This window comes from Candidatus Enterococcus willemsii (assembly GCF_009933335.1).
GTDB lineage: Bacteria > Bacillota > Bacilli > Lactobacillales > Enterococcaceae > Enterococcus_F > Enterococcus_F willemsii.
Genome location: NZ_MAEL01000035.1, coordinates 1 through 57671, shown reverse-complemented (window position 1 = coordinate 57671; position 57671 = coordinate 1). Strand labels below are relative to the sequence as shown.

At 37.2% G+C, this 57671-nt stretch carries 57 protein-coding genes and 1 other annotated feature (1 of these 58 running past the window's edge); of the genes, 20 read left to right on the top strand and 37 right to left on the bottom strand.

All coding sequences use genetic code 11. From position 1 onward, the window contains the following. The 5 genes from BAU17_RS05920 to BAU17_RS05900 form a co-directional block, all read right to left on the bottom strand. Positions 1 to 764 carry the 5' portion of an AcpB/EbpR/MafR family transcriptional regulator gene (locus BAU17_RS05920; RefSeq protein ID WP_161901906.1) on the bottom strand. Its footprint begins 667 nt before the window's first position, so the window shows 764 of its 1431 coding nt (coding positions 1-764); the start codon lies at positions 762 to 764; its stop codon lies off the left edge, out of view. Then, a complete protein-coding gene (locus tag BAU17_RS05915; RefSeq protein WP_161901905.1) occupies positions 761 to 2056 on the bottom strand; it encodes an NAD(P)/FAD-dependent oxidoreductase in 1296 nt (431 codons plus the stop codon). The genes BAU17_RS05920 and BAU17_RS05915 overlap by 4 nt, the downstream gene beginning before the upstream one ends. 114 nt (positions 2057 to 2170) lie before the next feature. Continuing rightward, positions 2171 to 2839 carry an amino acid ABC transporter permease gene (locus tag BAU17_RS05910; protein ID WP_161901904.1) on the bottom strand — a complete coding sequence of 223 codons (669 nt, stop codon included), beginning with the start codon at positions 2837 to 2839 and terminating at the stop codon, positions 2171 to 2173. Continuing rightward, positions 2839 to 3678: a transporter substrate-binding domain-containing protein gene (locus BAU17_RS05905; protein ID WP_161901903.1), complete on the bottom strand. Its 840-nt coding sequence runs from the start codon at positions 3676 to 3678 to the stop codon at positions 2839 to 2841. Before BAU17_RS05905 ends, BAU17_RS05910 begins: the two co-directional genes overlap by 1 nt. A gap of 153 nt (positions 3679 to 3831) precedes the next feature. Further along, entirely contained in the window at positions 3832 to 5124 is a 1293-nt protein-coding gene (locus tag BAU17_RS05900) for an adenylosuccinate synthase (RefSeq protein ID WP_161901902.1), read from the bottom strand. Positions 5125 to 5391: 267 nt separating this feature from the next. On the opposite strand from BAU17_RS05900, the gene BAU17_RS05895 reads away from it, so the two are divergent. Further along, positions 5392 to 5844 (top strand): DUF2798 domain-containing protein, encoded by a 453-nt coding sequence (locus BAU17_RS05895; RefSeq protein ID WP_161901901.1) that lies wholly within the window; start codon positions 5392 to 5394, stop codon positions 5842 to 5844. A 41-nt stretch (positions 5845 to 5885) separates the two neighbouring features. Here the strand turns inward: BAU17_RS05895 and BAU17_RS05890 are convergent, their stop codons facing one another. The 9 genes from BAU17_RS05890 to BAU17_RS05850 form a co-directional block, all read right to left on the bottom strand. Then, positions 5886 to 6488: a TetR/AcrR family transcriptional regulator gene (locus tag BAU17_RS05890; protein ID WP_161901900.1), complete on the bottom strand. Its 603-nt coding sequence runs from the start codon at positions 6486 to 6488 to the stop codon at positions 5886 to 5888. Positions 6489 to 6561: 73 nt separating this feature from the next. Then, positions 6562 to 7236, bottom strand: coding sequence for an ABC transporter ATP-binding protein (locus tag BAU17_RS05885; RefSeq protein ID WP_161901899.1), 675 nt, complete (start codon positions 7234 to 7236; stop codon positions 6562 to 6564). Positions 7237 to 7240: 4 nt separating this feature from the next. Further along, a complete protein-coding gene (locus BAU17_RS05880) occupies positions 7241 to 8296 on the bottom strand; it encodes an ABC transporter permease (RefSeq protein WP_161901898.1) in 1056 nt (351 codons plus the stop codon). 133 nt (positions 8297 to 8429) lie between these two features. Further along, the gene (lacD, locus tag BAU17_RS05875; protein ID WP_161901897.1) at positions 8430 to 9422 is read right to left on the bottom strand and encodes a tagatose-bisphosphate aldolase; all 993 of its coding nucleotides are present in this window, start codon (positions 9420 to 9422) and stop codon (positions 8430 to 8432) included. Then, on the bottom strand, positions 9419 to 10462 hold the full coding sequence (locus BAU17_RS05870; protein WP_161901896.1) for a galactitol-1-phosphate 5-dehydrogenase: 1044 nt from the start codon (positions 10460 to 10462) through the stop codon (positions 9419 to 9421). Before BAU17_RS05870 ends, lacD begins: the two co-directional genes overlap by 4 nt. A 15-nt stretch (positions 10463 to 10477) precedes the next feature. Continuing rightward, complete coding sequence (locus BAU17_RS05865; RefSeq protein WP_161901895.1) at positions 10478 to 11824, bottom strand: PTS galactitol transporter subunit IIC; 1347 nt, start codon at positions 11822 to 11824, stop codon at positions 10478 to 10480. Positions 11825 to 11839: 15 nt separating this feature from the next. Continuing rightward, positions 11840 to 12118: a PTS galactitol transporter subunit IIB gene (gene gatB, locus BAU17_RS05860; protein ID WP_161901894.1), complete on the bottom strand. Its 279-nt coding sequence runs from the start codon at positions 12116 to 12118 to the stop codon at positions 11840 to 11842. A 28-nt stretch (positions 12119 to 12146) separates the two neighbouring features. Then, positions 12147 to 12590, bottom strand: a complete 444-nt coding sequence (locus BAU17_RS05855; protein ID WP_161901893.1) for a PTS sugar transporter subunit IIA — start codon at positions 12588 to 12590, stop codon at positions 12147 to 12149. Next, positions 12583 to 13359 carry a DeoR/GlpR family DNA-binding transcription regulator gene (locus BAU17_RS05850; RefSeq protein WP_161901892.1) on the bottom strand — a complete coding sequence of 259 codons (777 nt, stop codon included), beginning with the start codon at positions 13357 to 13359 and terminating at the stop codon, positions 12583 to 12585. The genes BAU17_RS05855 and BAU17_RS05850 overlap by 8 nt, the downstream gene beginning before the upstream one ends. Before the next feature lie 167 nt (positions 13360 to 13526). Between BAU17_RS05850 and BAU17_RS05845 the strand changes: the two genes are divergently transcribed. After that, positions 13527 to 14468, top strand: coding sequence for a 1-phosphofructokinase family hexose kinase (locus tag BAU17_RS05845; protein ID WP_161901891.1), 942 nt, complete (start codon positions 13527 to 13529; stop codon positions 14466 to 14468). Positions 14469 to 14514: 46 nt separating this feature from the next. On the opposite strand, the gene BAU17_RS05840 is transcribed toward BAU17_RS05845, so the two are convergent. From BAU17_RS05840 to dnaA, 13 genes are all read right to left on the bottom strand, one after another. Further along, positions 14515 to 16437, bottom strand: a complete 1923-nt coding sequence (locus BAU17_RS05840; RefSeq protein ID WP_161901890.1) for a fructose-1,6-bisphosphatase — start codon at positions 16435 to 16437, stop codon at positions 14515 to 14517. Between the two features lie 250 nt (positions 16438 to 16687). Then, a complete protein-coding gene (gene dnaB / locus BAU17_RS05835; protein ID WP_161901889.1) occupies positions 16688 to 18058 on the bottom strand; it encodes a replicative DNA helicase in 1371 nt (456 codons plus the stop codon). An 82-nt stretch (positions 18059 to 18140) separates the two neighbouring features. Then, positions 18141 to 18593, bottom strand: coding sequence for a 50S ribosomal protein L9 (rplI, locus tag BAU17_RS05830; RefSeq protein WP_161901888.1), 453 nt, complete (start codon positions 18591 to 18593; stop codon positions 18141 to 18143). Continuing rightward, positions 18590 to 20056 (bottom strand): GGDEF domain-containing protein, encoded by a 1467-nt coding sequence (locus BAU17_RS05825; RefSeq protein WP_161901887.1) that lies wholly within the window; start codon positions 20054 to 20056, stop codon positions 18590 to 18592. Before BAU17_RS05825 ends, rplI begins: the two co-directional genes overlap by 4 nt. 175 nt (positions 20057 to 20231) lie before the next feature. Further along, on the bottom strand, positions 20232 to 20471 hold the full coding sequence (gene rpsR / locus BAU17_RS05820) for a 30S ribosomal protein S18 (RefSeq protein WP_161901886.1): 240 nt from the start codon (positions 20469 to 20471) through the stop codon (positions 20232 to 20234). Positions 20472 to 20495: 24 nt separating this feature from the next. Then, positions 20496 to 21008 carry a single-stranded DNA-binding protein gene (gene ssb / locus BAU17_RS05815; protein ID WP_161901885.1) on the bottom strand — a complete coding sequence of 171 codons (513 nt, stop codon included), beginning with the start codon at positions 21006 to 21008 and terminating at the stop codon, positions 20496 to 20498. 49 nt (positions 21009 to 21057) lie between these two features. Next, entirely contained in the window at positions 21058 to 21357 is a 300-nt protein-coding gene (gene rpsF, locus BAU17_RS05810; protein ID WP_161901884.1) for a 30S ribosomal protein S6, read from the bottom strand. A gap of 260 nt (positions 21358 to 21617) precedes the next feature. Next, the gene (gene gyrA, locus BAU17_RS05805) at positions 21618 to 24104 is read right to left on the bottom strand and encodes a DNA gyrase subunit A (RefSeq protein ID WP_161901883.1); all 2487 of its coding nucleotides are present in this window, start codon (positions 24102 to 24104) and stop codon (positions 21618 to 21620) included. Between the two features lie 43 nt (positions 24105 to 24147). Beyond that, positions 24148 to 26097, bottom strand: coding sequence for a DNA topoisomerase (ATP-hydrolyzing) subunit B (gene gyrB / locus BAU17_RS05800; protein WP_161901882.1), 1950 nt, complete (start codon positions 26095 to 26097; stop codon positions 24148 to 24150). Beyond that, positions 26094 to 27218 carry a DNA replication/repair protein RecF gene (recF, locus tag BAU17_RS05795; RefSeq protein WP_161901881.1) on the bottom strand — a complete coding sequence of 375 codons (1125 nt, stop codon included), beginning with the start codon at positions 27216 to 27218 and terminating at the stop codon, positions 26094 to 26096. The genes gyrB and recF overlap by 4 nt, the downstream gene beginning before the upstream one ends. After that, positions 27205 to 27444, bottom strand: coding sequence for a S4 domain-containing protein YaaA (yaaA, locus tag BAU17_RS05790; protein WP_161901880.1), 240 nt, complete (start codon positions 27442 to 27444; stop codon positions 27205 to 27207). Before yaaA ends, recF begins: the two co-directional genes overlap by 14 nt. Before the next feature lie 225 nt (positions 27445 to 27669). Beyond that, positions 27670 to 28800 (bottom strand): DNA polymerase III subunit beta, encoded by a 1131-nt coding sequence (dnaN, locus tag BAU17_RS05785; RefSeq protein WP_161901879.1) that lies wholly within the window; start codon positions 28798 to 28800, stop codon positions 27670 to 27672. A 158-nt stretch (positions 28801 to 28958) separates the two neighbouring features. After that, the gene (gene dnaA / locus BAU17_RS05780; RefSeq protein WP_161901878.1) at positions 28959 to 30296 is read right to left on the bottom strand and encodes a chromosomal replication initiator protein DnaA; all 1338 of its coding nucleotides are present in this window, start codon (positions 30294 to 30296) and stop codon (positions 28959 to 28961) included. Between the two features lie 599 nt (positions 30297 to 30895). Between dnaA and rpmH the strand changes: the two genes are divergently transcribed. The 5 genes from rpmH to BAU17_RS05755 all read left to right on the top strand — a co-directional run bounded on the left by rpmH (position 30896) and on the right by BAU17_RS05755 (position 33670). After that, complete coding sequence (gene rpmH / locus BAU17_RS05775) at positions 30896 to 31030, top strand: 50S ribosomal protein L34 (protein ID WP_002293121.1); 135 nt, start codon at positions 30896 to 30898, stop codon at positions 31028 to 31030. 120 nt (positions 31031 to 31150) lie between these two features. Further along, positions 31151 to 31486: a ribonuclease P protein component gene (rnpA, locus tag BAU17_RS05770; protein ID WP_161901877.1), complete on the top strand. Its 336-nt coding sequence runs from the start codon at positions 31151 to 31153 to the stop codon at positions 31484 to 31486. Between the two features lie 18 nt (positions 31487 to 31504). Then, positions 31505 to 32332, top strand: coding sequence for a YidC/Oxa1 family membrane protein insertase (locus BAU17_RS05765; protein WP_161901876.1), 828 nt, complete (start codon positions 31505 to 31507; stop codon positions 32330 to 32332). 17 nt (positions 32333 to 32349) lie between these two features. Next, positions 32350 to 33108: an RNA-binding cell elongation regulator Jag/EloR gene (gene jag, locus BAU17_RS05760; RefSeq protein WP_161901875.1), complete on the top strand. Its 759-nt coding sequence runs from the start codon at positions 32350 to 32352 to the stop codon at positions 33106 to 33108. Between the two features lie 52 nt (positions 33109 to 33160). Further along, positions 33161 to 33670, top strand: a complete 510-nt coding sequence (locus BAU17_RS05755; protein ID WP_161901874.1) for a GNAT family N-acetyltransferase — start codon at positions 33161 to 33163, stop codon at positions 33668 to 33670. Positions 33671 to 33793: 123 nt separating this feature from the next. Here the strand turns inward: BAU17_RS05755 and BAU17_RS05750 are convergent, their stop codons facing one another. Further along, positions 33794 to 34135, bottom strand: coding sequence for a heavy metal-binding domain-containing protein (locus tag BAU17_RS05750; RefSeq protein WP_161901873.1), 342 nt, complete (start codon positions 34133 to 34135; stop codon positions 33794 to 33796). Positions 34136 to 34399: 264 nt separating this feature from the next. On the opposite strand from BAU17_RS05750, the gene mnmE reads away from it, so the two are divergent. Further along, positions 34400 to 35794: a tRNA uridine-5-carboxymethylaminomethyl(34) synthesis GTPase MnmE gene (mnmE, locus tag BAU17_RS05745; RefSeq protein WP_161901872.1), complete on the top strand. Its 1395-nt coding sequence runs from the start codon at positions 34400 to 34402 to the stop codon at positions 35792 to 35794. 16 nt (positions 35795 to 35810) lie between these two features. Further along, entirely contained in the window at positions 35811 to 37712 is a 1902-nt protein-coding gene (gene mnmG, locus BAU17_RS05740) for a tRNA uridine-5-carboxymethylaminomethyl(34) synthesis enzyme MnmG (protein ID WP_161901871.1), read from the top strand. 46 nt (positions 37713 to 37758) lie between these two features. On the opposite strand, the gene BAU17_RS05735 is transcribed toward mnmG, so the two are convergent. The 3 genes from BAU17_RS05735 to BAU17_RS05725 all read right to left on the bottom strand — a co-directional run bounded on the left by BAU17_RS05735 (position 37759) and on the right by BAU17_RS05725 (position 40557). Further along, positions 37759 to 38586, bottom strand: coding sequence for a KilA-N domain-containing protein (locus BAU17_RS05735; RefSeq protein WP_161901870.1), 828 nt, complete (start codon positions 38584 to 38586; stop codon positions 37759 to 37761). 266 nt (positions 38587 to 38852) lie between these two features. Then, on the bottom strand, positions 38853 to 40070 hold the full coding sequence (locus BAU17_RS05730) for a hypothetical protein (RefSeq protein WP_161901869.1): 1218 nt from the start codon (positions 40068 to 40070) through the stop codon (positions 38853 to 38855). Beyond that, entirely contained in the window at positions 40054 to 40557 is a 504-nt protein-coding gene (locus BAU17_RS05725) for an RNA polymerase sigma factor (RefSeq protein WP_161901868.1), read from the bottom strand. The genes BAU17_RS05730 and BAU17_RS05725 overlap by 17 nt, the downstream gene beginning before the upstream one ends. Positions 40558 to 40651: 94 nt before the next feature. Here BAU17_RS05725 and BAU17_RS05720 point away from each other — a divergent pair, with 94 nt between their 5' ends. Further along, complete coding sequence (locus tag BAU17_RS05720; protein WP_161901867.1) at positions 40652 to 41086, top strand: GNAT family N-acetyltransferase; 435 nt, start codon at positions 40652 to 40654, stop codon at positions 41084 to 41086. A gap of 63 nt (positions 41087 to 41149) precedes the next feature. On the opposite strand, the gene BAU17_RS05715 is transcribed toward BAU17_RS05720, so the two are convergent. Further along, positions 41150 to 42664, bottom strand: a complete 1515-nt coding sequence (locus tag BAU17_RS05715) for a class I adenylate-forming enzyme family protein (RefSeq protein WP_161901866.1) — start codon at positions 42662 to 42664, stop codon at positions 41150 to 41152. Positions 42665 to 42805: 141 nt separating this feature from the next. Here BAU17_RS05715 and BAU17_RS05710 point away from each other — a divergent pair, with 141 nt between their 5' ends. Both BAU17_RS05710 and BAU17_RS05705 read left to right on the top strand, forming a co-directional pair. Then, positions 42806 to 43054, top strand: a complete 249-nt coding sequence (locus tag BAU17_RS05710) for a DUF2922 family protein (RefSeq protein ID WP_161901865.1) — start codon at positions 42806 to 42808, stop codon at positions 43052 to 43054. Between the two features lie 245 nt (positions 43055 to 43299). Next, a complete protein-coding gene (locus BAU17_RS05705; RefSeq protein ID WP_161901864.1) occupies positions 43300 to 43938 on the top strand; it encodes a FusB/FusC family EF-G-binding protein in 639 nt (212 codons plus the stop codon). A 34-nt stretch (positions 43939 to 43972) separates the two neighbouring features. Here BAU17_RS05705 and BAU17_RS05700 read toward each other — a convergent pair whose 3' ends face one another. Then, a complete protein-coding gene (locus tag BAU17_RS05700; protein WP_161901863.1) occupies positions 43973 to 44560 on the bottom strand; it encodes a nitroreductase family protein in 588 nt (195 codons plus the stop codon). A 231-nt stretch (positions 44561 to 44791) separates the two neighbouring features. Here BAU17_RS05700 and BAU17_RS05695 point away from each other — a divergent pair, with 231 nt between their 5' ends. From BAU17_RS05695 to guaB, 8 genes are all read left to right on the top strand, one after another. Beyond that, a complete protein-coding gene (locus BAU17_RS05695; protein WP_161901862.1) occupies positions 44792 to 45625 on the top strand; it encodes a DUF6612 family protein in 834 nt (277 codons plus the stop codon). Between the two features lie 427 nt (positions 45626 to 46052). Then, positions 46053 to 46769, top strand: a complete 717-nt coding sequence (rsmG, locus tag BAU17_RS05690) for a 16S rRNA (guanine(527)-N(7))-methyltransferase RsmG (RefSeq protein ID WP_161901861.1) — start codon at positions 46053 to 46055, stop codon at positions 46767 to 46769. A 59-nt stretch (positions 46770 to 46828) separates the two neighbouring features. Beyond that, complete coding sequence (locus BAU17_RS05685; RefSeq protein ID WP_161901860.1) at positions 46829 to 47593, top strand: ParA family protein; 765 nt, start codon at positions 46829 to 46831, stop codon at positions 47591 to 47593. Next, on the top strand, positions 47583 to 48470 hold the full coding sequence (locus BAU17_RS05680; RefSeq protein ID WP_161901859.1) for a ParB/RepB/Spo0J family partition protein: 888 nt from the start codon (positions 47583 to 47585) through the stop codon (positions 48468 to 48470). Before BAU17_RS05685 ends, BAU17_RS05680 begins: the two co-directional genes overlap by 11 nt. 11 nt (positions 48471 to 48481) lie before the next feature. Next, a complete protein-coding gene (locus BAU17_RS05675) occupies positions 48482 to 48670 on the top strand; it encodes a DUF951 domain-containing protein (protein ID WP_161901858.1) in 189 nt (62 codons plus the stop codon). Positions 48671 to 48677: 7 nt separating this feature from the next. Then, positions 48678 to 49790, top strand: coding sequence for a redox-regulated ATPase YchF (gene ychF / locus BAU17_RS05670; RefSeq protein WP_161901857.1), 1113 nt, complete (start codon positions 48678 to 48680; stop codon positions 49788 to 49790). Between the two features lie 99 nt (positions 49791 to 49889). Beyond that, a complete protein-coding gene (locus BAU17_RS05665; protein ID WP_161901856.1) occupies positions 49890 to 50582 on the top strand; it encodes a DUF1129 domain-containing protein in 693 nt (230 codons plus the stop codon). Positions 50583 to 50746: 164 nt separating this feature from the next. After that, positions 50747 to 52231 (top strand): IMP dehydrogenase, encoded by a 1485-nt coding sequence (gene guaB, locus BAU17_RS05660; RefSeq protein ID WP_161901855.1) that lies wholly within the window; start codon positions 50747 to 50749, stop codon positions 52229 to 52231. A gap of 48 nt (positions 52232 to 52279) precedes the next feature. Here the strand turns inward: guaB and BAU17_RS05655 are convergent, their stop codons facing one another. The 4 genes from BAU17_RS05655 to croR all read right to left on the bottom strand — a co-directional run bounded on the left by BAU17_RS05655 (position 52280) and on the right by croR (position 57276). Then, positions 52280 to 53713: a polysaccharide deacetylase family protein gene (locus BAU17_RS05655; RefSeq protein ID WP_161901854.1), complete on the bottom strand. Its 1434-nt coding sequence runs from the start codon at positions 53711 to 53713 to the stop codon at positions 52280 to 52282. 131 nt (positions 53714 to 53844) lie between these two features. Then, positions 53845 to 55119, bottom strand: a complete 1275-nt coding sequence (gene serS, locus BAU17_RS05650; RefSeq protein ID WP_161901853.1) for a serine--tRNA ligase — start codon at positions 55117 to 55119, stop codon at positions 53845 to 53847. A 59-nt stretch (positions 55120 to 55178) separates the two neighbouring features. Then, positions 55179 to 55377: a binding site (T-box leader), on the bottom strand. 38 nt (positions 55378 to 55415) lie between these two features. Continuing rightward, the gene (locus tag BAU17_RS05645; protein WP_161901852.1) at positions 55416 to 56597 is read right to left on the bottom strand and encodes a sensor histidine kinase; all 1182 of its coding nucleotides are present in this window, start codon (positions 56595 to 56597) and stop codon (positions 55416 to 55418) included. Continuing rightward, a complete protein-coding gene (gene croR, locus BAU17_RS05640) occupies positions 56587 to 57276 on the bottom strand; it encodes a response regulator transcription factor CroR (RefSeq protein WP_161901851.1) in 690 nt (229 codons plus the stop codon). The genes BAU17_RS05645 and croR overlap by 11 nt, the downstream gene beginning before the upstream one ends. Positions 57277 to 57671: the final 395 nt, after the last annotated feature.

Sequence of the window (57671 nt, the reverse complement as noted above, 5' to 3'; positions counted from 1 at the left end):
ATTACTTCTTCTTCCTTCAATTCAATCGCATTATAGCTAAAAAGACGATGGAAAATCGGTTTGATTTGCAAATAAAAACGGTCACGAGTGTACGGTTCAAAACGCTGACGGAATTGAGTAAATTCAGGATTGATTGTTATGCGATATTTGGTCAAACGTAACCATAAAACCGTTCGGTAGCGTGCTTCCTTAGTGAACGTAATGCCGAAACCGCGTGCAAATTGCTCCAATAATTCTGTTTCTTTTTGGGTAATTTTCTTGTCATACTGTTCTAAATACCATAAAAGTTGAAAGTAGAAATAACGAATTTGACTCTCTTCACCTGTTAATTTTCCTTGCCAAATCATCAAATGAAATTCTTTCAGCAACTGATTCAATTCTTTAATCTTTCGAGATAACGAGGATTCACTAATGGCGAGTTCTTGTGTTAAACGGATGACCGCCAACTCCTTGTTCTTCAATAGATGGATTAAAATTTGAAATTTAGGGGCTTGTTTGTACCACTTCACTTCTAATTCCCACATAGAAAATTCCGATGTTTTGGCATAATAAACGGTTGTTTTATCATATGTTAGCTGACATTTGCCTTGGTATTCCTGTAAGTCATAGATTAATTCCTCTAAATAATTTTCAACTGATTTTTTAGATATCGCTAAATTTTCAGCTAACTCTTGAATGGTTGCCGTCCCACCAGAAAGCAACAATTGCTTTAACAAGCGGATTTTTTTCATTTCTTTTTTCTCTAATAAATCTTCAAACTTCATTGGTCGTCACTTCCTAAAAGCTCGGTAATCGAAGCTAAATGATTGCTAAATTGGGCATGAAAAAAGAAATCACGCATCATCACTTCCTCTAGTGTTAACCCTTCTTCAATTGCCCAGCCACAACGATTAATCAAGTCTAGGCAGTTTTCTTTTGCTAATAGCTGGACACCTAGCAAACGATGGCTTTGTTCTTCAAAGATAAGTTTGCATTGAATACTCTGTTTGGAGACAAAAGAGACCGGAATATTGACAGTTTTCGTCGCAATATTGTGCGGATAAATAAAAGCTTCGGCTTCTAACAAACCGACACTTGCTAGATACCACCCAAAAAGCTTCGTACCAATCATGCGCAACCCACCTTCAAACGGCGTCGTTGGCTCTACTAAATTCGAGGCCGCTACAATTCCAGTCCGTACGGCATTGCTAATTTGTGGGAGATACATTTTTTCATTCGTTATTTTGAGTGGAACTTTGATTAAATCACCAATCGCAAAAATACCTTTTTGAGATGTTTCTAAATATGCATCCGTATGAATCGTTTGATCCTTGTGAACCTGGACTTCCTCAATAGCGACGTTCGTTGGATGAACATTGACTGTGGTCAAAATCAAATCGCTTTTCCACTCTGTTTGCTGCGCATTGACTTCAAACTGTTCATTTTTAACAATTTTGGAGATTTGCTGGTTAAAATGCATCGTTAAATTCGGAATTTGTTCAATAGCAGAAATAAAGGGAGCTAAAAATGCTTGGTCAAAATATTTAAATAGTGGATAATCTAATGTTTCAAAGACATGCACCTGTTTTCCTAATTCGACAAAGACACTTGCCGCTTCCAATCCTGCTTGACCTGCACCAATGATAGTAATATCTTGTGCCTGTTCAATTTTAGGGAGTAAAAACTTGGCTGCTTGATAGGTTTTATAATGGAAAATTTCTTCTTCCACTAATTCAATACGCGTGGAATGCTGCGTGGAACCGGTCGCTAAGACTAATTTATCGTAAATATACGTCGCTTTATCGGTAATCAGTTGTTTGTTTTGTGCATTGACGGTCTGAAAGGTCTCATTCAAGTGTAATTGAATGTTATTTTCTTGTAATTGTTTGCTTGAGATAAATGTTGCGTCTTCTAATCGTTCATAATTTCCTTGTAAATATAACAATAAACCATTCGGTAAAAAACCAGCTAATTCATTCTTTTCAATAATTGTAATCTCGGCTTCTGGATATAATTTCCGTGCTTGCAAGCTACAATACACCCCTGCAAAAGAAGCACCAATAATTAAAATTTTCATAGGACCCTCCCTTTCCTCATCTGTCTAAATCATAGGCGAGATGGTAAAATAACGCAAGCGCTCTCTTTTTTCACAAAGAAACCCCTCCTTGGTCATTATCCAAGGAGGGGGCGTCTAATTTAGTTTTCCATAGCGTTTGAGATAATGTTGTTCTAAATATTTTTGCAAGTATTCAATCACTAGACAAATACACCAATAAATTAACGCAACTAAAACATACATCGACATATAATCAAAAGTTCGACCACCGACAATTTTGGCCTTCTGAAAAATATCAGGAATGGTAATCATTGCCGCAAGCGATGTCCCTTTGACTAAATCCATTGCCACATTGCTTAATGCTGGAATTGAAATTCGAAAAGCTTGCGGTAAAATAATCGAACGCATGACTTTGGGAAAAGACAGACCTAATGCATAAGCAGCGTCCCATTGTCCACGGTCAACCCCAGCAATTGACCCGCGATAAATTTCTCCAATAAATGCACTACTCGTCAAACTAAAACAGATAATCGTTGCCGTCAATGCAGGCAATTGATACGGAAAACCAAAATACAATAAAAATAAAATCACTAGCGCAGGTACGCCACGTAGAAAAGAGATAATCGTCCGTACCACGCGATTGACTAAGCGATTTGGGATAAAACTTAGTGTCGTCAACAAAATGCCTAATATATTTCCGAAGAAAAATGATGCCACTGCTATTCCAATCGTATAGGACAGTCCTCCTAAAATAAACGGAAGTGACTCCCACATCAAACGAAAATCAAATGTCGGAATATACATTACTCTGCCTTTTTACTTTCAAAAACATCTTCTTTTGGCTTTTCAGAAACATCTGTTTGGAAGTAACCTTCTGAAATTTCCGCAAGTGTGCCGTCATCTTTCATTTCTTTCAATGTTGCATCAACTTTTTCACGCAAAGCATTATTTTCTTCAGCAAACAAGAAACCCGTTTGAGCTAAATCAAAATACACATCTTCTAAAATTTTAACAGGAATATCTGGCAAGGCACCGACAGACATTTTTTGTAAATAATAATCATTGATAATCACATCTGTACGCCCATTAGCTACGTCAGTCAAATACTGATCATTCGTTGCATTGTCGTATACGACAGGTTGCGCACCATAGCTCTCTGCTAATTTCATGTAACTTGTATTTGGTTCACCAGCTGCTTTTTTGCCATCTAAATCTTCTAATGAATGGATGCCCGAATCATCACTTTCACGCACAATCATACTCGTAAATGAATACTTAATTGGTGTACTCAAACTAAATTTATCTTTTCGATCACCTGACAAACCAAAATCATTGGCTGCAAAATCGGCTTCACCACGTTGCAACGCTGCAATTTGTCCATCGACATTGTACTCTTTGAATTCAATATCCACGTCTAAACGTTTGGCAACTTCTTTGGCAACGTCTACGTCGTAACCGACTAATTCGTTGTTATCGTTGTAGTAAGAAGATGGAAATAATGTCCCTGAAGTTGATACAGTTAATTTACCTGATTCTTCAACCTTTTTCCAACTTTCATCTGTATTATCTTTTTTCTCTGTTCCGCATGAAGATAGTAATAAACCTGTTGCTAATAGTGTTGTTGCAATGACAAATTTTTTCATAGTCCCCTCCACTATTATAACAGTTTAAATATCTGTTATATTATTTAACGGTTTGATTATAACGAATATATTCAGAAAAGGCAATGTGGAACTCTAAGCGTGTCAAAAAACAAAAAGACACTAGAGCAACATGCTCTAGTGTCTCACATTTATTTAAATTTGTGACCAAACACTTTCTAAAATGTTTGTTTGGTTACGGTCTGGTCCAACTGAGAAAGTAGAGATACGAACTCCGACTAATTCAGAGATACGACGTACATAGTTACGAGCATTTTCTGGTAAATCAGCTAATGATTTACAACCAGTAATATCTTCTGACCAACCTGGTAATTCTTCATAAACAGGTTTGCAACGATTTAATTCTTTTAAGCTTGCTGGGTAATGGTAAATCAATTCGCCATCTAATTCGTAAGCTGTACAGATTTTCACGGTTTCTAATCCACTCAATACATCAATTGAATTAAGCGATAAGTTAGTGATTCCTGAAACACGACGAGAATGACGCATCACGACTGAGTCAAACCAACCAACACGACGTGGACGACCAGTTGTTGTGCCGTATTCACGACCAACTTTACGAATTGTATCGCCGACTTCATCAAACAATTCTGTTGGGAATGGACCGTCACCTACACGAGACGTATAAGCTTTACATACACCCACAACTTTATCAATTTTAGAAGGACCCACACCACTACCGATTGTCACACCACCGGCAACTGGATTTGAAGAAGTAACAAATGGATAGGTTCCTTGATCAATATCCAGCATCACACCTTGTGCGCCTTCAAATAATACACGTTTACCTTCGTCTAAAGCATCATTTAAAATAACAGAAGTGTCTGTTACATATTGTTTAATTTGTTGTCCGTATTCATAGTATTCTTCAAAAATATCATCAAAGTTCATCGCTTCTGAATCAAACATTTTTACAAATTGACGGTTTTTATCTTCTAAGTTACTACGTAGACGTTCTTCAAAAATCTCTTTGTCTAATAAGTCTGCCACACGGATACCCACACGAGCGGCTTTATCCATATATGCAGGACCAATTCCTTTAATTGTTGTACCAATTTTGTTGTCACCTTTTGCATCTTCTTGCAATTGATCCAATTTGATATGGTACGGTAAAATAACATGTGCACGATCTGAAATTCGTAAGTTGTCAGTACCGACGCCTTTTTCTTTCAAATAAGCCAGTTCTTTTACAAGTGATTTCGGGTTAACAACTACACCGTTTCCGATGACACTAATTTTTTCTTTGTAAAAAATCCCAGATGGAATTAAGTGCAATTTGTAAGTGACACCATCAAATTTAATGGTATGTCCGGCATTGTCCCCACCTTGATAACGAGCAATAACTTCGGCGTTTTCACTTAGAAAATCGGTAATTTTTCCTTTACCTTCATCGCCCCACTGCGTTCCTACAACTACTACTGATGACATATGAATACCTCTTTCTTTTAATTAATGTATTCCTAAACGATTGTACCAATTTTTAACGAAAATTTCAATTAATATCGAATGTTTACATTATAAAAAGAGTCATTTCAAACAAAAGACGAACAATATTCTTTTATTTTTGTTTATACATAGAAAAAAGCGAATATTTTCATAAAAAGAAAAAAGCGGGAATTATTTTTCTTAGTAAATTCTAACTTATGAAAAATAATTATTTGTGCTATGGTTTTGATTATCAAAGGAGGAAATAAAATGCCTAATAATAAAAAAGAAGAGATGTTTTTTACAACTATCATGTGTATGTTGATGGTCTTCGGTATGTCTGCCTATAATCTTGTGTTACACCAACAATTCAGTTTTGGAGCGTTAATAAAAGGATTCCTGCCAGGGTTTATCGTGGCTTTCATGTTAGATGTTTTTTTAGTGGGAGCAGTCGCTAAAAAAATTGTCCATCACTTACCTATCAATAAATCGAGTAAATTGCAAGTAATCCTCACTATCACAGGATGTATGGTGATTGGTATGGTTCTTTGTATGTCACTATTTGGTGTGTTAATGTCAAATGGATTCGACGTCAATTTCTGGTCTAACTATTTCCGTGCGATTCAATTGAACATCATCGTTGCCTTCCCATTACAGCTTTTAGTTGTTGGTCCTATCGCTCGTCTAATATTAAATAAATTGCAACAAGCAACCACAAATTAAAAAAACGTGCGTTCGTAGCAAAATGCTCGAAACGCACGCTTTTATTTTCCAACGATTCCATGTGTTAACCAACGTTGCCGAAAGCGAAAATCAGTGACTAATTCTTCTGTTGTCCATTGATTAACGATAAAATCCGTTAACGTAGACATTACCAATGACATAATAAAATAAAGAAAACTCACAGCTTCCTCTGTTGTATCAATTTCAAAATGATTCAGTCGCAATAACTCTAACCATTGCACAATCATTGGTGAATCTGGCGAAATAGGCACTCTTTTAGATGCTTGCAGTACGTTGTTACGCGTTAGTAATTGCAAAATTTGCCAATATTCACTCGTCGGTTGGGCTTGGCTACAAGTAATTAAGAATTGTTCGATTCCTAGAAAAAAGTCATTCTTGTGTTCATTAATTGACGTTAAAATATTCCCATGAACAACCGTTGAATATTTTCCAACTAAATACGTGTACGCATCCTCTAAATCTTGAAAATATTTATAAAAAGCACCTCGTGACATTTGCATGGCTTCTACGATTTCTGAAACTTTCACTTGACTAATATGTCGATTGTAAAATTTTTCCAGTAAGATATGATCAATATGAACTTTTTTTTCTTCCGGCAAATTAAGGAAGGTTTCTTTAGGCATCTGCATTCGTCCCTTCAACAAGTTCTTCCTTTATTATACTCTGAACCATTTTCTTTGTCACTGCTTCAAAAAATCATGATTGTTCAATCAATAAGCCATCAGCCATTCGATAAATGCGATCACTGTTTTGAATCATTCGTTCATCATGTGTGACCATCACCGTCGCTTTTTGCTTTTCATGGGCTTCTTGAATGAGTAAGTTCACCACATCATATGCATGTTCTGTATCTAAACTTGCGGTGGGCTCATCTGCTAAAATCAAGCTCGGCTCATTATACAACGCCCGTGCGATTGCCACACGTTGGCGTTCACCACCCGATAGATCACGTGGGTAACTCTCTTTCAAATCGTAAATATCCAGTGATTGTAACAATTCATTCAAACGAACGTCATCTGCTTTATGTTTGGCTACTTTATTAACAAGTGTAAATTGTTCTTTGACCTTTAAAAATGGTACGAGGTTTGAACTCTGCAAAATAAAACCAATTTCTTTAAAACGTAAATCTGCCCGCTTTTTTTCTCCTACTGTCGAAAAAGACGTTTCATTGATAACGATGTCTCCGGAAGTAGGGGTCTGTAAACCGCCACAAATTGTCAGAAATGTACTTTTCCCAGAACCAGAAGGACCAATAATACTGACAAATTCACCTTGCTTCACCGTAAAATTGATTCCTTTTAACGCAGTCACTTCCGTATGACCAGTCCCGAATTTTTTTACAATATTATTCATTACTAAGATATCTTTCATTTTACTAACCTCCAATGGCTGTAATTGGATCGACTTTGGCAACTGTTTGAATAGAAAATAGGCCTCCAATGATTGCGACGAAAATTAAAATAACACTGTACATTCCCCATTGTGACCAAGCAATCGCAAATGGCATTGCTTCTGGCAAAACGAAACTAGTCAACATCGCTAAGCAGATGGCTAAGCCAACACCAACTACACCAACGATAAATGCCTGGGCAATTAAGGATTTTGCGATAAAACTATTACGAATTCCCTGTGCTTTCATCACACCAAAAATCGCAGTTTTTTGCAATGTCATCACGTACATAAAAATTCCGACAACCGCTGCGGCTACGACAAACAAGAAATAGATCATCGCATTTAGTGTCAAATTTTGAGCAGAATAGCCGGGAATAGCTTCAATAAAGGTATCTATTGTTAGTATCGACATGGTATTGTCTGCTTTTTCAAGCTGTGCTTCTTCTTTGGTTACAATTGCATTGATTGGTTGTGAAGCGAAATTTTGCTCGCCAAATTTTATTTTGGTCCATGTAGCTAAATCTGTATAGATAACCGGTGTGACAGTGTAATAGGTTTCAGGAAAAATCCCAACAACTGTTAGCTCTTCTGGATAGTTTCCAATCGTTAATTTATCACCAATCTTATACGTATCTTTTGCTAAGTTCTCAGAAATAATGATTTCATTTGTTTTTTGGAAAAGCTTGCCTTCAGTTAGTTTAGGTAATAGAAAAGCGTCTGAATTGGTACCAAAAACAGTAATATTTTGTTGTAACTCTTTGATTGCACCACTATAAAGTCCAATCGGAGCTTTTTCTTTACTGATGACTTGATTCATTTCATCTATAGTCAATTGTGATGCCGCTAATGTATCATTAGCCTCTGCTGACAACACAATATTTTGTGCTTGCCAATCGTCAATCCCTTTTTTGAATTCTTCTGCTAAACCCGTTGCCAAACCAGATAGCATAAAAACTACATACGCTATCAACAACATCATACCGATAATCAGTCCATAACGCAGCTTAGCATAACGCATTTCTTTCAGTGCTAAAAACATGACAAATATCCTCCTTTAATCTACAGTGACATTTTGTCACTTAGATAGGAGTATAATACAAAAGTGACAAAATGTCACTAAAGAAGTTTAAAAAAACCAATCTCAAAAGTTCTCTTGAGATTGGTTTTTTAGATTAAGAAAAGTGATATCCTTGTTCCTCATTCAAATTAACAGGTGTTGCTGTCTCTTTTAACACCGCATTTAGTTCATCGACATTTTGTTTTCCTTGTGTACGTAACCATTCAATAGCAGCTTCTTTGCCGTCTTGGATAAAGACAGCGACACCATTTGCCCATGTAGCACGACCACATAATACACCATTAAAGGTTGAACCTGCGTCTTTTGCAAAACGCAAAGTATCTCTGAATAAGGCAGCTGACACACCCGCACTTAAGAAAATAAATGGTAATTGGGTCGCTGCAGCTTGTTCTGCATAATACTTCGCTGCTTCTTCTTTTGAATAAACAACTTCCCCTTCAGCGTATCCTTCGACATAATTCATATTGACAGGAACTTCTACTTTTAAGACATCCACATGGTATTTTTCATCCGAAAATTCTTTCATCATATCATTCACTTTATGGGGTTTTACTTTTGCATATTCAGGACTGTTTGCATCTAATCCTGTAGCATCATAAGAAACTAATTCTAAAAAGAAAGGCATGTCTTCTGCTACACACTCTGAACCTAAACGTTCAATAAAAGCATGTTTCTGATTATTAATCTCGGCATCTTCATCAATATCATAGTAAAGCAAGAATTTGCAGGCATCTGCGCCTGCTTCTTTTAAGCGTCGCACAGACCAATCGGATAAAATATCTGGTAATCTGCCCGGAATTGTTGCATCATAGCCTGTTTTCTCGTATGCTAACAATAAGCCACTTGCTGGATCGTTCTGTTTGGTCGCAGGTAATCCGTATTCGGGGTCTAGTAAAATGGAAGATGTATAGGGTGTTAACTCTTTTGAGACAAGCGTTTTAAATTCTATAATATCTTCCGAAGTGGCTTCTTCTTTATATTTCGTAATCATTTTCTTCATCGCACCGCGTTGGTCAATCGCTAATGCTGCAATCACGCCATCATTATTCAGCGTTCGTTTTAATCGTTCATTTTTTTGTTTACTCACGCAATTTCGCCTCCAATTTCATATAATACTTTTACTTCTTTTGAGTCTTTCTCACGCATTTTTTCAAAAGGTAATGCTTGATCTTCTAATGAATAAATACCTGTAATTAACGGAGTTGTGTCAATTTCGCCTGTTGCCAGATAGCGTAAGGCTGCATGCCATTCAAAACCTGGAAATGGTGCCGAATAAGACATCCATGAACCTGTTAATTCTAATTCCCGTCGTAAAATTAATTCAAATTCTTCTGCTTCAAAGTTTACTGGGCGAGTACATGTCCCCACAAAGACGACTTTCGCCTGACGATCAGCATATTTAATCGCTTGGACTTGCGTCAGATGGTTCCCAGCTGTTTCAAAAACAATCGATGCAAAACCATTTTCTTTAAAATGTGTGTCTAAGTCCGTGGTCAATGGATTGACAACAACATCTGCACCTATCTGTTTCGCTAAAGCTAATTTTTGCTCATTCAAATCAACCACTGTGATTTCACCCACACCTCTAGCACGTAAGGCTAGCACAGTCATTAAGCCAATTGTTCCAGCACCTAACACGAGTGTTTTATCACCTGATTGCGTACGAATACGCTCAATGCCATGTATCGCAACGGTCAATGGTTCAATTGTTGCAGCCATTTTTAAAGATAATGTTTCCGGAACTAGTAAACAATTTTCTACAGGTGCAATTACATATTCTGCCATCGCACCTTGCTGTCTTGAACCAATAAAGCTATAGTTCGGACATAATTGCGGACGCCCACTACGGCACTGCTCGCATTCATTACATGGAACCAATGGTGCCACTGCTACCCGTGTACCTTTTTGTAATTCTACATCTTCGCCTACTTCAACAATGCTTCCTGAAAATTCATGTCCCAATACTTGTGGAAATTGGTGCACACCACCATCAAAATAACGGGGCAAATCTGATCCACAAACACCCACATAGGCAACTTTTATCAATACTTCCCCTTTTTTAGGAGTTGGAACAGCTAGTTCTTGTAATTCAAATGTTTCAACACCTGTTACGGCTAATGCTTTCACTTCGAATTCACCTTCCTAAACTTCTTCTGTTTCTACATATAATTTGCCTTGTTTATATTTTGTATACGTGTAAGCAACACAGAAGCCATAAAGGACTACGATAACAAAGAAACCTACACCTATCTCTAACGTGATACCTTTCGTTAACAAATACGTAATTGGTGAACCAGCTTGGTCCATTGAAGAAATTTGCTCACCCGCTTTTGTTAAACCTACTTGTTGTCCCAATGCTTGCTGTACAGAAGCCATTTGATTGGCAATCCACAACGTCATGGTCATAATAGCTGTTCCAGAGAACAATGTACGGAAAATATTTCCTTTATGAACCCCAACTGCAATTGCGACAAAGAAACCAATTGTTGCTAAATCTCCAAACGGTAAAATGTTGTTTCCTGGAAGTAAAACAGCAATTAAAATAGTCAATGGAACGAATAACATAGAAGATGCTACAACGGCTGGATCTCCCAACATCAATGCACAATCCAAACCAATTCGGAAATCACTTCCTGAAAAACGTTTATCCAACATGGCGCGCGCAGCTTCTGAAATAGGAATTAACCCTTCCATAATTAGTTTTACTACCATTGGCATTAGAACCATTACCCCAGCCATTTGAACAGCGAGTGTTGCTGCTTGTCCAATTGGATATTTAGCTAATAATCCAATCGCAAATCCTAAAATAGCACCGACGATGGTTGGTTGGCCAAACACACCCAAACGTTCTTCAATTTTATCTGGTGTTAAGGTAATCTTGTTTAAGCCCGGAATACGTTCAATTAAATCATCTACTGGTTTTGCAATAACTCCCATATATGCAGAGGTTCCATGAGGCATAGCAATTCCTTCTAAACCAAAGTATTCATCCGTAACTGGTGTAAAAATATCTCCCAATTTATAGATGATTGCAGCATGGACTACTACGCCAACAATTGCCCACACATAACTTCCTGTAGCAACTTGAACCATTGCTCCAGTAAAAGCAATATGCCAAATATTCCAAATATCAACGTTTACAACTTTTGTCATTTTTGTTACTAACATCAAAATATTTACCCCGATAGCAATTGGAATTGCAATCAATCCCATACTTGATGCCCATGCCATCGGTGCAGTTCCCGGCCAACCAAGGTCAATCACATTCAACCCTAAGTTGTAATTGTCTGCCATTGATTTCGCTGCATCTCCTAAGTTTTCGGTCATTAAACTGATGACTAAGTTAATCCCCACAAAACCAATACCGACAGTCAAACCTGAACGAAGTGATTTTCCTACGCCTTGTTTTAATAAAAGTCCGATAATGAAAATGATTAAAGGCAACATTACTGTTGGTCCTAAATCAACGATATATTGTATGACTCCCACAAAAATACCTCCTTCTTATTTCAATGCATCTAAAATTTGTTGCTCTAGTTTATCAATCCCAATACCTGAAATAAATGCTACTCCATGAATGGTTGGTACACCAAAATCTTTTTTTACTTTTGCTGTGGTCACAATCAAATCTGCGCCATCTTTTTCTGAATCTAATTCTGTAATACGTGTTTGTTTAACCTCTCCATCAATGCCATTAGCTTGTAATAACTCACGAATGCGGTTTGCTGCAACAGTTGATGTGGCAATCGCTCCACCACACGCTACGATAATTCTTTTTTTCATCTCTATTTCCTCCTAAAAAATAATTTTGTTATAAATGCGTATTGACAACGTTCTCAAATTCTTCCAAACTTTTTGCTGCTAATGATTTTTCGACTAATTCGCCTGCTTGAATTTTTTCAATCAAGTTTTGTAATTGAGCCAAATGTGTGGCACCTTCCCCAAGCACTAACATAAAGAATACTTTAGGTAAGACAATATCTTCTTCATCCCCTCCCATTTCATTAAAAGCCACTTCATTTTTATTTACGATACATAAAATCGTATCGTTTTTTACAAAGGTTCCATCTGTATGCGGAATCGCTACAGGTGGAACAGTTGGTAAACCAGTTGGAAATTCATTCTCGCGTGTATTTAACGCTTCTTCAAATTCGTTTGTTACATAGCCTTTTTGAACTAAAAATTCAGTTGCCGCTTTAAATAATTCTTCTTTAGTTGTAAAAGATGTTTCAAATAAAAATTCCTTTTTAACCATTCAACTCTTTCCCTTCCGTTTTAATAATTTCGATATTATATTTTAGAAATTCCTCTTCAACTTCTAAATCCTTCACATCTGTTGTAATGACAATATCTAATTCATCTAGATTTGAAGTTTTGTAAAGAGCTGACTTACCAAATTTTGTTTCATCTGCCAATAAAATAACTGTTTTACTGTGATGAAGCATCACTTTGGATATTTCAATCTCTCCCATATGATAGTTTGTTACGCCAGATTTAATATCAATCCCTGCACAACCAAAGAATCCTAAATCTACAAAAATTTCCTTCGCATTGTTTAAGCCAAATGTACCGAATAATGAGTCTTCATTTTTTCGAACATTCCCACCTAGAATAATTAATTGGATACCTGGAGAGTGGATTAATAGATTAACAATTGGAATACTGTTTGTCACAACTGTTAAATCTTCGAAATCAATTAATTTTTTGGCTAATGCATAGGAGCTTGTCCCATAATCCAGATAAATCGTATCTCCTGGTTCAATAAAGTGGTACGCTCTATCCGCAATTAAGCTTTTTTGTTCTTCATTTTCTACTCGTCGACGTTCATAATCTGTCTCTGTATTGGCTTCATCTAAAACTGCTCCACCATATGTTTTCTTTAAAAGGCCTTCTTCTTCCATTTCCGTAATGTCCTTACGCACTGTTTCTCTGGAAACACGTAACTTTTTACTTAAATCCAGAATACGAACCGATTTTTTTTCTTTTAAAATAGTTAATATTTGTTCTTTTCTATTTTCAGCCATTTTTGCACCACCTTTGTAATCGTTACCATCATATTATCATATTTTTTGCAACTTGCAACCTTTTTATTTGGCATTTTGCAAAATTATTGCATTTTATGCAAAATAAATGCCAAATAAGTGCCTTTTTATTGTATAATAAGTCCATCAAACTGAAGGAGTGTTTATTTATGATTCATTTAATTTGCCCCAATCCTGCGATTGATCGCACGATATTATTAGAGAAGATTGAAACCGCTACCCCAAATCGTCCAATTGAAGTCAAAGAATTTCCAGGTGGAAAAAGCTTTAATGTTGCTTATGCACTCTCCTATGAAGAAACTCCTAAACTAATGATTCATACGATGGTTGGGGGTATTTATGGTGAGCATTTAATTCAATTAGCAAATGAGCAGGGATATCAAGTTCAAGCGACAACGGTTCGTAAAAACACTCGTTTATGCAATATTTTAGTCGATACAACGAAGAAAGAAATTATTCCGGTCTATGAGGGAGGTTTTGATTTAGACACAGACACACTTGAACTGTTCACCAACAATTTACTTGCTACAGTCAAAGAAAATGATTTACTTGTTTTCTCCGGTTCCTTAATGAAAGGTATGCCTACCAACTATATTTCACAAATTGAACAAGCACTAAAACAGCGGCACATTGAAATTAAATTATGTGTTGATACTAGTGGTGAAGCACTTGTATCAACCTATAACACAACCTCACCTTACTTAATTAAAATCAACGACGAAGAGATTCAAGACTTGTTTCCGGAAAAAAATCTACAAACAATCGATGATTATCTTTCATTATTAACCAATGACATTAAATCTGAAATTCCAAATTTTATTATTACACTTGGAAAAAAAGGGATTGTCGGTCGTATCGATGGCACTTTGTATACAGGCGCTGCACAACCTGTTGAAGCCAAGAATCCCATTGCTTGTGGTGATTTTTTTCTGGGACGTTTAGTCAAAGGAATAGCACAACAACAAGCACCTGAAGATACCCTAAAAAGTGCCTTACTCTTTTCTACCTGCAATGCCATGAATTGGTTCCCTGCAGTTACGAAAGAACAAATGGAGCAATTACGCCCAACGATTACTGTAAATAAAAAATAAAAAAAGTCGTAAGCGAGAATTTCCTCACTTACGACTTTTTCTATCATCAACACTTCTCATAATTTTTATACAAAACTTCTAACGCCTGCATTTCTTCCAATAATTCTCGACCGATATTAGTACTTTCAACTGTTGTCCGATTTTCAACACGTTCAATTAAACGTTTCTTAGAAAGGATATCTGTCCCCGTCATCACTGCTTCTTCTACTGAGGCAAAGGGTTGATGTGCCACAAGTTGTAGTCCGTAACTATTAGACAACAACGTATAACCTGCTAAACCGGTTTGCTTTTGATAACTCTTCGCAAAACCACCATCAATTACTAACAAACGTCCATTAGCTTTAATTGGACTTTCACCTTTTTTGGCTTTGACAGGCGTGTGTCCGTTAATGATATGTCCAGTAATTGGCAAATCAAAGGTTTGTAAAATTTCTTGACAAATCGCTTCTTCATTTCGCAAATGATAGTAGGCGTTTTTTTCTTCTTTATGCGTGGCCTTATCATCAATATAATAACGTTCAAAGGTTGTCATCGCATTTTTTCCAAATAATGATGAACATTCGCCTGTCCACAAATACCATAATAGATCAGTCGCTAAATCATCTGAAATTTCAGGTGAACGATAACTTTTTCGTACTTGTTCTTCAAAAAAATCAAGTAATTCTTTGCCTGAATATTGTTGGTTCTCAATACGCAGCGATTTAAAATCACCATTTTCATGAAGCGGTATACAGCCATGTAACAATAAATTACCGTTATAACATAAATACATGCTGCCTTTTTCTAATAAAAAGTCGGTGTGACGACGTAGTTTTTCAGACGACTGAAAGGATGCCATCAAACGCTCCAATAACCGGCTTTCTTCTGATGTTAATTGGCTAGGATTGGTTGTTGAAACTGTAGGTGCTTGAAAATTCGTCAGCGAATAGACTTGTTGGTTCAATTGAATTTTATTGGTTTGATAATTTATTTTAGTTAACATATCCCGATGTTGCATCCGAAATTCTGGTCGTCGCTGAATCAATTGACTCTCTAATTTAAACTGCAAAATGGTAGTAGCTTGCTGCACAACATTTAGATAGATTTTTTCTTTTTCTGAAATAGTGTCATTGTCTTCGTCTAATTTTGGAGTAAATTTATCATTTGGTTGATAATGTTCTTGACTATATTCAACTAGTGGGCGCAAGTTAATTCCATAACGATCTTCGATAATATCTAAATTGCCATAACGCGCACAAATACGTAACAAATTCATCATCGCAATCGGTGAACCTGCCATCGCAGCCATCCAAACAATGTCATGATTTCCCCACTGAATATCCACCGAATGATGCTGAATCAATCGTTCCATAATATAATCTGGCGCAGGTCCTCGATCATAAATATCGCCAACAATGTGCAAATGGTCCACAACGAAACGCTGAATTAAATAGCATAAATCCGTAATCAGTGCAGTTGCTTGATTCAATTGGATAATCTTATCAATAATGGCATGAAAATAAGCGGCTTTCCCCGGTTCTTGTTGGGATTCTGTTAGTAATTCTTCAATAATATAGCTAAAACGTTTGGGCAAAGCTTTGCGAACTTTCGAGCGAGTATACTTGCGGCTGGAAAATTGAATGGCTTGAATTAACAACTGAATTTTTTCTGCATACCATTGCTCTTTGACATGCTTTTCTTGATTTGCTAGATCCAATTGCATCTTTTCTTCTGGATAGTAAATTAACGTTGCTAATTCATCAATATTAATGTCACTTTCAGCAAAACATTCAACTAACTTTTCTTTGACACTTCCTGAACCATTCCGTAACACATGGTCAAACGCTTCAAATTCCCCATGAACATCACTTAAAAAATGCTCTGTCCCCTTTGGTAAATGTACAATTGCTTCTAAGTTAATAATTTCTGTTACTACATTTTCTTTATTTTGAAATTTTTCTTTTAGTAACCCATAATATTTTTTATCCATCTTCTTCACCCCGTTTGATTTGTACTATATCAAAATCGGTCCACTTGTACAATATATAAGTACAAGTTTATTTATCAACCGGTATGAAAAAAAAGAATAAATTAGTCTATGTAGCACCTAAAATTCGTTTCCAAAACAGAAATTCGAAAATGAATAAATATACACAAATTGTGTTCTTTGCTATTTCCGTTATTTTGAATTTTTATACAAAAAAATCATAGACCGTTTATCGATCTATGATTAACTATTGTTAGGCAAATTCCTCTCGTGGTGATAACGAGGAGAATTTATTGTACTCTTTAATGAAGAGTAGTTCTACCGTTCCGCGGGCACCACTCCGGTTCTTTTCAATAATAACCTCAATGATATTATCATTTTGTGGTGCTTCACCATCTTCATCTTCATCGCCTTCACGTTGATAGTAATCGTCACGATATAAGAAGGCAACGATGTCCGCATCCTGCTCAATCGAACCTGATTCACGGATATCACTTAGTACTGGTCGTTTGTCTTGGCGTTGTTCGACACCACGTGATAGCTGTGACAAGGCAATGACAGGTACTTTTAATTCTTTGGCTAATTTTTTTAATTGCCGTGAAATCTCTGAGACTTCTTGTTGACGACTTTCTCGTCCAGATCCTTCAATCAACTGCAAGTAATCGATTAAGATTAAGCCTAAGCCACCTTTTTCTTGAGCTAGTTTACGGCAACGTGCGCGGATTTCAGAAATCTTTATCCCTGGGGTATCATCAATATAGATACTTGCTCTTGAAAGAGTCCCCATAGCGACGATTAAACTATCCCACTCATTGGGTGTCAGTTGACCTGTTCGCAAGTGACTGGCCTCAATAGCGCCTTCTGCACACAACATTCGGTTAACTAGTGACTCTGCCCCCATCTCCAAACTAAAAATAGCTACCGTTTGGTCAGTTTTAGTTCCGACATTTTGGGCAATATTCAATGCAAAAGCGGTTTTCCCGACAGCTGGACGTGCAGCAAGAATAATTAATTCTTCTTTTTGCAAGCCGGCAGTCATGCGGTCTAATTCATGGTAACCGGTTGGTAAACCAGTAATTGCTTCATTATTTTGTGCGAGTTGGTCAATATTTTCAATTGTATTTTCCAACACATCTTTAATCCGTTGGAATCCTGAGCTGTTTCGCTTTTCAGAGACTTCTAGAATTCCTTTTTCGGCTTCGTCCACAATTGTTTGAACTTCTTCACTTTGTTCAAATCCTTGAGTCACAATACGGTTGGCTGCTTGAATCAAATTACGCAATGTTGCTTTATCATCAACAATTTTTGCGTAATAAGACACACTAGCAGATGAAGGAGAGGCCTGACTTAGTTCGGTTAAGTAGCTAATACCGCCAACATCTTCTAACGCATTGCCTTTTTCAATTTCTGCTTTCAGGGTAATCAAATCAATCGCTTCATTACGATCATTTAATTCAATCATGCATTGAAAAATAATTTGATGCCCACGACGATAAAAATCACGTGGTTCAATTAGTTCCATCGCTTCAATAATCGCATCGGAATCTAAAAAAACGGCACCTAAGACGGCTTGTTCAGCTTCTATATCTTGTGGTGGGACACGATCTTGCCAAACTTCATTCATACTTTTCTACTCCTATATTTCGTTTAAATAGCGGTAACAAGCACAGGGCAGATTCCAATAATTTGAAATCTGCCTATCTCGCTTATTCACCTACAACATGTACTTTAATCGTAGCAACAACATCTGTGTGAAGTTTTGCTGGTACATTAGTAAAACCTAACGCACGAATTGGTTGTTTCAAATCGACTTTGCGTTTATCAATCTTCACGTTATATTGTGCTTTTAACGCATCGGTAATTTGTTTTGAAGGGATTGATCCAAACAAACGACCATCAGCACCTGCTTTGGCTTTAATTTCTACTACTGTTTCTTCTTTTTCTAAGAATGCTTGGAGTTCTTGCGCTTCTTTTAGCAGTTCAGCTTCTTGCTTATCTTGGGCTTTCTTTTTCCCTTTCATAGCAGCCATATTTTCACGATTCGCTTCTTTGGCTAGATTATTTTTAAGTAAATAGTTTTGGGCATAGCCAGTAGGAACTTCTTTGACATCGCCTTTTTTTCCTTTTCCTTTTACATCTTCTAAGAAAATTACTTTCATCTTGATTGCTCCTTTTCTTCCAGTCTTCTTAATTCATTTAATAGCATTTCGCGTACTTTTTCAAGTGTTTCTCCTTCAATTTGTGTCGCAGCATTCGTAAAATGTCCGCCACCACCTAGTTTCTCCATTAGTGATTGAACATTTATCTTGCCTGTACTCCGTGCACTCACGCCGATTTTCCCATCAGGTTGCTTAGTAATCACAAATGCCGCATGAATGGCATTCATTGATAGTAATGTATCTGCAGTCTTCGCTACTGTTACATTGTCATACGCTTTTTCAGAAGGTCCTACAGCTACTACAATCCCCTCAGAAACATTTTCACTACGCGCAATTAATTCACTCATTTGTAAATAAGCATGTAAGTCAGAGCTTAATAATTCTTGGACCTTTGATACGTCGGCTCCTTGATTTTTCAAATAACTTGCAATATCAAACGTTCGACCTGTTGTTCGAACGGAGAAATTTTTGGTATCTACATAAATCCCTGCTAAAAGTAACGTGGCGGCGATTTTCCCTAAGCGGTGTTCTTTATTTGCCTGATAAGGAATCAGTTCTGCAACTAACTCTGAAGCCGAAGACGCCGAGGATTCAATATAAGTCAGCAAAGGATTTACAGGGAACTCCTCACCACGTCGATGATGGTCAATCACGACAATTTTCTCAGCAGCTTCATATAAAGACTCTGAAATTGATAAGGATGGTTTGTTGTAATCAACCATCACCAATACACTGTTCTGATCTAGTTTCTTTAAGGCTTGCTCACTAGAGATAACTATCTGATTAATCTCAGGATCTGATTCAAGCTCATCTAAGCAACGAATAATATCCTCAGTCACCTCTTCGCGATTAATCACGACATATGCTTCCTTTTGAATAAACTGTGCTAAGGTTGCCACACCAAAAGCCGAACCAATCGCATCCATATCTGGGTAACGATGCCCCATAATAAAAATCTTTTGATTGTCTTTAAAAATCCGATTCAATGCAACACTCATCGCTCTTGAACGTGTGCGTGTACGCTTGATTGAACTATCCGTATTGCCACCGTAAAACTGAGGTTTCGCATTTGGATTGGTATCTTTTACAACTACTTGGTCGCCCCCACGAGCCAAAGCAATATCCAAATTATTTTGCGCAATTTCACCTATTTTTTCTGTCGAGTCTGTGCCGTAAGCAATTCCCATACTGACCGTCAATTCCAGATCACTACGAATATCTGCACTTTTCATACGAGCCAACAAAGCAAATTGATTTTCTTTCATATTATCCAATTCCTTCGTTCCCGCAACAAAAAAATAGCGTTCTGAATTAATTCGCTTATAAAAAATATGATGCTCATACGCCCAATCTGCGATAATTGTTGTCACGAGCGTATTCAAATAAGAAATATGTTTATCGTCCATTTTATCAATTACATCATCATAATTGTCCAATGAAATTATTCCGATTACTGGTGTCATTTTGTACTCCTTATTGAACCCAATTTTTACCTAACAATAGAGGAACTTTACCTTTTATTTTAACACAAAATCGTGTATTAAGCGATTTGATTAGCTGTTTCACGTGAAACACTGTTTATGGACATATAAAAAATCCATTTCAAAGTTAACCTTTGAAATGGATGAAATAAGCTAATTAGTTTTCGTCGCTTACGAATGGTAATAATCCCATAATACGTGCGCGTTTGATTGCAACTGTAAGTTTACGTTGGTTTTTAGCACCAGTACCAGTTACACGACGTGGCAAAATTTTACCGCGTTCTGAGATAAATCTTTTTAATAATTCAATATCTTTATAATCTACATGTTCAATGTGATTAGCTGCTAAATAGTCTACTTTACGACGTTTGCGTCCGCCTCTTCTTTGTTGTGCCATCCTATTTCCCTCCTATCAAATTTCTTAGAATGGTAAATCGTCATCTGAAATGTCGATTGATGAACCCCCGAATGGATCCGAGTTATCTCGATCAAAACTAGGCATTCCGTTCGATGGTTGCTGTGATGATTGATTTTGATTGTAGCTGTTTCCAAAGTTGTTGGATTGATTGCCACCGAAATCCCCACTATCGTTGCCACGACGTTGTTCATTCGCTGAGCGAGACTCTAACAATTGGAAGTTTTCTGCTACAACTTCTGTAACATAAACTCGTTGACCTTGTTGGTTTTCATAGTTTCTTGTTTGAATTCTTCCAGTAACTCCTAGTAAAGTACCTTTACGAGCGTAATTTGCTAAAGTTTCTGCAGATTTTCTCCAAATCACACAGTTAATAAAATCAGCTTCTCTTTCACCGCTTTGATTCGTAAAATTACGATTCACTGCAAGCGAAAATGTTGCAACAGCTGTACCGTTCGCTGTGTAACGTAAATCTGGATCTCTTGTCAATCGTCCTACTAATACAACATTGTTAATCAAAATTCATCATCCCTTCATCGTTATTTTTTGTTCCACGTGAAACAATTAATTATGCTTCTTCTTTAACAATCATGTGACGGATAATATCGTCATTGATTTTAGCTAGACGGTCAAATTCGTTGATCGCTGCTGCGCTTGATGGAGAAGATACTTTAACGATGTGGTAGATACCTTCGTGGAATCCGTTCATTTCGTATGCTAGACGGCGTTTTCCCCAAAGTTTTGACTCAAGAACTTCCGCTCCGTTATCAGTCAAAATTGCGTCGAAACGTTCGACTAAAGCAGTTTTTGCTTCTTCATCAATGTTTGGACGAATAATATAAAGAATTTCATATTTCGTATTTTCCATTGATTTTCACCTCCCTATGGACTTTGGCTCCTAATCTTTGTTAGGAGCAGAGAGTGGTCGTCTAAGACTACTCACAAAGATAAATTATACACGCTTTTCTCTTGCTATGCAAGTTTTATCTCATGATTGCCGTGGAATGAATTTGATTTTCATCACTAAATACGCAAAACAGGTTCAAAATCTTTTTATTGAAACAGTCTTCTTTATGCAACGATTAGAAAAATCCGCTCGTCATACGCACAACGAGCGGATTCTATCATTTATTCTTCTGATGTTTCTGGTGTATCTACCGTTTCTGTTACTTCCTCTGCTTCTACTTCTTCTGGTTCAACAGTTGCCATTGTCACAACTTTGGCTTCGTCTTCCATTTTCATGAGACGAACACCTAATGTTGAACGACCCGTTTGTGAGACAGTCTCTACGCTGAAGCGGATAATAACCCCTTTATTGGTAATCAACATAATGTCTTCATCCCCATTGACTGTCGTTAAGCCAGCTAATGGACCGTTTTTCGGTGTGATATTGGCTGTTTTAATTCCTTTACCACCACGGCCTTTAATTGGGTATTCACTACCTGCTGTCCGTTTTCCGTAACCATTTTCAGTAATGACAAGTACTTCGCTATTTTCACGAATCACTGCCACACCAATTACGTAGTCATCTTCGCGTAAACGAATGCCTCGCACGCCAGCAGCTGTACGTCCCATATCACGTACCACTTCTTCTTTAAAGGTTACTGAATAGCCCTTATGCGTACCGATAATCATGACATCATCGCCTTTGGTTGATAAGACGCTGACTAATTCATCACTATCTTTCAAACCGATGGCAATTAAGCCATTGCTACGGATATTGCTAAATGCCATGACAGAAGTACGTTTAACAACACCAAATTTGGTTGTAAAGAATAGATAGTGGCCTTCTTCTGGTTTTTCAGAAGTCGAAATAATCGTTTGAATGCGTTCATTCGAGTCAATGCCTAATAAGTTAATGACTGGAATCCCTTTGGCTGTCCGACCGTATTCAGGAATTTCATACCCTTTTGCACGATAGACTTTTCCGGCATTGGTAAAGAATAATAAGGTATCATGTGTTGAACAAGAGACTAAAGTCTTCACGAAATCTTCGTTGTGCATGCCCATGCCTTGTACACCTCTTCCTCCGCGACGTTGTGCGCGGAATTCAGAGTTGGCAACACGTTTGATATAGCCATTGTTCGTCAAAGTAATAACAATTTCTTCTTCTTCAATCAAGTCTTCATCTTCTAAACTTAAAACTTCACCAACAAGTAGTTCTGTACGACGTTTGTCACCAAAACGTTGCCCTAATTCGTGGAGTTCTGTTTGGATAATTTCTTCGACACGTTCTGGACGAGCTAAAATATCAGCTAAATCGGCAATTAATTTCAATAAATCTTGGTATTCACTTTCGATTTTATCGCGTTCCAAACCAGTCAAACGACGTAAACGCATATCCAAAATCGCTTGTGCTTGACGATCAGATAGTTTGAAACGTTCCATCATCGTGGCTTTCGCTTCGGCGTCTGTGTTTGAGCCTCGAATAATCGCAATGATTTCATCAATATGATCAAGCGCAATACGCAACCCTTCTAAAATATGCGCACGAGCTTCGGCTTTTTCTTTTTCAAATACCGTACGACGTGTAATGACTTCAATTTGATGCTCAATATAATTTTCTAAAATACGTTTTAGGCTAAGGATTTTTGGTACACCTTTTTCAATCGCTAGCATGTTAAAGCCAAAGGACGATTGTAAAGCTGTCATTTTGTATAAATTATTTAAGACTACTGATGCACTAACATCACGACGCACATCAATGACAATTCGCATCCCTTCACGTGACGATTCATCACGCAAGTCAGTGATACCTTCGATACGTTTGTCCCGATGCAATTCAGAAATTCGTTCAATTAGTTTCGCTTTGTTGACCATGTAAGGCAATTCCGTTACTAAAATTCGTTCTTTACCGTTTGGCATTTCCGTAATTTCAACTTTTCCACGAACAGTAATTGACCCTTTTCCAGTTTCATATGCTCGGCGAATACCAGATTTACCCATTACTAAGCCACCAGTTGGAAAATCAGGGCCCGGTAAAACTTCTAATAATTCATTGGTCGTTACCTCTGGATTTGCCATGACTAAATCAATCGCTGCAATCACTTCATTTAAATTATGCGGTGGAATATTAGTAGCCATCCCTACGGCAATCCCTGTTGTTCCATTGACTAATAAGTTTGGAAAGCGCGCAGGTAATACTTGTGGTTCACGTTCCGTATCATCATAGTTACTTGCAAAATCAACCGTATTTTTGTTAATATCACGCAACATTTCAACGGCTAATTTACTCATGCGGGCTTCGGTATAACGCATCGCTGCGGCACCATCACCATCGACAGAACCAAAGTTTCCATGACCGTCTACAAGCATGTAGCGGTAACTAAATGGTTGTGCCATACGAACCATTGATTCATAAATCGCACTGTCACCATGTGGATGGTATTTACCCATAACATCCCCTACAATACGGGCAGATTTTTTATGTGGTTTATCTGGCGTTACGCCAAGTTCGTTCATTCCATAAAGAATTCGACGGTGTACAGGTTTCAACCCGTCACGAACATCTGGCAACGCTCTTGCGACAATGACACTCATGGCATAATCGATAAAAGACTCACGCATTTCACTGGTCAGATTGACGTCATGAATATTTTTCTTTTTATCTTCCAAAATTTTTCCTCCTTGTTCATTCTGTGGAGCTACTAATTATTCCTTAAATATCTAGGTTCTTCACGTAGTGGGCATTTTCTTCAATAAATGCACGACGAGGTTCAACACGATCACCCATGAGCATTTCAAAGACTTGGTCGGCTTCAATCGCATCATCAACACTCACACGTAACATCATGCGGTTTTCTGGATCCATCGTTGTTTCCCATAATTGATGGTCATCCATTTCACCTAAACCTTTGTATCGTTGAACAGTTGCTTTAGGCGTTGCAGGCAGTGAGGCCATCACTTGCTTCAACTCTTCTTCTGCATTTTTTCCTGGTTGAATATAGGTAATATTCTTCCCTTGCTTTACCCCATACAATGGTGGTTGCGCAATGTAAACATAACCTGCTTCAACAATTGGACGCATGTAACGATAGAATAATGTTAAGAGCAATGTACGAATATGTGCCCCATCGACATCGGCATCGGTCATAATTACTAATTTATGGTAACGCGCTTTGGATACATCAAAATCGCCACCAAAACCTGTTCCCATTGCTGTAAATAATGAACGGATTTCTTCATTTGCTAAAATTTTATCCATGCTGGCTTTTTCAACATTCAAGATTTTCCCACGAATCGGTAAAATTGCTTGGAATTCACGGCTACGTCCTTGTTTTGCTGAACCGCCGGCAGAATCTCCTTCGACAATAAATAATTCGCATTTTTCCGGGTCATTACTTGAACAGTCGGCTAATTTCCCTGGTAAATTGCTGATTTCTAACGCACCTTTACGACGTGTCACTTCACGCGCACGTTTCGCAGCTAGTCGCGCTTTGGAAGCTAATAGACCTTTTTCAACGATTTGTCGGCCAACTGTCGGATTTTCCATTAAGAACTTAGCAAAGTGTTCTGAGAATAGACGATCAGTTACCGTCCGGACTTCAGAGTTTCCTAATTTAGTTTTTGTTTGTCCTTCAAACTGCGGATCAGGATGTTTGATTGAAATAACTGCTGTCATTCCTTCACGGACATCTTCACCCGTCAAGTTTTCATCGCTGTCTTTCATCAGTTTTTGCTTCCGTGCATAGTCATTGATAACACGTGTCAAAGCTGTTTTAAAACCAAACTCATGCGTACCACCTTCATACGTATGAATATTGTTAGCAAAACTTAGAATATTGGAATGATAGCCATCTGTATACTGCATGGACACTTCGACCATAATATCTTGTTGTTCGCCTTCTAAGAAAATCGGTTCTGGGAATAAAACGGCTTTATTAGCATTCAAAAATTCCACGTAACTTTTAATTCCGCCTTCGTAGTGATAGGCACGTAATTCAGGTTCTTCTTTACGGCGATCTTCAATAGAGATATGCAATCCTTTATTTAAAAATGCTAACTCACGTACACGAGTCGCTAATTTTTCAAAGTTGAATTCTGTTGTTTCTGTAAAAATTTCTGGGTCAGGAATAAAGTGGACATCGGTACCATGGCGATCTGTTTCACCAATCACTTCTAAATCCGCAACAACTTTCCCGCGACGGTATTCTTGGTAATAAATTTTGCCTTCTTTGTGGACTTTAACATCTAATGACGTTGACAAAGCATTTACGACGGAAGAACCGACCCCATGCAAGCCACCAGAAACTTTATAACCGCCACCGCCGAATTTTCCGCCGGCATGCAAAATTGTAAAGACTGTTTCTACTGCAGGACGCCCTGTTTTTGCTTGAATATCAACTGGGATACCACGACCATCATCTCTAACTGTAATACTATTGTCTTGTTCAACAATCACTTCGATACTTGTCGCAAAACCAGCTAAAGCTTCATCGATTGAATTATCGACAATTTCCCATACTAAGTGGTGTAATCCTTCACCACTGGTGGAACCAATATACATTCCGGGACGTTTACGAACAGCTTCTAATCCTTCTAATACCTGAATCTGACTGGCATCATATTCTTTTGCGCGTTCATTTAACATTTTTTCTTCTTCTGTCATTCCGCACTCTCTCCTTCTACTTGACCTTGTTTCACGTAGAAAATCTGTGGTTCTACGGTCATTTTATCTTTTACATGTTCCAATGTGGTCGTCGTTAAAAATGTTTGGACTTTTCCTTCGATAGTTTCCAGTAAATGCAACTGTCTGGCATCGTCCAGCTCACTCATTACATCATCTAATAATAAAACGGGGTATTCGCCCGTTTCTTCTTTCATCAGATCAATTTCTGCCAATTTCACACTTAGTGCAGTTGTTCGTTGTTGTCCTTGTGAACCATATGTCTGCACATTTTTGCCATTAATAAAAAAAATCAAGTCATCTCGATGTGGTCCGGCTAAAGTGACTTGGCGAAAACGTTCTTTCTGTTTGACTTTCTCTAATGCTTGGACAAAAGCTGTTTGTACTTCTTGTAAGTTTGCCCAGTGCTCTTCGCCAACACTTGATATATAATCAATAACCAAATGCTCTTTGGATTGGCTGATTTTCTGATGCAACTGATTCGCCCAATATTCCAAACGTTTGACGAATTTTTGACGAGCAAACAAGACTTTACTGCCAAATTCCACCAATTGTTCGGTTAATACCTCTAAATACACTTCATCGGTTTGTTTATTTTCTGCTAATTGTTTCAAATACTGATTGCGCTGTTTTAATACTTTTTGGTACTGAACCAAATCGTATAAATATACAGGATCGATTTGACCAATTTCCATATCTAAAAACTTTCGTCGCAGTTGTGGACTTCCCTTTACTAAAGACAAATCTTCAGGCGCAAATAAAATGACATTTAATTGCCCAATATAACTACTCAGTTTTTTTTGCTCGATATGATTCACCTTTGTTTTACGACCTTTTTTAGTTAAATACAATTCTAAAGGGACTTTGGTATGTTTTTTTTCTACCGTTCCCGTAATCGCTGCTTGGTTTTGGTCCCATTGGATTAATTCTTGTTCACTTGTTGTCCGGTGACTGCGAGTCATCGCCAAAACAAAAATACTTTCCAATACATTGGTTTTCCCTTGTGCATTTTCGCCTAGAAAAATAACTAAGTTTTTTTTGAAAGACAAGGACAAAGAATCATAATTCCGAAAATCTTGAAGCTGAATGTCATTCAGACGCATCTGCGGAGTCCTTCTTCACCATAAAAAAAGTACCTTCATCAGGTATCTCAATCATCATTCCATCATACAACTTACGTCCACGACGGTTTTCAGGCTCTCCATCAACAAAAACCGTCTGCTCAGCTAGATACCATTTTGCTTGGCCACCACTGCTGATGACATTGACTTCTTTTAACACTTGACCAAGAGTCATATATTCTGATTTTAAAACGATTTTCTCTTTCATTTTTTCCCTCAATTCTGTTTTCAGGCATATACATTTATTATACCCTTTTTAAGCGAATAAAACAAATTTATCCGCATATTTATCATTCTGAGAAGTTTTATCTCATTTAGGCAAATTTGAAGAAAAATAAAAAGAAGGGCTTAAAAATGATTTTAAGCCCTTCTTGGTTAATTCTTCTTTTAAGAAGTTGTTTCATTCATTTTTCAAAAATGTTGAAAATTTCAATTAATTTGTACGAACTGGGGTGATTAATTGAATGAAGTTTGATTCACCTTCAGTTGGTTCTAGTGTAAATGGACGAATCGCTGAGATAAAACGAACATTGATATTTGTATCACCAAACGCACGTAAAGCAGCTTTCATATAATCTGGGTTGAATGAAATATCTAATGGATCACCTGTTACGCGTTCATAAGATAAATCTTCCTCAACTTTTCCGATTTCAGGTGAATTTCCATATAACACAACACCATCATCTGCAATATGCAAACGAACAATATTGTTGCGACCTTCATGTGATAGTAAAGACGCACGTTCAATTGCAGCTAATAATTCTGGCACTGAAAATTCAATTTCAGTATTGAAACTATTTGGAATTAGACGGTTGGTATCTGGATAGGTTCCTTCTAATAAACGAGAATAAAATTTCATCGATGCTGTTTCAAATAGGACTTGGTTATCCATAATACTGATTTCAACTAATTCTTCTTCATCCGTTAATGAACGAGAAAGTTCTGTCAAACTTTTTCCTGGAATTACAATATTAAATGCTTCTTCGCCACTTTCTAAGGGGATGATGCGTTGACTTAATCGATGGGAATCAGTAGCAACAGCTAATAATTTTTCATTTTCTAAAATCATATGAACCCCAGTTAAAATTGGACGGCTTTCATGTTGAGAAACCGCAAAGACCGTTTCACTAATTAATTTTGTTAACACATGAACTGGAATTTTAATTTGATTATGACTATCCACAATTGGTAGGTGTGGATAACTTTCTGCATCCAAACCATTAACTGTAAAATGCGCTTTTCCTGATGTAATAATGACTTGATTGCTCTCGATAACTTCCATTGTGAAATAATCTTCAGGTAAACGACGGATAATCTCTCCGAAAAAGCGAGCCTGTAATACAACAGCTCCTGTTTTTTCGATGGTCATTTGGGCTTTTTCATCTGAAACACTTAAAAAAGACTCAATGGAGATGTCGGCGTTACTTCCTGTTAAAGTTAATCCTCTATTTGATAAGTCAATTTTGACCCCAGTTAGAATAGGCATGGTTGTTTTTGATGAAATCGCACGTTGGACAGTTTGTAATTCTTGGGTAAAGGCTGAACGATTTAACGTTACTTTCATAATGGATACTCCTTTTATATTAATTTTAAAGAAAAGAATCGTAGTAGTAATAGGGCAGTGAATACTGTGGAAAAGATAGGAAAAAGCTGTTAAATAAAGTTATCCACTTGTGGAAAAGGTGTGGATAACTTCGCTAGTTTTCCCTCAGATTATCCACACTACCCTAAAAGTAATCCTTTGATTTCTGAAATCTCATTTTGAATCATCGTATCATTTTTAATCAATTGTTGAATTTTTTCGTGGGCATGAATGACCGTTGTATGATCTTTCCCACCAAATTCAGCACCAATTTTTGGCAAAGAATTGTCGGTCATTTCTCTTGCTAGATACATCGCAATTTGTCGAGGGACAACGATACTTTTGACTCGTTTTTTCCCTTTTAAATCTTTTAAGTGAATGTGATAGTATTTTGCGACTTCTTCTTGAATTTGTAAAATCGACACTTGACTCAATGATTGACTTGATTTGAGAGCTTTCAATGCTTCAGCTGCCAAATTAGTGGTGATGTCAGAACTTTGAATGGCGGCAAATGCTTGCACACGCACTAAAGCTCCCTCTAGTTCACGAATGTTGGAATCAATTTGACCAGCAATGTAACTAAGGGTGTCATCAGGGATTTCTAAGTTTTCGGCTTCGGCTTTTTTCCGTAAAATAGCGGTTCTTGTTTCTAAATCAGGTGGCGTAATATCCACTGATAAGCCCCAAGCAAAGCGGGAAACTAAGCGTTCAGGCAAAGTTGGAATTTCATTTGGCAAACGATCACTGGTCAGTACGATTTGTTTGTTATTTTTGTACAACTCTTCAAATGTATTAAAGAACTCTTCTTGTGTTCCTTCTTTGTTGACCAAAAATTGAATGTCATCGACTAATAAGAGATCGACGGTACGATATTCATTGCGAAATTCTTCCATGCGATTCTTTTTAATTGAATTAATGAAATCATTCGTGAAATTCTCACTACTGACGTACTTAATTTTTGCTTGCGGTCGTCGTTGCAACATTTGATGACCGATGGCGTGCATTAAATGGGTCTTACCTAAACCAACGCCTCCATAGAAGAACAAGGGATTATACATTGATCCCGGATCTTCCGAAACAACTAAAGCTGCAGCATGTGCCATTTGATTTCCTTTTCCGATAACAAAGGTGTCAAAGGTGTACTTTGAATTTAACATTGTTTTATTAGAAACCACCGTTGTCGTTTCTTGTTCAACGGGTTCTTTTTTAGGTGCTGTATAGCTCGCAACGTCTTCAGGAAAAATAAAAACAGGCAAAATTTCTTCGCCAGTCATTCCAAAGTAGGTTTCAAGAGTCATACCGACTAAGTTTTTTTCCCAATAGTCTTTTTGCACTTTTGTTGGGACTTCGATGATTAATTGGTGTTTGTCGATTGTAATAGGTTTTACTGTGTTCACCCAAGTGTCGTAGCTAATAGCAGGCAACTTTTGCTTTAAGGTTTTAGTCAGTTCGGCCCAGAAATCATCTAAAAGCGACATAGCGAATCCTCCTGTACAAATAATAGATAAAAATAGATAGTACTAATTTATCATGGATTGGTAAAGTTTTCCACAGATTCTCCTTAAAATCTAAAAAAAAAAATTATTTTTCCACACTGTGCATAAAAAATGAAAAAGAAATAAACAGGAAGGATAAATACTTATCCACAAGGTAGAATTCCCTGTGGATATAAATAGTTTATCAAAACTTATCCACACACAGAGAAATTGCAAAAGTGTTGCTATGAAAAGATTTTTAGATAGTTATACACAGAGATTTTCAGCGTGTGTATAACTTTTTCACCTCTTGTTTGTATGTGTATAACTCCTGAATAACTGCCCAATAACTAGAATTGCGTAAAATTTTTTTCACAGGGAAATTCGCATAGAAATTTTTAATTGTGGATAAATATCTAGCCATAAACATCACGTTTTTTTCAAAAGAATGGGTGTTACTTACTTATATATGAGGAAGAATAATAGAAGAAGATAGGCAGGTTTTGTATTTTTTTATTGACAAAAGTACGTGCTACTAGGTATACTATCAAAGTATGTCGTGAAGTATTCGATAACAGAACACTTGTTGGAGGTGGAAATAAATGAAAAGAACGTATCAACCAAATAAACGTAAACGTCAAAAAGTTCACGGATTCCGTAAACGTATGAGCACTAAAAATGGACGTCGTGTTTTAGCTAGCCGTCGTCGTAAAGGCAGAAAGGTTCTTTCTGCATAAGCCACTGAACCTCAGTGGTTTTTTTTATATACTTTTTTAATTTGAGAGATGAATCTTCTTCCTAAATTATGGTATGATTGGTTCGTGAGTATCTAAGTAGAAGGAATTGATGAACAGGACATGAGAAAGGCATATCGCGTCAAGAAAGAAAAAGAATTTCAAAAAGTTTTTCAGACAGGGCAATCTTTTGCAAATCGTAAATTTGTGGTTTATGTATTGCCAAAAGAGCAGCCACATTTTCGTGTAGGGATTTCTGTAGGAAAAAAAATTGGCAATGCGGTTGCGCGAAATGCAGTCAAGCGAAAAATTCGTGCTAGTATCTTTGAAATGAAAGAATTAATTGAGCCAAACTTGGATTTTATTGTGATTGCTCGTCCTTCCGTTTCAACTTTGTCTTCCCAAGAAGTGTACTCGAATTTAATGCATGTATTGAAACTTGCAAAAATAATCAAGTAAGGGAAAGGAAATTGTTAAGTGAAAAAAAGAAAGCGTCTCCTACTAATGATGAGTATGGTATCATTGGTAGTCTTATTATCTGCCTGTGGAACAGGTGAAGTTTCGGCAAATAGCACCGGAATCTGGGAACGATATATTGTTTATTATTTTGCAGAAGCGATTAAATGGTTATCTTTAGGTGGTTCTCGTGGTGTAGGGATTATCTTGTTTACCATTATCATTCGGATTATTTTATTCCCATTGATGAACTTCCAAACAAAAAGTATGCGTAAAACGCAAGAATTACAACCGAAGTTAAAAGAATTGCAACAGCAGTATTCATCAAAAGATACAGCCACGCAGCAACAGTTACGTGAAGCACAGCAAAAATTATATGCTGAAAATGGTGTGAATCCATATGCGGGTTGTTTACCTTTAATTGTCCAAATGCCAATCTTAATGGCCATTTGGCAAGCTATTTCTCGCGTACCAGAATTAAGAGAAGGTAGTTTCTTATGGTTAAAAGTATTGGGAGAGCCTGATCCGTACTTTATCTTACCAATTTTGGCCGCAATCTTTACCTTTGCAAGTACGTATTTATCAAGTATGAGCCAACTTGAAGCAAACCCAAGCATGAAAATTATGAATTTTGTGATGCCAGTAATGATTTTAGTCATGGGGGTTAATTTGCCAAGTGCCCTTTCATTATATTGGGTAATTTCAAATGCTTTCCAAGTAGGGCAAACATTAATTATTAACAATCCGTTCCAAATCCGTCGTGAGCGTGAAGAAGCGGCTCGCTTGGTGAAAGAACGTGAACGTGCGTTGCGTAAAGCACAAAACCCTAAGAAGAAACGTAAAAAATAACGAGAGGAGTCTTGTTTATGCCAGTGTATGAAGGTCAGACAGTAGAAGAAGCGATTGGTGCAGGGTTAAAAACGCTTGGTTTAATGAAAAGCCAAGTAACTGTAGATGTATTGGATGAAGGAAAAAAAGGCTTTTTAGGATTAGGGAAAAAAGTTGCACGTGTTTCTTTAGAACCTATTCCCACACCTGAAGTAACGACCGAAGAAGAGTTGGAAGAAGTTATCCAAGAAGATATTGCAGAAGACGTTGTGGAAGTAGCACCCGAACCAGTAGCAGTAACCCCGACAACCGTACCCAATTCAGAAGATTTGGATGATGAAGACGCATTAACTGCTTTAGCGTTGTATTTGACGAATATCACGAATGAATTAAATGCACCAGCAATGGTGAAAATGAGCCGTGAGCATGGGACAATCATTTACCAATTGGAAACACAAAAACAAGGAATTCTAATTGGCAAGCATGGAAAAACTTTGAACGCCTTGCAGTATTTAGCGCAAGTTTATATCCATCGTGTGGCTAAAAATAAATTATCTGTGGTTGTAAATGTCGGTAATTATCGAGAAAAACGCCAAGCGATTTTACAACGATTAGCCGAACGAACAGCCGAAAAAGTAGATCGTACAGGTCGTCCGGTATTCTTAGAGCCAATGCCAGCTTTTGAACGTAAACAAATCCATTCTGCATTGAGTAAAAAAGATTACGTTACGACGCATTCTGAAGGAGACGAACCTTACCGTTATTTAGTTGTTGAACCAGCAAAAAAATATTTTTAACCAACGACCAGTGAAGTCATATTCACTGGTTTTTTTATAAGGAGGTTATTAAGTGATACTAGAAACCGATAGATTACGTTTAAGACAATGGCGAGTCGGTGAGGAAGCGATCTTGAAAACTTTCTTAGGCGATGAGCAAGTGATGTATGCGTATGAAGGAGCTTTTAATGAGGAACAAATTTTGAACTGGCTAGAGTGGAATTTGACGCTTTATCGAGATAAAGGCTATGGACTATGGGCAATCGAACGAAAGTCAGACGGTGTAATTATTGGAGAATGTGGTTTAACAGACCAAGTCATTGATGGGAAAACGTATTTAGAAATTGGTTATCACTTAATTGCGGATGCGTGGCACCAAGGCTATATGATGGAAGCAGCACAAGCCGTTAAAAATTATGCCTTTACCGTGTTGGATGAAAAAGAAGTAGTATCGATTGTCAGAGATACCAATATACCATCAATGAATGTAGCGATTCGTAACGGGATGATTGTCTCCAAACGTGTCATTAAACAGTATCGTGGGATTTCGATGCCACATTATATTTTTAAAGTAAGTCAATGAAGTCATTTATTTGTGTTTGACTTCACTTATAATTCAAAGTATAGTTGGGATAGATCATTCTTATCAAAGGATATACTTTGATAAAAAAAGAACCTGCATTTTCGACAGGTTCTTTTTTTTTATTTAGCCACCGATTGTGGATTGTGTAAATTGAACAACTGTCCCGTAAGCAAAGACTTCAAAAGCATGGACACCATTTTTATTGACATGTTCGTGTTCAAAATGACAGTTAATGACCGCATTCGCACCATATTCATAAGCTTGTTCCTTTAATTTATAAGCAATATTGGCAAGTAGAATATTTGGATTATGTTCTTCTTCAAACATATCTACATCAATACGTTCTGCAACAAAAACAATGTCGCGAACAATATACGGTTTATTTACATTTCCAGTTGATAACAAGATCCGATTAATTGCGTCGTTGCCATCTTGCTTGTAGTTAATTTTTTCCTCGTAACTCATAAATACCCCTTCTTTCAGCAATCTTTCATACCTATATTTTAGCGGTTTTCTTTTGTTTGCGCAAAAATTAACTTGTTTCATAGCTAAATCGAATCGAAAACTTGTCACTACATAAAAAATGTGCTACTCTATGACAAGAATAAAAGCAGATAAGCAGTCAAAGTGCGAAGTCTACCCAGGTAATCAAGGGGTGGAGTGGGCGCTTTTTTTGTGCCATGAATTTCTATTTTATATAGAAAAATGTGCAAATGAGGAGGGACAATCGTGGCAGAAATTACGCAAGAATTTGATACAATTGCAGCTATTTCGACACCACCTGGAGAAGGTGCAATCAGCATCGTTCGTATGAGTGGGGACCAAGCAATTGCTATTGCGAATCAATTGTTCAAAGCAAATAAACAGTTAAAAGATGTAGCAAGTCATACGATTAATTATGGTCACTTAGTAGATCCGAAAGACAATCAGTTAGTTGATGAAGTAATGGTGTCGGTGTTACGAGCACCAAAGACATTTACCAGAGAAGATGTTGTAGAAATCAATTGTCATGGTGGGATAGTCGTAGTTAATCAAATTCTTCAATTGTTATTGCGACAAGGTGCACGTTTGGCTGAACCGGGTGAATTTACGAAGCGGGCCTTTTTGAATGGGCGTGTAGATTTGTCACAAGCAGAAGCGGTTATGGATTTAATCCGTGCCAAAACCGATAAGGCGATGAACGTCGCCTTAAACCAATTAGACGGAAATTTATCAAAATTAATCCGTGATTTGCGTCAAGAAATCCTTGAGACGCTGGCGCAAGTAGAAGTAAATATAGATTACCCAGAATATGATGATGTGGAAGAATTAACGACACGTCTATTATTAGAAAAAGCCCAACAAGTTCAAGGGCAAATAGATGCTTTATTAGCAACTGCGCAACAAGGGAAAATTTTACGCGAAGGGTTGCATACAGCGATTATTGGCCGTCCAAATGTTGGAAAATCAAGCTTATTGAACCATTTACTGCGTGAAGAAAAAGCGATTGTAACGGATATTGCAGGTACTACACGTGATGTGATTGAAGAATACGTCAATGTTCGTGGTGTACCCTTAAAATTAGTCGATACTGCCGGTATTCGTGAGACAGAAGATATTGTCGAACGAATTGGTGTAGAAAGAAGCCGTAAAGCTTTGTCAGAAGCGGACCTGATTTTGTTGGTCTTGAATCAAAGTGAGCCACTTACAGCAGAAGATCGCCAATTAATTGAAGTCACACAAGGAACCAAACGAATTGTGCTCTTAAACAAAACGGATTTACCTGCACAATTAGATCAAGACGACTTACGCACATTATTAGGAAATGATGCGATGTTTTCGGTATCGGTATTAAAAAATGATGGTCTGGATCAATTAGAACAAGCCATCGCTGAATTATTCTTTGGTGGGCAAACCGCTGAAAAAGATGCTTCCTATTTATCTAATACGCGGCATATCGCATTATTAGAAAATGCCTCTCAAGCCTTGTCAGAGGTAATGTCAGGAATTGAAGCTGGTATGCCGGTTGACCTTGTCCAAATGGATATGACACGTTGCTGGGATTATTTAGGTGAAGTCGTTGGTGATAGCGTACAAGATGAATTAATTACTCAATTATTTAGTCAATTTTGTTTAGGGAAATAAGAAAGGGAGTCACACAATGCAAGAATATCAAGGCGGAAGTTATGACGTCATTGTTGTCGGCGCAGGTCATGCAGGTTCAGAAGCTGCTTTAGCCGCAAGCCGTATGGGAAATAAAACATTATTACTTACAATTAATTTAGATATGGTGGCATTTATGCCATGTAATCCATCAATTGGTGGACCAGCCAAAGGTGTTGTTGTGCGTGAAATCGATGCACTTGGTGGCGAAATGGGTCGCAACATTGATAAGACCTATATTCAAATGCGCATGCTAAATACAGGAAAAGGTCCTGCTGTCCGTGCGTTACGTGCTCAAGCAGATAAACATGCGTATGCAACGGAAATGAAACGTACGATTGAACAAGCGGAGAACTTAACCTTGCGTCAAGGAATTGTGGAACGTTTAATCGTGGAAGACGGTGTTTGTAAAGGTGTTGTGACATCAACTGGTGCACGATATGATGCAAAAGCTGTCGTCATTACGGCCGGAACGGCTTTACGTGGAGAAATTATTATCGGTGAATTAAAATATTCTTCTGGCCCGAATAATTCACAACCATCTGTGGCTTTAGCAGATAACTTGAAAGAGTTAGGGATTGAAATTGATCGCTTTAAAACAGGCACCCCCCCACGTGTAAAATCAAGCACCATTGACTACAGCGTGACGGAAATTCAACCAGGTGACGAGGCCCCAAATCATTTTAGTTTCAGCACACCAGACAGTGTCTACAATCAAGAACAAATCCCTTGTTGGTTAACGTACACAAATCCAGGGACACACCAAATCATTCAAGCAAACTTGCATCGTGCCCCAATGTTTACGGGAATCGTTGAAGGTGTCGGTGCGCGTTATTGTCCATCGATTGAAGATAAGATTGTTCGTTTTGCAGACAAAGAACGTCATCAACTATTCTTAGAACCAGAAGGCTTAAATACCGAAGAAGTCTATGTTCAAGGTTTATCGTCTTCTTTACCAGAAGACGTTCAAGAAGATGTATTGCATTCAATTGTTGGTTTAGAAAAAGCCGAAATGATGCGTACTGGTTACGCGATTGAATACGATGTTGTCGTGCCTCATCAATTACGACCAACTTTGGAAACCAAAATTATTGAAAATCTTTATACTGCCGGTCAAACAAACGGTACAAGCGGGTATGAAGAAGCAGCTGGTCAAGGATTAATGGCTGGAATCAATGCGGCATTGAAAATTCAAGGCAAAGACCCACTTGTTTTAAAACGTAGTGACGGCTATATCGGTGTCATGATTGATGATTTAGTGACAAAAGGAACCAATGAACCGTATCGTTTGCTAACGTCTCGTGCTGAATACCGTTTGATTCTACGCCATGACAATGCAGATTTACGTTTAACAGAAATAGGTCATGCCATTGGACTAGTCAAAGAAGAACAATACGCCGACTATTTAGTCAAAAAACAAGCAGTTGAAGAGGAAATCAAACGCCTAAAAAGTATCCGTATTAAACCAACACCAGAAGTCCAAGCCTTTTTAGCAGAAAAAGGTTCTGCACCACTAAAAGACGGTGTGCTAGCCAATGAATTTTTACGACGCCCAGAAATTAGCTACCAAGAAATTGTTCAATTTATCGAGAATAATCCAACGTTAACAAACAAAGAGATTGAACAAGTCGAAATTCAAATCAAATATGAAGGTTACATCAAAAAAGCGATGGATAAAGTCGACAAACTAAAACGAATGGAAGCCAAACGCATTCCAGAAAACATTGATTATGCAGCAATTAACGGCTTAGCAACCGAAGCCAAACAAAAATTAGAAAAAATTCAACCCGAAACAATTGCCCAAGCAAGCCGAATCAGCGGCGTGAATCCAGCTGATTTAAGCATTTTGATGGTTTATATTGAACAAGGGAAGATAGCGAAAACAACGAGTCAGGCGTAAGCCTTGCTCGTTGTTTTTTTGTTGTCTCGCACTATCTAAGTCAGCACTACAATTTCTTTAATTCATTTAAAGCTTTTTGATTATTTTTCAATAAAATCTGTTGCTGCTTGAGTGCGATTCTATTTAGTTCAGCAAGACGTTCAGAAGATGACAGTTTCTTTCTTAACAACTCGGCGTTAATCGTTTGTAAATTATTCAACACCATTAATTGTTCGATGCTCGAATGATCACGAATATTTCCTTGTTTTTCAGGATGTTGTTCTTGCCATTGCTTAGCAGTCATGCCATATAAAGCCATATTCAATAGATCCGCTTCTGAAGCATAAGCATACCCAATTTGTTGAGGTGATAGCTTTGGTGTGATTAGATATTGCTGTATCGCATCGGTGTGTATACTGTAGTTTAATTTAGAGATAAAGCGATTTGTTTGCCAATCTAATGAATTTTTATACGCTTCTTCTTTTTTCAAACGTTGGTAGTCTTGAATAATATAAAGTTTAAATTCTGGTGAAATCCATGAAGCAAATTCAAAAGCGATATCAGAATAAGCATAGGTTCCACCATAACGTCCAGATTTTGATGTGAGACCAATCGCGTTTGTTGTTTCAATCCATTTTTTAGGAGACATTACAAAAGAGTTTAGCCCAGCTTCATTTTTAAACTGGTCGAATTCGACCAGTTTAAAATCTGGGTTATTTATTTTCTCCCATGTACCTAAAAATTCGAGCGTATTTCTGTTTCTCAACCAATTTTTTATTACATCGGCAGGAGCATCTGAGTTCTGGTGTTTTGCAATATCAGTGATGCTAATTAAGTCAGTATTATTCGCTGTAACTATCGATATGTCCTTTCCATTTGCTTGAATTTTAGCCATTTAAAACATCCTTTCGCATTATAATTAGTTTGTGCACTACTTATAAGTTCGTGTAATCTCTCATATTTTCATTTATAAATTCAAATGAAAATAGTAGTAAGAGATGAAGGATGTATGTTTTTTGCAGAGTAGGAACAATGAAAGGATTAAAATTATGAATATACCAAAAACAACGAGTTGTAGGTTATACTCGTTGTTTTGTTTATATTGCAAAAAATGGAGCTAGAGAAGAACTGAGCTTACATGACTTGTTTCACATGAAACATTTAATCCATCAATGAAAAAAACAACAAATCTCGTAACTTAACATAATAAAAATCTTGATCTGTTACAAACGAAGCAAAGGTGTCTTTCGGTAAGGCAACTTCAATTTTATCAAATCGTAAGTCGGTATTTTCTAAATAATCTAATGTTGTTTGGTAAAATTCTTCGTCATCATTTGTATAACTGATTCCTGCTGCAGCCATTTTGTCTTCTGGATGGTCTAAAAGATATTGCACATTTGATTGAATGTATTCTTTCACATCTTTTGAAGCTGTGGCCAAAGGAAGTGCGCTATCATGGCTGAATAAGTTTGGATAGGTCATTTCAAGTTGACGGGTATACCTTGAGTCGTAGTCTAAAGTTAAAGTGTGGTAGTTTGTATGTTGCTCAAGACGGACGCCCAGATTGCGATCTGGCTGCAAGTTTGATTGCGCCATTTCTATTGATGCTGTGTAAAAATTGACTTCTTCATGTTGTTGGATGAACGTTGTTAATTCTTCCCATGATTTAGGTTCTTTGAAGGTCAATTGAATTTTTAACCAGGAGGAGTCCGGTAAATCAGCGATTTTGGGATGCAGTTCTGAGCTGTCAAAGTTAACAAAATAATCGTTTTCTAGTGCAAGAACGTTAAAGCTAGATTGCGAAAATGTTAGACCTGTTGGGTTACCTGAAGACTCTATGATTTTCCCTTTTTCAATGGTCGTTGCATTAAGATTCAAAGTGTTGCTAAAATCATTGTAATAACTCGAATCAATCGTATATTTAGCAGGACCGATTTGAGTCACACGTGAGTCCACTAAGCGGTCTGTCTCTAAATGAATTTGACTGTATACTTGTTGATACAAACCGAAGTTACTAGGCTGTGTGATTCGTACATAGTTTTTCTTATCGATTTTTTGTCCTTTCATTGGATTGTAATAATAAGCGTCAGCAATCTTAGGGTAGAGCAGAAACGTACCACCGACAACTCCTAAAACAATCACAATGATAAAAAAGATACTTCGTAAGAAGCGCTTGCGGATATTTTTTTTCACATTTTTTTCAGCACTAGTAAACGAAGTCATTTCTGTCTCTTTTGTAAAATCATCCATGGTCTCATTTTCCATTAAATAATCGAAGAGTGATGCAGCGTCCTGTAATTCTTTTTCAAATGCTGCGGCTTCTTGTTCTGTTAATTGTTTATTTTGATATTTTTCCAATCGTTCACGATAATTCTTCATTTGTTAAAACCTCCTTTAATTGTTTGCGGCCACGATACAATAGAACTTTAATATTTGCTGGAGTCATGTGTGTCATTTCAGCAATCGCTTTAATTGACATTTCTAAAAAATAATAAGAAATCAAGACTTCTTTATAAGGTTCTTTCAAGGTATCAATGGCATAGTATAGTTGTTCTCGTTCTTTGGATTGAATAAATTGATGGAGGGTATCTTCCATGCTTTTTGTCGGAAGGCGAGCTAAATCCGTGAGTGCTGCTTTTTTTCGTTTGGCTTTTCGTTGGTTATCGAAATAGTAATTTCGCATGACACGAAACAACCAGCCTCTGTAGTTGTTTTCCTCGAGTTGATCATAAATGAGCAGAAAACGATAAAGAGCTTCTTGAACAAGTTCTTCGGCTTCATAGTGTGATTTAGTTAGTGAAAGACCATAAAACAACATCGAAGGATAAACTTCTTCGATTAGCTGTTCTATCCATTTTTTACTCATTTATTTCCCCTCCTCACTAATACAACGTTTGAAAATGCAAATGGTTACATTTTTTTTGCTATACTAAGTGTACTAGAGAATGGGAGGAAAAAATATGGAATTTAGACAGTTAATGAAATCAGATTTATCTGCTTGTGCCAAAGTATTTATCGAGGTTTTTAACGATGAACCATGGAATGATCAGTGGTCGTTTGAACAAGCAGTGAATTATTTGCGTCAGCAATACCAGACACCTTTTTTTCTAGGAAGTTTAGCAATTGAAAAAGAAGAGATTATTGGTTTTATCTATGGAAATAAGCGCATTTGGTGGGAAGGAAATGAGTTTTACATTCATGAATTTGGCGTGAAAAAGCAGTGGCGAGGGCAAGGAGTAGGTGCGGCTTTGTTAGATAGCCTAGAAAAATCAGTTCCAGAAGATGTTACGAGCTTTTCATTGTTAACCGATCGTGGGACTGATGCGGAAGTGTTTTATCAAAACAAAGGATTTCGTCAGATTGACCGGCTTGTTTTTTATCATAAATCAAAATAAATGTTTCACGTGAAACGTTATGCAAAAAGCTAGAGACTCGCATTTATACGAGTCTCTAGCTTTTTAGAACGTACCGTTTTCTAAGGCGGCTTCGATTTGTAGGCGTTGTACTTTCATAGTTGCTGTACGAGGGATATCTTCAAAAGCACGCAGAATGGGCGCTTTTAAGTGTGGAAGATCAGCGATAGCGTGCCACCAAGCTTCCCAATTCATTTCTTGTGAAGGTGCGACAGCTAAAATAGGTTGTGGTTCCTTGTGATTTCGGACAATCACGACTTCCTCTAAGAAATCCAAACGATCAAGTAAATAATCTTCAATTGCTAAATTACTGTTAATTGTTTCAATTAAGTCTACTTGACGGTCTTTTAAATAAAGATGTCCTTTTTCATCAATCATGCCGTAATCACCACTGTCCCACCATTCATTGTAGACTGTTTCTTGAAAACGTGCGTCCTCTTTGTAATAGGTCAACGCTCGCCCTTTGGATAAAAATTGAATATGACCATCAGTATTGACGGGTAACGGCTGACCTTTTGCATCCGTAATGCGGGCTTTAGTTAAACCAGCTAAACCAACACCCATATCGCGTGCGTCATTATGTTTTAATGAGTCGAGTGTATGTTTTTTAAGAATCATCGGCCCACATTCGCTTTGCCCATACACTTGTAAGAAAATTGTTTCTGCATTACCTGTTTGTAAGAAACGTGCCATCGTCTGGTTATTAATGGCATCAAAGGTGGAATGGTAATAACGAATACTTTGGAATGACTCTGGGTGTTCCTTTGCATAAAACGACCATTGCACAAAATTATTTGGATGAGTTTCTAATGCAATCGGACGATATTTTTGCAGATAAGTTGCGACATTTGCACTGTCTCCATTGTTCAAAGGCATTAACGGAAAACCCATAGCCATTGCCGAAGTAACGCCAATATTGAAACGTGAATGGACTGGCGAGATATGAAAGGCCAGTAGTTTTTTCTCAGAAATTTTGTCAAACACCATGCGTTGCCATAAGGTGCGCCAACCCATTGAGTTTGCGGAATGACAAATTAATTTAGGAATTCCTGTAGTTCCAGAGGTATGTGTCATATAACTAATTTGATCATTAGCAAGCTTTTGCTGAGAGACAGGAATAGTTGGTTGTGCCAATAATGTCGCAATCGATAATTGTTTTTCTGTAGAACTATTGGGCAAATCAGTAATTATTTTTTCTGTTTGTGTATCATAAACAATATATGGATCTTCTAAACGTTCGGCAAAAACAGCTAAAGTGCTTGCAGGAAAATGATAAGAAATCATTACTGGAACGGCACCTAAATAAGAGACTGCAGCAGCTAACAAATAAGTGTCAAACTTAGGACTTTTAAATAAAATTACTTTATCATCTAAACCAACACCAAGTTGAGCCAACTGATAGGCACGTTGGTGAATAGCGAATAAGCTATCCTGATAGGTTGTCTCTAAAGGTAACTCAGGAAAAGCTGGCAGTTTTTCATCTAAAATAATTACTTGGTCTGGTGTTTTTTCAGCAGCTGTCGCAAAGTTATCGTATAAATTTAATGGTTGATAATTCATGGTAAATCTCCCTTCAAAAATAAGTCATTGCTATCATATCACATTATGTGATTTTAGACACAAGTTATCTTTGAATAGTTGTATGAAAAATAGCGACAATTTTTGTGTGGTTTTCGTTAATAGTTAAAAGGAGGGAATAAAATGAAGAAATTAAAATTAGTATTTGTAACTCAAGAAGGAAAACGTCAATCTTTTTATCCACATGTGGATAAAAAGATTGATGAAAGTCAAATAAAAGCAGCTGTGGATTACTTTTTGCAGCTAGAAAAGAACACCCATGAAAAAATGTTTGTGAAATTAGAAAAAGCAAGCTGGATTGAAACGAAAACGACGCATTTAATTAAACGTTATAAACAAGCTATCTATTATCCTAATAGTAAAAATGTATAAATATACATTACAAATTGTCTGGCAAAGCTAAAAGTATCACAAAGGAAATTTTTGTTTCACGTGAAACATTTCAATTGAAATTTCACCATAATCAACGTATGATACTAGCATACCAGTACATAAAGGGGATGATAGAATGATACGTTGTGTATCTTCTAAAAAAGGACAAGCTGTTGACTGTTGATTCAGATGCTTTGTCACACTTCTTCAAAGCATCTGTGCGTTTGAAGAAAGGAATATAATTAATGAAACCAATAATTGAAGCTTACCAATATTTTGCGATAAAAAAACAGGTACTACATCTCGTGAATGATTACCATTCTGTCAATGATAAAATAACCATTCAAGCTGTACAAGCACAAGTCGTTGAGAAAATAGACCAAATTGTACCAGAAAAGCATCCAGAAATTGAAGAACTAAAAGAGTTTATGATGGATCAAACCTTAACCCGTGCTAAAACAGAAGCATTTTTTGAAACATTTAAAGGTTGTGTTGTTCCATTTAAAGAACCAACAACCAAACAAGTGGAGAAAGTCTTCAAGAAAACCAAAAAACTCAAATTGCCTGATTGGGAAACGTTAGACTTGCGTGAACATTCCTATGTTGGTTGGAATGATCCAGGTAGCCAGAAGAAATTTATTCTCTATTATCAAGAAGGAAAATTGCAAGGAATTTCTGGTCAACTAAGCCCAACCATTATTAAAAATGTCTGTGCGATTTGCCAAAAAGTCTCTGGTGTATCGATGTTTTTAGCAACAACGAAAAGCAAAGGTGACGGGACGTATACTAAGCGAGGAAATTATATTTGTGCGAACAGCGAGCAATGTAACCAACAATTGCACGACATCACGAGTTTCAATGAATTTGTACAACAAATGAAATAAACGAAAACCTGCGACAAAATTGTCGCAGGTTTTTTTATAGAGAATCGCTTAAAGGGCGTGCCCATTTTTTGACATCGGCACGTTTGGCTTTATTTTTGGAAATTTCTGGATCAGGATAGCCTAGTCGATAATTAGCGATTAATTCATAATTTTCAGGGAATCCTAGACGTTGAGACAGCTCAGCATTCATCACAAATGCACTGGATGCCCAAAATCCGACCAGTCCTGCTTCAAAAGCTAACAGTGAGAAATTCTGAATGAGGGCGGCAGTTGCTTGAATAGCATCTGAATCCAACCGTTTGTTGTCGGGAATAACTTCACGGGCAAATAAAATTGTTGCAGGCGAATTTATTAACAGATTCGTCATTTTTTTGGTCATTTTCTCGCGACTAGTCTCATCACAAATGACACCGGTTTTTTCATACGAAGCAATGACTTCTTTATATAAAAACTCTTTTTCTTCTGGCGTTGTAATAATTTTTGCTTGCCACGGCTCTCTTTTATGAAAAGGGGCGAAACGGGCTTTCTCTAATAAGTCATAAATTAACTCTAAAGGTACAGCTTTATCTAAACTTTTTTTTGATGTGCGACGTTCCACGATTGCTTCACTTACTGTAACCATAACCAACCTCCTTTTTAATTGAGAAACATTCTCAATTAGAATAAGTGTACTGAGAAATAAGCGAAATTACAAGACTTTCAGACAATTTTTTACTTAAATTTTACACAAAAGTTGATTTTCCGTACCATCTTTCACTTATATGGTACAATATTTATGAATAGGTTTTCAGTTTTTATTGATTAGAAAACTGACGAATATTCATACAACTAGGACAATGGGGAGGAAACAATAATGAAAAAGACTAAAGGATTACTATGGGCAGGTATAGCGTTAGTTTCTGTTGGTTTAGCCGCATGTAACAATCAAGGAACTAATGACTCAGGTAAAGCAGAAACATCAGAAAAGGCACAGAAAAAATTATCAAAAGAAGAAGTTATTGACAAAGTAAACGAAGCATCTAAAGACATTAAGAGTGCTGAAATGACGACCGATATGAAGATGGATATGACAATGAACGGTCAAGAAATGAATACGGAAACAAATATGGTTGTCACGTATACGATGGAGCCTTTCGCTATGAAAATGGATAGCAAAGTGAATGCTGCTGGACAAGAACAACAAGCAGTCATGTATATGGATGACAAAGCAATGTACATGCAAACACCAGGTTCGGAAGAATGGATGACACAAGACTTATCATCTTTAGGGATGGATATCGATTCATTAATGGAAATGTATTCTTCACAAGAAATGATGGATACACTAGGTTCATATAAAGATAAATTAGATGTGAAAGAAGAAAAAGATCATTATGTACTTTCTTTTGAAGGTAGTGGTGAAGAATTAAAAGATTTGGCCAAAGCAGCATTGGCTGAAAGTAACACAGGTAATACTGGCGCAGGTGCAACAGAAGCTGAAGAAGCACTAGATGATATGAAGATTGGGAACATGTCTTATGAGATGACCGTTAGCAAAACAGATTTCTATCCAATGGCATTTAACATGACAATGGATTATGAAATGAACCAAGAAGGTATGGAAATGAAAGCATCAATGGATCAAAAAGCAACGTATGATAAAATTAATGCTGTAGAACCAATTGAAATACCTGAAGCAGCAAAATAATTCAGTAAAGCCCTCAAACAAAGCGCTGTTTGAGGGCTTTTTACATACTGTCAGATGTGATAAACCAAATAAAAGTAAAAACAACAAGTAAAATACAGAACATACCAACCCAACAAACACCTTTGCGCTGCTTTTGCCAACCATAAATAAGACAGCTAATACCAATGAGAAATATTCCCATAATAATAAAACTCATGTCTAAAACGATCACCTCTTTGTTTAGCCTAACATGAATGAAATGAACGAAATATTTGAGGACCAAAAATTTACTATTTCTTATCAAAAATGCAGAGCCCATTTTTAATAAAAAAAGCGTAAATTCTCTTTGGAAAAAAGAGCAAACTATTGCATGATAAAAGATTTTACGTTAAAGTAGTAACTAGTCTGTGAAACATTTTTTGTTTCACGAAAAGAAAGGAAAAAGGCGATGTTACCCGAAGAATTTCAACAAGAATTACACAATCAAATGATTGAATTAAGTCAAGAACAAATGACTCAATTTGAACGATACTATGAACTTCTGGTAGAGTGGAATGAGAAGATGAACTTAACGGCAATTACTGAAAAAAAAGAAGTGTATCTGAAACACTTTTATGATTCAATTACGTTAGCTTTGTCCGTATCTTTCGACGAAACCGCATCTTTATGTGATGTCGGTTCAGGGGCAGGTTTTCCAAGTATTCCTTTGAAAATCGTGTTCCCAGAATTAAAAGTAACGATTGTTGACTCATTAAATAAACGCATTACTTTTTTACAAACATTAGTCAATGAATTAGGGTTAGAAAATGTCTCATTGTTCCACGATCGTGCCGAAACTTTTGGTCAACAAGTTGAGCATCGCGCGGCTTACGATTATGTTACTGCACGTGCAGTGGCACGATTAAATGTGTTAGCAGAACTGTGTCTGCCTTTAGTTAAAAAAGAAGGCTATTTTTATGCGCTTAAAGCTGCTAAGAGCGAGGAAGAGCTCATTGAAGCCAAACCAGCCATTGCGCTTCTCGGCGGGAAATTTATAGAAGATAAAGAGATTCATCTACCGGTCACCGGTGATGTTCGTCATACACTTGTGATTGAGAAGAAAAAAGAAACGCCTAAAAAATACCCAAGAAAACCAGGATTACCTAACAAACAACCAATTAAATAAAAAAGAAGGTAAGAATCAGAAGTTCTTGCTAAGTCTTACATGATAGAGGAGGATGAGCCATGGCACGAATTATCTCTGTTGCAAACCAAAAAGGTGGCGTCGGTAAGACAACGACCACTGTTAACTTAGGAGCATGTTTAGCTTATATCGGAAAAAAAGTCTTGCTGGTAGATATTGATGCACAAGGCAACGCAACAAGCGGTATCGGTATCCGTAAACCAGATGTGACAAAAGACGTCTATGATGTCTTAGTGAATGAAGTTCCGCTACAAGAAACCATCCAATCAAGTTCTCGTGAGAATCTGGATATTGTCCCGGCAACGTTACAATTAGCAGGCGCAGAAATTGAATTAACATCGATGATGGCTCGTGAGTCTCGTTTAAAAACAGCGCTAGATGAAGTCAAAGATCAATATGATTTTATCTTAATCGATTGTCCCCCTTCTTTAGGGCATTTAACAATTAACGCTTTTACAGCGAGTGACTCGATTTTAATTCCAGTACAATGCGAATATTATGCGTTGGAAGGGTTAAGCCAACTATTGAATACAGTGCGTTTAGTACAAAAACATTTCAACCCGGATTTAGAAATAGAAGGCGTCTTATTAACGATGTATGATGCACGAACGAATCTAGGGGCTGAGGTCGTAGAAGAAGTCCGACGTTATTTCCAAGAAAAAGTCTACGAAACGATTATTCCAAGAAATATTCGTTTGTCGGAAGCGCCAAGTCACGGTTTGTCTATTGTAGATTATGACTTACGTTCAAAAGGAGCAGAAGTCTATCAAGCACTAGCAAAGGAAGTGTTAAATCGTGAAAAATAAAGGAAAAAGTCTAGGTAAAGGCATTAATGCTCTGTTTCAAGATTTAGCCGGCCTAGAAGAAGTTGATGTGAAAACTGAAGAAGTTCTCCAGATTTCTTTGAACGAGTTACGCCCGAATCCTTATCAACCACGTAAAACATTTGATGAGATTTCTTTACAAGAATTAGCAAACTCAATTGAACAATCCGGGGTTTTTCAACCAATTATTGTCCGTAAGTCGGCAATTAAGGGCTACGAAATTATTGCTGGTGAACGACGTTTCCGTGCCTCAAAACTGGCAAAAAAAGAAACGATTCCTGCAATTATTCGTGATTTTGATGAAGAAGCAATGATGCAAGTAGCAGTTTTGGAAAACTTGCAACGTGAAGATTTGAATCCACTAGAAGAAGCTGAAGCTTACGAGATGTTAATGAAAAATTTGAAGTTAACACAGGCCGAAGTAGCCAAACGCCTAGGGAAAAGTCGCCCTTACATCGCTAATTACTTGCGTTTATTGTCTTTGCCAAAGTTAGTGAAAGAGATGATGCAAGATGAACGCTTATCAATGGGACAAGCGCGAACCTTGTTAGGTTTAAAAAACAAGGAGCAAATCTTAAAGCTAGCCAATCGTTGTGTGAAAGAAAACTTAACTGTTCGTCAGTTAGAACAATTAGTCGCGGAGATGAATAACGCTAAAGGCAAGAAAAAAATCCCACGAATCATTAAAGAAAAACCTTATTACTTACGAGAAAGCGAAGAACGCTTAGTGGATAAATTTGGCACCAGTGTCGAAATCCATGAAAAAGAAGGTAAGGGAAAGATTGAAATCGAATATTTATCTCAAAGTGATTTAACACGAATCTTAGATATTTTAGACATTCGTTTTGATGAAGCATAGGAGGAAAAGCAATGTATGATTTAGGCGATAAAGTAGAAATGAAAAAACCTCATGCATGCCAAACAAACCGTTGGGAAATTATTCGCATGGGAGCCGATATCAAAATCAAATGTGAAAAATGTGGGCACATTGTTATGATGCCACGTCGTGAATTTGATAAAAAAATGAAAAAGATTTTAGAAAAAGTAGAGAAAGAGTGAAGAGAACATGGCATTAACTGCTGGAATCGTTGGTTTACCAAACGTTGGGAAATCAACTCTATTTAACGCAATTACCAAAGCTGGTGCAGAAGCAGCGAACTATCCTTTTGCAACAATTGACCCAAACGTCGGTATGGTGGAAGTACCGGATTGGCGTTTGCAACGACTAACAGAATTAGTGAATCCTAAGAAGACTGTTCCAACAACCTTTGAATTTACTGATATTGCAGGTATTGTCAAAGGTGCAAGTAAAGGGGAAGGTCTAGGTAACCAATTTTTAAGCCATATTCGCCAAGTAGATGCGATTTGTCATGTAGTTCGTTGTTTTGATGATGAAAATATCATGCGTGAACAAAACCGTGAAGGTGATTTTGTCGATCCTTTAGCAGATATCGACACTATTAATTTAGAATTAATTTTGGCAGACTTAGACTCAGTTACCAAACGTCTGGCACGTGTAGCGAAAATTGCCAAAACAAAAGATAAAGATGCCTTAGCTGAACTAGCAGTGTTAGAAAAAATCAAGCCTGCTTTGGAAGAAGGACTATCTGCTCGTACACTTGAATTTACACCAGAAGAAGAAAAAATTGTGCGTTCATTGTTCTTACTAACAACAAAACCTGTTTTGTATGTAGCGAATGTGTCAGAAGATGAAGTAGCAGATGCTGACAACAACGAGTACGTGAAACAAGTACGTGAATTTGCGAAAAGTGAAAATGCGGAAGTGATCATTGTTAGCGCCCGTGCAGAAGAAGAAATTGCCGAACTAGATGAAGAAGACAAGGCTGAATTTTTAGAAGCCTTAGGTATTGAAGAATCAGGTTTGGACCAATTGATTCGTGCAGCATATGATTTGTTAGGCTTAGCGACTTATTTCACAGCTGGGGAACAAGAAGTACGTGCCTGGACGTTCCGTAAAGGTATCAAAGCACCTCAAGCAGCAGGTATTATCCATACTGACTTTGAGCGTGGGTTTATCCGTGCTGAAACTGTTTCTTTTGAAGACTTGAATCAATATGGCAATATGCAAGCAGCAAAAGAAGCGGGACGTGTTCGTTTAGAAGGAAAAGAATATGTTGTGCAAGATGGCGATGTCATGTTGTTCCGCTTTAATGTGTAATTGAAATTTTTATACTAAAGGGCTACCAAAGCACACAGCGCTTGTGTTAAAATAGCCTGTGGAAAGTTGTTCGGGTTAGGCGAAGGGAGAAACAAAGTCATGGAACCAGAGACTCTGCGAGGTTACGTATCAGAAAATCGCGAATTAGAAAAACAATTAACAAAAAGAAATCAGCAGTATATCTTTGATTTGAAGAAATCATTAGATGCCGCCAATCTATCCGAAGAAGAACAGGCTGTGGCGTTACATGAAATGTTGCCAATCCTTGTGCAAGAGCAAAAGGGTGGTCGGACAGCACGCCAATTATTCGGTACTGTTTCTGAACGGACAGAGAGTATTTTAACAAAACCCGAAGAAGTGAAAGAATCAACACCTGTTTTGATGTGGTTAGACAATACGTTATTGATTCTGGGAATCTTCTCTTTAATGATGGGTGTGATGGGACTATTTGTTAAAGGTAGTACGCAAGTCTATGGCATTATCACCTTGGTCTTGATGTCCATGGTCGGCGGATGGGTCTTCTACTTGATGTATAAATACATGTATCAATATGAACGTCCTGGCGCAGATAAGAGCCAACGTCCAAAAATGTGGAAAGTGATGCTAATTTTAATCGGTTCATTCTTCGTTTGGATTGCAACGATTGCGGTATCGTCATTAATTCCACCAACTATCAATGTTCTACTTGATCCAACAATTCAAGTCGTTATCGGGGCAGCTGCATTAGCGCTACGTTATTACTTGAAGAAAAAATATAATATTGTGGGTAGTTTATCTGCACCACGTAAATAAGCAATAGAAGGATGCCTTACTAATTCTGAGATAGAAATGGTAAGGAATCCTTTTTTTCTTACTTATTTCTCAGTTTTTTCTTGTTTTCATTTCGAACAGTTGACTTCTAGTATAATTTTTGCTATTTTCATTAAAATATAAAAATTTGAGGAGTGGTTACGAAAATGTCCAACTGGGAAACAAAGTTCGTGAAAAAAGGATTGACTTTTGATGATGTCTTATTAGTACCTGCAGAAAGTCATGTATTGCCAAATGATGTTGATATGAGTGTGCAATTAGCAAAGAATATCAAATTGAATATACCAATTATCAGTGCCAGTATGGATACCGTAACAGATAGTAAAATGGCGATTGCGATGGCTCGCCAAGGTGGATTAGGTGTTATTCATAAAAATATGAGTATCGCTGCACAAGCTGATGAAGTACGTAAAGTAAAACGTTCTGAAAGTGGTGTTATTATTGATCCATTCTTCTTAACACCGAAACATTTAGTAGCAGATGCAGAAGAATTGATGAGCCGTTACCGCATTAGTGGGGTTCCTGTCGTTGAAACGATGGAAAATCGTAAGTTAGTAGGAATTATGACCAACCGCGATTTGCGTTTTGTTACAGATTACAATATTCCAATTGCCGATGTTATGACGAAAGATGACTTAGTTACAGCACCAGTCGGTACGTCATTAAAAGACGCAGAACAAATTCTACAACGTTACAAAATTGAGAAACTACCAATTGTCGATGAAGAAGGTCGTTTAAGTGGCTTAATTACGATTAAAGACATTGAAAAAGTCATTGAGTTTCCAAATGCAGCCAAAGATGAACACGGCCGTTTATTAGTAGCTGCAGCTGTCGGTGTCACAAGTGATACTTTTGAACGCGCGGGTGCATTATTAGATGCCGGTGCCGATGCGATTGTCATTGATACGGCACATGGTCATAGTGCAGGTGTGTTACGTAAGATTGAAGAAATTCGTTCAACATTCCCTGAAGCAACATTGATTGCCGGAAATGTGGCGACTGGTGAAGGTACGAAAGCTTTGTATGATGCGGGTGTCGATGTCGTTAAAGTCGGAATTGGACCAGGTTCAATTTGTACGACACGTGTGGTAGCCGGTGTTGGTGTGCCTCAATTAACAGCTATTTATGATGCAGCTTCAGTTGCTCGTCAATACGGCAAAGCGATTATTGCCGACGGTGGGATTAAATATTCAGGTGATATCGTGAAAGCTTTAGCTGCCGGTGGTTTTGCTGTGATGCTAGGTAGTATGTTAGCGGGTACCGATGAATCTCCAGGTGAATTTGAAATTTATCAAGGGCGTCGTTTCAAAACTTATCGTGGAATGGGTTCACTAGGTGCAATGGAAAAAGGCTCAAGTGACCGTTACTTCCAAGGTGGCGTCAATGAAGCGAATAAATTAGTTCCAGAAGGTATTGAAGGTCGTGTTGCTTATAAAGGTAGTGCTGCTGATATTATCTTCCAAATGTTAGGCGGTCTAAAATCTGGTATGGGATATGTAGGGGCAGCAAACTTAGAACAATTACGTAATGATGCTCAATTTATCCAAATGAGTGGCAATGGATTGAAAGAATCACATCCACATGACGTACAAATTACCAAAGAAGCACCAAACTATTCAATTGAATCATAAAAAAGAAAGCAAGTCACTTTTAATGAAGAAAGTGACTTGCTTTTTTAGTTAAATTTCCCGGGCATCATTTTGGCCAAAGTATTGATACAACGGTTTTTCTTTTCCTGCTAAGATATCACTGGTTGTCACAAATTCATAGCCTTGATTGCGCAAGTTGTCAATTACTTGTCCAACAGCTTGCACTGTAGAAGGATGGATGTCATGCATTAAGATGATACCTCCTGGGTAAGAGGTTTGATTAACACGTTGAATCACTGCTTGTGTATTTTTTGATTCCCAATCGTAGGAATCAATATCCCATTGGATAATAGGTTTGCCAATTATTTTCGCCGATTCTGCATCGATTGCCCCATAAGGCGGACGTAAATTTCGTGGTAAAATCCCACAAGCTTGATAAATTGCTTTGTCGGTTTTCTTTATTTCGTCTGCCAATGTTTTGGTATCCAGTGTGTTCAACTGTGGATGTGAATAAGAATGACTAGCAACTTCATGTCCTTGTTCAGTGACTTGTTTGACGACATCCGGATAAGCTTCTGCATTTTGACCAAGCATAAAGAATGTTGCTTTGATATTTTTTTCAGCCAAAATAGTTAACAATGCTGGGGTCGTTTCTGGACCTGGCCCATCATCAAAGCTTAGGGCGATATATTTTTTATTATCATCTAATGTTGGCAATGGAGTGGTTAGTGCTTTTGGATCAACCAATTCTGTTCGGATAAACGCTTGAATTTTATCGTAAGGCAATGAAAGAGTGGTGGTGCCAGTCTTATTTTCGGGCAGTTTAATTGTTAGTTCATCTGCTTGATAAGTTAAGGAATCGTAGCCTATTCTTGGCAAATTCAAGACAGCATCGATAATCTTATTGGGTTCTTTTGCATTATCCAATAATTCCTGTTGAATCACTTGTTGGATGCCTAATAAATCTGCATTAGAAGTAATCAATTTTTTTGGCGTAATGGCTTCACCTGTTTCTTTTTCAACCAGTATTTCTTCGCCGGTGAAGGTTTCCCCTTTTTCAAAACCGGTTGTTTCGTTTTTCCAATGATACGTATCAATCGTTAGTTCAAACTGACTAAGTTGATCAGTAAGTGATTGGTCATCAATAGAGCCTACAAGAATTGCTTTACGTGAATCAGGTATTTCTTTACGAATGTTATCGGCTAAGTTTTGTAGCTTTTCTTTTGGTTTTTTCAAAGGGAGTGATTCATAGTTTTTTGGTAAGTAAAACATGGCCGTCAATTGATTGTCACCTTGGCCAAGGAGTTCTTTTTCACCGTTGCTGGAATGTTCTTGCTGAATTTGGTTAATTACTGTTTGGGCTTGAGCTTCAATTTTCTGCTCGAGTTTTTTGTCTTGGATAAAGTGATAAATAAAATAGGCATCTGTACAGAGAAAGAGGGCGAGCAGTAGTCCCGCAAGTAGCCAAATCCAGGGTCTTTTTGTTTTTTTTGCGTGGCGAGCAGCACGGGTAGTCATTGTCATAAACGGGTCATCCTCTTCTTTCTTAAATATCATCAATACAAATGTAACATGATTGTAACATTCAAGCAAAAGAAATCTACCATAAAAATAGTCAGCAACGGTTTTTCTTCAACCATTGCTGACTATTTAAACTATTTTTCGATTTTTGTTAAACCGCCCATGTAAGGAACAAGCACTTCTGGGATTGTGACGCTACCATCCGCATTTTGATAATTTTCTAAAACAGCAGCAACGGTACGACCAACTGCTAGACCAGATCCATTTAATGTATGTGCGTATTGAATTTTATTATTTTCATCACGGTAACGAATCATTGCGCGGCGAGCTTGGAAATCTTCGCAATTTGAGCAAGAACTAATTTCACGGTACATGTCTTGTGCGGGAATCCAAACTTCTAAGTCATATGTTTTCGCAGCAGAGAAGCCCATATCTCCCGTTGAAAGTGCCATTACGCGATAAGGTAAGTTTAGTTTTTGTAAAATTGATTCGGCATCACCAGTCATTTTTTCTAATTCTTCATAAGAATGTTCAGGCTCGCTGAATTTTACCATTTCTACTTTATTAAATTGATGTAAACGAATTAAACCACGTGTGTCACGTCCGGCACTACCTGCTTCTGAACGAAATGCTGGACTTAATGCGGTGAAATAAATGGGCAATTCTTCTTGTGGTAAGATTTCATTGCTGTAAAAGTTAGTTAATGGCACTTCTGCTGTAGGAATCAATGTTAAATCAGTATCTTCTAATTGGAAGCCATCTTCTTTAAATTTAGGAAATTGTCCTGTGCCAAACATTGCTTGGCTATTTACAGCATAAGGAGTAATCATTTCTTGGTAACCATGTTCATAAATATGTTGGTCTAACATAAAGTTATATAACGCGCGTTCCAAACGTGCACCCAAACCAACATAGTAGACAAAACGACTACCAGAAACTTTCGCACCACGTTCGAAATCTAAAATACCAAGATTTTCCGCTACTTCCCAGTGAGGTTTTGGCTCAAAATCAAAGTTCCGTGCTTCGCTCCAACGACGAACTTCGACATTATCGTCTTCATCTGCTCCGATTGGTACACTGTCATGTGGTAAGTTCGGCAAAGTAGCAGCAATTTCTTTTAATTTGCTGTCAATTTCGCTAACTTCTGTATCCAATGCTTTGATTTTCCCGCCGACTTCTTTCATTTCGTTGATTTTAGCCGTCGCATCTTCTTTATTACGTTTCAATTGTGCAATTTCTGCAGAAACATCGTTGCGGTATTTTTTTAAATCTTCTACTTGGACTAACAATTGACGACGATTTTCATCCAATTGTACAAATTCAGTGATTACTTCTTCAGAAACGCCACGAGTTTTCAATTTTTCTTTGACAAAATCAGTTTGTTGACGAATCATTTTAATATCTAACATAATTTTTCCTCCTATTATATGAATAAAATAAAAAAAACTATTCCATCCCCAGCAAAATAGCTTGGGACGAAATAGTTGTTCGCGGTGCCACCCAAGTTCGACCATCGTCGCACTTGACCTCGTAACCAGAGGGAAGGTTCTTTCTTTCAAAAGACGCAGATAGAGAACTGGATTCCAAATCTATCATTACTGATTTTCACCAACCATCAGCTCTCTAAAAACGACACAATTTGTACTAGGTTCTTGCTTGTTTTCTATTTGAATTGGTATTAGCATAGCCGAATTTTTGCTATTCGTCAACTGTTGTTCGCTGAATCAGGAAGCTTATTGCGAGTCAAAGGTAAATGGATAATAAATGATGTCCATTTTGGTGTCGATTTTGCATAAATATAGCCACCATGTAAGGCAACAATACTTTGAGCAATGGCTAGACCTAGCCCCGTACCACCTGTTTCTTGTGAGCGTGATTCTTCAACGCGATAAAAACGATCAAAGAGAGAGTCCAATGATTTTTTGGGAATCATTTTGCCGTTGTTTTTGACAGTAATGACAACTTCTGTGCCAACTTTTTCAGCTTCCATGATAATTTTCGATGCCCCTTTGCCATATTTTAAGGCATTGGTCAGTAAATTATTGAAGACACGAACTAATTTTTCTGTATCGCCATCCATCATGATTTGATTTGGTCGGGTCGCCGTCTCGACAACAATATTTTTCTTCGAAGCTTCTAATTCAAAATCAGCTGCTAGTTGCTCAATTAATTGTACCATATCGAATTTTAAAATGTTGACTGGTACAGTCGGTTGACGAACTTTTGTGTATTCAAACAAATCATCAACCAAAGACTTCATTTGTTTGGCTTTGACATAAGCTGTGTGTGTGTATTTGAGTAGATCTTCTTCTGAATGATACTGTCTATCTTCAATCAACCCCAGATAACCAATAATAGACGTTAATGGTGTGCGGATATCGTGACTGACATTTGTAATTAATTCATCTTTCGAATTTTCAATCCGACGTTCTTCTTCAATCGCTGCTACAGTACTATCAACGAGACCATTAATACTACTGACCACTCGATTCAAATCTCCTCGTAATTCAAAAGGAATCCGATGGTCATAATTTCCTTCCGCAATATAATGGAGTTCACTAATAATGTGGCGTAACTGCATTTGACGATAACGTCGGATTAAACGCCAGTATAAAAAAGCAACATCCATCATTAAAAAGAGAGGAATGAGTATATTCTTACCATTAAGAAAGATATCTGAATTCAGATTTTCGACAAAACTTTTTCGAGAAGCAAAGATTGCATCATTTAATGCCGGAGTACTATCTATTATAGAAGAGATAATAAACAGCATTGCAATATTAACGATAATCAGTAAGATAATAGTGATGATTGCTTCGGCAAATAGCTCACTAATTTCTTTGGATGTTAGCGTAATTCGTTTTCTTCTTTCTATATTATTTTGCATCTATTTTGTATCCAACTCCCCATACCGTTTGAATAATTTTTTCGCCACCTGTTGCTTCTTCAATTTTATCGCGTAAATGACTCACATGAACCATCACGGTCTTTGCTGAAACGACACTTTCTTGCTTCCATACACGTTCAAAGATTTCATCAGCGCTAAAGACACGGTTAGGATGAGAAGCAAGTAAGTAAAGAATACCAAATTCAAGTGCTGTTAATTGAATTTCTTTGCCGTCAATCGTTTTTACCTCGTGTGAATCTCGATTAATCACTAAAGAACTTACTTCTAATACATCAGGTTGGTTTGAAGCAACTTGCATATTTGTACGACGTAAGAGAGATTTTACGCGAGCCATTACTTCTAATGGATTGAACGGTTTGGTCACATAATCATCCGCACCAGCTACTAAACCTTTAATTTTATCCATATCCGTCGTTTTTGCTGTTAACATGATAATAGGAATCTGTGATTCTTTGCGAAGCGTTTTAACTACTTGCATACCATCTACTTCGGGCATCATAATATCTAAAATTAAGAGTTCAATGTCGGAGTTTGTACGAATTTTTGAGAGAGCTTCTTTGCCGTCATAAGCTTTAACCGGCTCGTAACCTTCATTGTGTAAGTAAATACTGATTAGTTCTACAATTTCTTTGTCGTCATCTGCTACTAAAATTTTCATATTGCGTCCTCCTAAGACTATTCTATTTAATAGTAGTTTATCAAAAAACACACAAAATAGATAAATTTATACTTAATCTTTAAAGAATATAAGGAATTAAGAAAGCTTAATAAGTAGAAAAGCGAACATTCAAATTAATAATTAAATAATAATAGCTATATTAGGGATAAATACGAACGAAAATAGATCAAAAAAGAAAAGAAAGGGATGTAACTAGAAACGTTGGTGTAGCAAGCTTTTTTCTGTTGACGAAACAATAAATTCTTGGTATATTATTACATGTCCTTACGGGATGAAAAAAACTTTTAAAACTTTTGAAAAAAAGAGTTGACGAAGTTTACAGCAAATGATATTATAACGAAGTCGCAATTTTAGAAAAAGAAATTTTCGTTGAT

Coding starts and splice junctions, on each gene's coding strand:
- BAU17_RS05915 (WP_161901905.1), bottom strand. CDS start 2,056: ATGAAAATTTTAATTATTGGTGCTTCTTTTGCAGGGGTGTATTGTAGC.
- BAU17_RS05905 (WP_161901903.1), bottom strand. CDS start 3,678: ATGAAAAAATTTGTCATTGCAACAACACTATTAGCAACAGGTTTATTA.
- BAU17_RS05735 (WP_161901870.1), bottom strand. CDS start 38,586: ATGGCTAAAATTCAAGCAAATGGAAAGGACATATCGATAGTTACAGCG.
- dnaN (WP_161901879.1), bottom strand. CDS start 28,800: ATGAAAGTAACGTTAAATCGTTCAGCCTTTACCCAAGAATTACAAACT.
- BAU17_RS05855 (WP_161901893.1), bottom strand. CDS start 12,590: ATGGTTAAAAAGGAATTTTTATTTGAAACATCTTTTACAACTAAAGAA.
- ychF (WP_161901857.1), top strand. CDS start 48,678: ATGGCATTAACTGCTGGAATCGTTGGTTTACCAAACGTTGGGAAATCA.
- recF (WP_161901881.1), bottom strand. CDS start 27,218: ATGCGTCTGAATGACATTCAGCTTCAAGATTTTCGGAATTATGATTCT.
- rplI (WP_161901888.1), bottom strand. CDS start 18,593: ATGAAAGTAATTTTCTTAGAAGATGTAAAAGGAAAAGGAAAAAAAGGC.
- BAU17_RS05645 (WP_161901852.1), bottom strand. CDS start 56,597: ATGCAAAATAATATAGAAAGAAGAAAACGAATTACGCTAACATCCAAA.
- BAU17_RS05685 (WP_161901860.1), top strand. CDS start 46,829: ATGGCACGAATTATCTCTGTTGCAAACCAAAAAGGTGGCGTCGGTAAG.
- BAU17_RS05695 (WP_161901862.1), top strand. CDS start 44,792: ATGAAAAAGACTAAAGGATTACTATGGGCAGGTATAGCGTTAGTTTCT.
- mnmG (WP_161901871.1), top strand. CDS start 35,811: ATGCAAGAATATCAAGGCGGAAGTTATGACGTCATTGTTGTCGGCGCA.
- BAU17_RS05880 (WP_161901898.1), bottom strand. CDS start 8,296: ATGTTTTTAGCACTGAAAGAAATGCGTTATGCTAAGCTGCGTTATGGA.
- BAU17_RS05725 (WP_161901868.1), bottom strand. CDS start 40,557: ATGAGTAAAAAATGGATAGAACAGCTAATCGAAGAAGTTTATCCTTCG.
- gatB (WP_161901894.1), bottom strand. CDS start 12,118: ATGAAAAAAAGAATTATCGTAGCGTGTGGTGGAGCGATTGCCACATCA.
- rnpA (WP_161901877.1), top strand. CDS start 31,151: ATGAGAAAGGCATATCGCGTCAAGAAAGAAAAAGAATTTCAAAAAGTT.
- BAU17_RS05665 (WP_161901856.1), top strand. CDS start 49,890: ATGGAACCAGAGACTCTGCGAGGTTACGTATCAGAAAATCGCGAATTA.
- croR (WP_161901851.1), bottom strand. CDS start 57,276: ATGAAAATTTTAGTAGCAGATGACGACAAAGAAATTGTAGAACTAATC.
- yaaA (WP_161901880.1), bottom strand. CDS start 27,444: ATGAAAGAGAAAATCGTTTTAAAATCAGAATATATGACTCTTGGTCAA.
- BAU17_RS05710 (WP_161901865.1), top strand. CDS start 42,806: ATGAAGAAATTAAAATTAGTATTTGTAACTCAAGAAGGAAAACGTCAA.
- BAU17_RS05705 (WP_161901864.1), top strand. CDS start 43,300: ATGAAACCAATAATTGAAGCTTACCAATATTTTGCGATAAAAAAACAG.
- BAU17_RS05715 (WP_161901866.1), bottom strand. CDS start 42,664: ATGAATTATCAACCATTAAATTTATACGATAACTTTGCGACAGCTGCT.
- rpsF (WP_161901884.1), bottom strand. CDS start 21,357: ATGGAAAATACGAAATATGAAATTCTTTATATTATTCGTCCAAACATT.
- BAU17_RS05750 (WP_161901873.1), bottom strand. CDS start 34,135: ATGAGTTACGAGGAAAAAATTAACTACAAGCAAGATGGCAACGACGCA.
- jag (WP_161901875.1), top strand. CDS start 32,350: ATGCCAGTGTATGAAGGTCAGACAGTAGAAGAAGCGATTGGTGCAGGG.
- gyrB (WP_161901882.1), bottom strand. CDS start 26,097: ATGACAGAAGAAGAAAAAATGTTAAATGAACGCGCAAAAGAATATGAT.
- BAU17_RS05730 (WP_161901869.1), bottom strand. CDS start 40,070: ATGAAGAATTATCGTGAACGATTGGAAAAATATCAAAATAAACAATTA.
- BAU17_RS05675 (WP_161901858.1), top strand. CDS start 48,482: ATGTATGATTTAGGCGATAAAGTAGAAATGAAAAAACCTCATGCATGC.
- BAU17_RS05720 (WP_161901867.1), top strand. CDS start 40,652: ATGGAATTTAGACAGTTAATGAAATCAGATTTATCTGCTTGTGCCAAA.
- BAU17_RS05850 (WP_161901892.1), bottom strand. CDS start 13,359: ATGGCTGAAAATAGAAAAGAACAAATATTAACTATTTTAAAAGAAAAA.
- dnaB (WP_161901889.1), bottom strand. CDS start 18,058: ATGAATGAAGTTTGGCAAGATCGTGTCCCACCACAAGATATAGAAGCT.
- rsmG (WP_161901861.1), top strand. CDS start 46,053: ATGTTACCCGAAGAATTTCAACAAGAATTACACAATCAAATGATTGAA.
- BAU17_RS05910 (WP_161901904.1), bottom strand. CDS start 2,839: ATGTATATTCCGACATTTGATTTTCGTTTGATGTGGGAGTCACTTCCG.
- dnaA (WP_161901878.1), bottom strand. CDS start 30,296: ATGTCGCTTTTAGATGATTTCTGGGCCGAACTGACTAAAACCTTAAAG.
- guaB (WP_161901855.1), top strand. CDS start 50,747: ATGTCCAACTGGGAAACAAAGTTCGTGAAAAAAGGATTGACTTTTGAT.
- BAU17_RS05900 (WP_161901902.1), bottom strand. CDS start 5,124: ATGTCATCAGTAGTAGTTGTAGGAACGCAGTGGGGCGATGAAGGTAAA.
- serS (WP_161901853.1), bottom strand. CDS start 55,119: ATGTTAGATATTAAAATGATTCGTCAACAAACTGATTTTGTCAAAGAA.
- BAU17_RS05885 (WP_161901899.1), bottom strand. CDS start 7,236: ATGAAAGATATCTTAGTAATGAATAATATTGTAAAAAAATTCGGGACT.
- BAU17_RS05825 (WP_161901887.1), bottom strand. CDS start 20,056: ATGACACCAGTAATCGGAATAATTTCATTGGACAATTATGATGATGTA.
- BAU17_RS05845 (WP_161901891.1), top strand. CDS start 13,527: ATGATTCATTTAATTTGCCCCAATCCTGCGATTGATCGCACGATATTA.
- BAU17_RS05655 (WP_161901854.1), bottom strand. CDS start 53,713: ATGACAATGACTACCCGTGCTGCTCGCCACGCAAAAAAAACAAAAAGA.
- BAU17_RS05840 (WP_161901890.1), bottom strand. CDS start 16,437: ATGGATAAAAAATATTATGGGTTACTAAAAGAAAAATTTCAAAATAAA.
- BAU17_RS05700 (WP_161901863.1), bottom strand. CDS start 44,560: ATGGTTACAGTAAGTGAAGCAATCGTGGAACGTCGCACATCAAAAAAA.
- rpsR (WP_161901886.1), bottom strand. CDS start 20,471: ATGGCACAACAAAGAAGAGGCGGACGCAAACGTCGTAAAGTAGACTAT.
- BAU17_RS05890 (WP_161901900.1), bottom strand. CDS start 6,488: ATGCCTAAAGAAACCTTCCTTAATTTGCCGGAAGAAAAAAAAGTTCAT.
- rpmH (WP_002293121.1), top strand. CDS start 30,896: ATGAAAAGAACGTATCAACCAAATAAACGTAAACGTCAAAAAGTTCAC.
- BAU17_RS05895 (WP_161901901.1), top strand. CDS start 5,392: ATGCCTAATAATAAAAAAGAAGAGATGTTTTTTACAACTATCATGTGT.